Genomic DNA, 56,462 nt, shown 5'->3' with positions numbered 1-56,462 from the left:
CCGCCGGCGCAGCAGCACCAGTCCGGCGGCACCCCCGGCGAGCGCGGCCGCGGCGGTCAGCGCCCTCGTCCGCCCCTCGCCGGGGAAGACCGTGCAGAGGGTGGCGAGGGCGGCGCACAGGAGCAGGACCACCGCGGCGGTGCCGACCACGAGCGGGCCGGGACCCGCGCCCGCCTCGTCCACGCCCGCCCCGGGGCGCCGGGAGCGCACCTGATGTCGTCGCCGCACGCCGCTACCCTCCCAGCCTCCGGCCATGTCGTCACGCGTCGTGTTCGAAAACGCCCCAGAGTGATGACGCGCCGCCACGTCCCGCCGGCCGCGGACCACCCGGACGGAGCAGCGGACCACCGCCGCCGCGGTGGCGGCGGGGGGCGCGTGGAGGCGGGGGGGCTCAGAGGTACGGCCGCACGGCGGCGTAGCCGACGAACGCGACGGCGTCGATGAGCGTGTGCGCGACGACGAGCGGCATCACCCGGCCCGTGCGGCGGTAGACGAGCGCGAAGACGACGCCCATGACGGCGTTGCCCACGAAGGGTCCGACCCCCTGGTACAGGTGGTAGCTGCCCCGCAGCAGCGCGCTGGCGGCGATGGCCGCGACGGGGCCCCAGCGCAGGTCGTGCAGCCGCCGCAGCAGCCATCCCACGACGACGACCTCCTCGAGGACGCCGTTCTTGACGGCCGAGAGCAGCAGCACCGGCACCGTCCACCAGTACGTGTCGAGCGCGGCGGGGTCCACGTCGGCGGTGACGCCGAGCGCCCGGCCGGCGAGGTAGAGCCCGAGCCCGGGGACGCCGATCAGCGCGGCCAGGCCGAGGCCCTGCAGGAGGTCGCGGCCGGGGCGGCGCAGGTCGAACCCGAGCGAGCGGGCGGCCGCCCGCGGGGTCCACCCGCGGCTCCACCCCAGCAGCGCCAGCGCCAGGACGACCGGGACGAGCGCCGTCGCCGTCGCCAGCAGCTGGTAGGTCAGGTCGAACCACGGGCGATCGCTGCGGGAGGCGTTGAGCGTCGCCGTCGCCTCGCGCAGGGGCCCCCGGGTCAGCGTGCCCACGAGGCTCACGACGGCGTAGACCGCCGAGGCGCCGAGGCTGAGCGCCAGGACGAGGAAGACCTCCAGGCGCAGGCGCGAGCGCTCCGGCGCCGACGGGCGCGGGGCCGGCGGCGTGCCGCGCAGGGGTCGCCCGGCGTCGACCGGCGGCTCGGGGACGACCATGCGGCGCAGCGTAGGCAGCAGCCCCCCGGCGGCCGGGGCGCGGTCCGTCGGCGGGGCCCGGCCCGCGCGCCGGCCCCCGGCAGGACGCCGACCGGGCCGGTCGCGTGCGCCAGGATGGCGGTCGTGCCCTCCCCCACGACGAGCCCCCCGCCCGCCACGGACGCCGCGGGGGGGCGACCGCTCGTCCTGGGGGTGGACCTCGGGACGACGGCGACGAAGGTCGCCGCCTTCACGACCGCGGGCGACGCCGTCGCGGAGGCCGAGGTGGAGTACTCCCTCGACGAGCCGGAGCCGGGCTGGGCCGAGCAGGACCCCGCCGCGATCCTGGCCGCCGCGGCCGAGGCCGTGCGCACCGTGGTGCGCCGGGTGGACGGCGCGGGCCGCGTCGTCGGGCTCGGCGTCAGCGGGGCGATGCACAGCCTCATCGGGGTGGACGCGGACGACGTGCCCCTGACGGCCGTCGTCACCTGGGCCGACCGACGCGCGACGCCGCAGGCCGACCGGATCCGGCGGGGACCCGGGCCGGGGGTGCACCGCCGGACGGGGACGCCGGTGCACCCCATGTCCCCGCTGCCGAAGCTCGCGTGGTTCGCCGAGGAGCGCCCGGAGGTCGCCGCCCGCGTCGCGCACTGGGTCGGCATCAAGGAGCTGCTGCTCCACGCCTGGTCGGGCGAGTGGGTGGTCGACCACTCGATGGCGTCCGGCAACGGGCTGCTCGACCTGCGCACCCTCGACTGGGACCCCGAGGCGCTCGAGCTGGCGAGCACCACCCCGGAGCAGCTGCCCCGTCCCGTCCCGGTGACGCACCGCCTGCGCCTGATGCCCGGGGTGGCCGACGACCTCGGCCTCGGGCGCGACGTCCCGCTCGTCGTCGGCGGCGGGGACGGCCCGCTCGCCAACCTCGGCGTCGGCGCGGTCCGCCCCGGCATCGCGAGCGTCTCCATCGGCACGAGCGGCGCCCTGCGCGTCGTGGTCGACCGCCCGGGCGTCGACCCTGCCGGCCGCACGTTCTGCTACGCGCTCACCGACGACCTGTGGGCCGTCGGCGGGGCGATCACCAACGGCGGGGTCGTCCTGCGCTGGGTCGGCGACGCGCTCGCGCCCGACATGGAGCTGCTCGCCGACGAGCTGGGCGACGAGCCCGAGGAGGCGCTCACCGACCTGGCGGCGCTGGCCCCGCCCGGCTGCGGCGGCCTGCTGATGCTCCCCTACCTGCTGAGCGAGCGGGCGCCGTACTGGACGTCGCTGCCGCGGGGCGCCTACGTCGGCCTGCAGCGCCACCACGGCCGCGAGCACCTCGTGCGCGCGGCGCTCGAGGGCGTCTGCCAGCAGCTCGCCCTCGTCCTGGCTTCCCTGCGCGAGGCGGGGCACGACATCACCGAGGTCCGCGCGACGGGCGGCTTCGCCCGCTCGGCGGTGTGGCGCCAGATGCTCGCCGACGTCCTGGGGATGGAGATCTCCTTCCCCAGCGGGACGCAGGGCTCCGGCTACGGCGCCGCCGTCATCGCCATGACGGCGCTCGGGCTCGTGCCGAGCGTCGAGGTGGCCGCCGACCGCGTCGAGGTCTCCGACGTCGTCCGGCCGGACCCGGCCGCCGCGGCCCTCTACGCGCGACTGCTGCCCGTGCACGCCGGCCTCTACGCGGCGCTCGAGGGCACCTTCGAGGCGTTGCGGGACCTCGACGACGACCTGCCGGTCGACCTCGACGACTGGTCGTCCGCGCGGAGCTGAGCGGCGTCGCCCGCCGTCCGCGGGGGCATCGGCGGGGCCGCGCCGTCAGACCGGCCGCAGCACCGCGTCGACCGCCTCGTGCACGACCCGGGTGGGCACGGGCATGAGGGGCCGGCCCCGCTCGTCCACGAGCGGCCGGCCGAGCGCGCCGAGCAGCACCATCGGGACGACGTCGTCGCCGATGCCGGGCAGGTAGCCGCGCTTGTTGTCACGCAGCAGCAGCCGGTGCACGAGGGCGCGGTCCAGCACCGGCCGTTCCTCCTCACGCACCCCCAGCGGGGCCAGCACGCGGGCGTGGGCGTCGACCGCCGCGCCGTCCAGGTGGCCGAGGCGCTGGGCGACCTCGGCCGCGACGAGCATCCCCCAGCCCACCGAGGCCCCGTGCGACAGCGCACCGCGGGAGGCCAGCTCGACGGCGTGGCCGACGGTGTGGCCGTACTCGAAGACGAGCGCCTCGCGGCGCTCGTGCGGGTCGGCGGCGAGCAGCGGGGCCTTGGCGTCGACCCCGATCTGCAGGAGCCGCGCGAGCGCGTCGGAGGAGTCGTCCGCCATCTCGGCCACCGCGGTGCGGAGGTCCTCCTCGCGGTCGGGCAGCACGGCGAGGACGTTCTTCGCCATCTCGGCCGTGCCCGTGAGCAGCTGCCGCGCGTCGACGCCGCGCAGCCAGCCCAGGTCGCACCAGACCGACGCGGGCGTCCAGAAGGTGCCCACCATGTTCTTGCCCGCGGAGAGGTTGACCCCCTGCTTGGCGGACAGGACGGCGTCGAAGGCGGCGACCGGCGTCGTCGGCAGGTGCACGAGCGGCAGCCCGCGGAAGAGCGTCGCCGCGACCATGCCCGCGACGTTGCCGACGAGCCCGCCCCCGAGCGCGACGACGGTCGAGCCGCGCGTCGCCCCGCCCGCGACCGCCTGCTCCGCCAGGTCGAGGACCGTGCCGAGCGTCTTGCGGTCCTCGCGGGCGGTGCAGGCCAGCGCCGCGACCGGCAGCCCGCCCGGCCGGGACGCCGCGAGCCCGTCGGCGACGCGTCGCGCCAGGTCCTCGGCCACGGCGTCGTGCACGAGGACGACGCGGTCGGCGCCGCGCAGCTCCTCGCCGAGCAGGCTCACCAGCTCGTCGGTGCACCCGTCGCCGTAGGCGTAGGGGACGACGTCGTCGCCGAGGGCGAACGACGTCCGGTGCACCCGTGCGGTGCTCCGGTCGGTGGTGGCGCTCATCGGGTCCTCCCGCGCTCGGTACCGCCCGTGCCGGAGGGCTCGGCGGGTGCTCCTGGCGTGCGCGGGCACGGTAGTCGCGCGACCTGACAACCGTCGCCATGGGTCCGCTTGTCAGGACATGCACGACCGACCGTCCGTCGTCAGCACCTGGACCGGGCACCGTCCACCGGTCCGCACGTCAGCGCCCGAGGTCCACGTCCCCCACGAGGTGCACTCGCACGCCGAGGTCGCGGAAGACGGCAGCCTTCGCGAGGAGCGCCCGGTCAGCGGACACCTCGTCCTGCCCGTACGCGACGGTGAGGTGGTTGGCCTTATGCCGCGCCATGAACTGGTCACGGGACACGCCGTGCAGCACCGCGTGCATGATCGGCCACTCCCGGTTCGTCGCCTCGAGCCGGCGGGTCGTCTCCTCCTCCGGCAGCTCCACGGCGCTCGCCCGCCCGAGATCCACGTGCAGTGCGCCGTCCATGAGGAAGACGCGGGACCAGACGACGGGGCCGGGTCGGCTGACGCCCGAGAGCGTCCCTCCGCCCAGCGGGAAGAACATCGGTGGCTGGCGCATGCTCCAGGACCGGTCGTACCCCCCGTGGTGGGAGGCGGGCACGGAGCCGGAGATCTCGAGGACCCAGACGAAGCGGCCGTCGTGCTCGGCGCCCCACCGGACGTCGTGCAACGTCGTCGCCGGGTCGAGGCCCATGGCGGACCAGACGCGGTTGGTCACGAGCGCGTCGACGGCCACCCCCTCGTCGACCTCGTTGAAGTGCGGCAGCGGAACGCCGGCGTAGAGCTCGCGCGCGCCGTCCCGGCTGCGCACGGGCGGGCGGGACACGTTGTTGAGCAGCCCCTCGGCGAGGTCGCTCGCCGGGACGACGTCCTTGAGCCCCTGCTGGTACTGGATCCCGACGGCGTCCAACCCGAAGTCGTCGGCGATGCGCAGCGCCGCCACGTACATCGTCAGCTGGCTCAGGACCTGGGCGTCCGTGAGCTCGGTGGCCTCGTCCGTCCCCGTGCGGAAGTCGAGGCCCGCGTCGTCCAACCACCGGCGGACGGCGGACGCCTCCTCGTCGGTCACCCGACCCATCTCGGCGACCAGCGCGCTCTGCGAGAGGCGCTCCTTGTAGATGCCCAGCGGGTTGAGCAGCTCGTCGTCGATGATCGCGTTGTACATGCCCATGCAGCCCTCGTCGAAGACGCCGATGATCGCCTTCTCCTCCCGGAGCTGGCGTCCGAGGGCCCGACCCAGGTCCACCTCCGCGCAGGCCGGGAGGTCGCCGAGGTCCCGGACGTGGCTGAGGTCGTGCTCCACCCGGCCTGTCTCGAGCCACTCGCGCAGCCGTCCGAGCGCCCAGTCGTCCGTGAAGTCCTCGCTCCAGAGGACCGAGTGCGAGATGTCGGCCTTCGTCAGGCTCGCGGTGAGGTTGAGCAGGCCGACCAGGCCGGGGAACTCGCCCTCCCAGTTGGCGACGAGCAGCACGGGCCCGCGGTGGTCGCGCAGCCCGGCGAGCACGTGGTGGCTGTACTGCCAGACGGCCTCGACGACGACGAGCGGCGCGTCGAGAGGGATCCGGCGGAAGACCTCGATGCCCGCTCGCTGGCTGTCGACGAAGCCGTGCCCCTTGTCCGGGTCGACCGGGTGGCCTCGCTCGACCGTCCAGCCGAGCCCACGCACCGCCGTCGCGAAGAGCTCCTCGAGCCGTTGCTGCGCGGGCCAGCAGGTGATGTTGGCGGTGGGGCGCAGGTCGCCGCTGGCCACCGTGTACACCGTGCCGGGCTTCGCGTCCGGGCGCTGGAGGGCGGTCGGCAGGGTGTAACGGGCAGCGCTGTCGGTCGACATCTCGTCCTCCGGTCGGGTGGTGGGGTCCAGGTGCGGCGGTGTCCCGCTCACGACCTTCCTCGGCGCCCCGGGGCGCCGGAGACCGCAGCGGCCCACACGCTGCCGCCGCTGGAGGCGCGCACGACCAGCTTGACGCCGAGCACCTCGTGCACCGGCTCGGCGCGCTCACCGCGGCACCGCTCCAGCAGCAGGTGCACGGACCTCTCCGCGAGGCGGCGGACGGGCTGGGCCACCGACGTCAAGGGCGGGTCGACGCACGCGCTGTAGAAGGGGTCGTCGACCGTCGCCACCGCGACGTCCTCGGGGATCCGGCGCCCTGCCGCGCGCAGGGCCTGGACGACGCCGACCGCGACGAGGTCGCTCGCGGCGACGACCGCCGTCAGCAGCGGGTCGCCGGCGAGGAGCGACCGGGTGGTGCACCTCCCGCCGTCCACCGTGAAGGGCCCGGAAGCGCTCCGGGGCTCCCTGCCCGCAGCGGCGACCGCTACCTCGTAGCCACGCAGCCGGCCCGCGGCGGTGGCGACGTCGGCCGGGCCGCCGACGAACGCGGTCGCCCGGTGCCCGAGCGAGAGCAGGTGCGCGGTCGCCACCCGTCCCGCCGCCTCGTCGTCCACCCGGACCGAGTCGGCGCGCAGGTCGGCCACGGGGCGGTCGAGCGCCACCACGGGGACGCCGCCGTCGAGGACCGTCCGGACGTCGGTGCCGTCGTCGCCGGTGGGGACGAGGACGACACCGGCCACGCCGTCGTCGACCAGCCCCCGCAGGCAGCTGCGCTGCCGGGCCGGGTCCTCCCCCGTGCTGCCGATGACCACCCGGTGGCCGGCGGCGGCCGCCACCTCGCCGATGCTGTGCGCCAGCTGCGCGAAGTGGGGGTCCGCGATGTCGGCGACGACGACCCCGACGACCGCCCGGTCGGCGAGGCGCGGGGCGGGGTGGGCACGCAGGGCGGTGGCATCGCTCGGCACCCGAGCCCCCTCCGTGGTGAGGAATCGATTTCTGAGAACCGTAGGACGACGGCGGAGGACCGTCAAGACCCCGGGAGCCGTGTCGGAGAGGATGGGCGGCTGTGACCGCCTCGGCCCCGCGCACCACCGCCCGACCACAGCTCGCCGTCGACGGCGCCGGTCGGCTGCTGCAGCTCGTGCGGTCCGCGTCGGCGACGACGGTCTCCGAGCTGGCGGCCGCGGTGGGCGCCTCGCGGTCGACGGTCCGCCAACGCCTCGACCTCCTCGTCGAGCACGGGCTCGTCGTCCTCGACGGCCCGCGCTCGTCGGCGCGGGGGCGTCCCGCCGCGCACGCGTCTCTGGCGCCGGGCGGCGCCGTCGTGCTCGTCGGTCAGGTGGGGCTCTCCGGCTCTCGCCTCGCCGTCGTCGACCTCGCGGGCGAGGTGCTCGCCCACGCACTCGTCGACGGCGACGCGGCCGACGGCGCCGACGCCGCGGTCGCCGACGTCGTCGCGGGTCTCGAAGGGCTGCTGCGCACGCTCGGCCGGGGTCTCTCGGAGGTCGCCGGGATCGGCCTCGGCCTTCCCAGCCCCGTCGAGCTCGAGGACTACGCGGACGCACCCGCGGGCACGGACCTCAGTTGGGGCCCCACCCACCAGCGCCTCCTGCGCGAGCACTTCGACGCGCCCGTGCACCTCGACCGCGACGTGAACCTGCTGGCCCTCGCCGAGGAACGCCGCTCCTGGCCCGACGCGGAAGTCCTCGTGTGCGTAAAGCTCGGCACGCTCGTCGACGCCGCCGTCGTCGTCCGCGACGTGCCGTTGCGCGGGGCGAGCGGGCGGGCCGGGCACCTCGGCGGGGTGCGTGGCCTCGCCGCCGAGGCCGGCGGGGCCGCGCTCGTGCGGCGCCTGGCGGCCGAGGGGCTGCCCGTCGCCGACGTCGCGGACGTGGTCGACCTGGCGCGACGGGGGTCCGGCCCCGCGAGCCGGGCGGTCCGGGGCGCGGGCGCGGCCGTGGGCCGGGCGCTCGCCCCCTCGGTAGCCCTCCTCGACCCGCAGGTCGTCGTGGTGTGGGGCTACCTCGCCGAGGCCGAGGAGCACCTGCTGCCGGGCCTGCGCGAGGGGCTGCGGGAGGCGCTGGACGACGCCCGGAGCACGGACGCCCCGGGCTGCGAGGTCGTCACCGCGCGCCTGGGGGCGCTGGCCGGCGTCCGTGGGGCCGCCCGGCTCGTGCTCGAGCACGTCCTCGCCCCCGACGTCGTCGACCGCTTCCTCGTCACCGGCTCCTGGCTGGCGGCCGCCCCGGTCGTGGCGCCGCCCGGGCGCGGGGAGGGCCTCGAGGCGCCGGCCCGTCAGGAGGACCGGTAGTCCGGCACCTCCACCCACCGCCCGCCCTCGAGGGCCGAGGTGTGCGCGCAGACGCCGGGCGCCGTCCACGCCGCGGCGGTCCGGGCGTCCACGGCGGCGGGACGACCCTCCACGGCGCTGCGGACGAACTCGTCGACGAGGAAGGGATGGGACCCCCCGTGGTCGGCGCCGACCCGCGTCGGTGCGGGCGCTCCCGGCAGGTGGACCTCCGTCGGCCGGACGAAGGGCCGCAGCGGCTCGGGCAGGAGCTCGGGGCGGTCGCGAGGGGCCAGCCGGCGCGTCACGACCCGGTTGCCCCGCGAGCCCGGCGCCGGACCTGACATGTCGTGGACGGTGAGGTCGCCCTCGTTGTCCTCCGGCCACTCCACCCCGCGGCGGTCGCCGTAGAGGCAGAAGCCCTCGACGTAGCTGCGCGCGGTCTGGAAGAAGGAGACCGTCACGTCCGCGAGGACGTCGCTACCGCGCAGGGCGAAGAGGCCGGCCTCGGCCGGGAACGGGTTGTCGAAGCCGCCGGTCCGGCGCTCCGGAGTGAGACGACCGGCACCGCGGGCGCTGACGCGCTCGACCGTCGTGCCGAGCAGGGACAGCACCGGGGCGAGCGCGTGGGTGGCGTAGTGCATCGGCGGGAATCCCTGCCAGTACACGGGGAAACCGTCGAGCTGCTGGAGGTGGCACCCGCGGTACAGCGTCGGCTCGCCGAGCTCGCCGCGCTCGTGCATCTCCCGGACCGCCAGGAGCTCGCGGGCGTAGACCGTCGTCTCCATCATCATGTAGGAGCGTCCGGACGCCCGCTCTGCCGCGACGAGGCGGTCGAGGTCCTCCAGGCTCGTGGCGGCGGGTACGGCGCTGGCGCAGTGCTTGCCCGCCTCGAGCACGGCGACCGCCAGGTCCGCGTGCAGCGGCACGGGCGCGAGCAGGTGCACCGCGTCCACCCGGGGGTCCGCGAGCACGTCGGCGACGTCGGCGCAGCCGGGGCCCAGCCCGAAGCGCTCTGCGGCCGCCGCGCGCCGCGCGGCGTCCGGCTCGACGAGGACGACGTCGGCGACCTCGGGATGCCGCCGGTAGATCGGGACGAACTCCGCACCGAAGCCGAGGCCTGCGACGGCGACGACGAGGCCGGCGCCGCTCACAGCGCGACCTCCTCGACGTCCCCGCGCAGGAAGTCGACCGTCCCGGTGACGAAGCGCTCGAGGTCGTCCCGGGCGGCGCGGCCCTCGGGCGTGGCGAGCACCCGGTCCATCGCCTCGGCGCTCTCCGCGGTCAGCTCGGCCACCAGCGCGTACCGGCCGTCCCCGTCGCCACCGCGGTCCAGCCAGACGAGGTCCCACCGGGTCAGCCCGGCCATGGCCCGGGCCAGCGGCACGTGGTGGTCCTCGTAGTAGCGGCGGAACGCGGCCGGGTCCTCGGGCGCCCCGTAGACGATGACCATGCGGTGGCTCACGAGCCGCCCCCGCGCCCGGCGGGCATCCCGATCTCCGTGAAGCTGCGCATGTGGTCGACCATGGCCGTCTCGGTGGGGAGCCTCTCCATGCTCGAGGCGCCGAGGAAGCCGACGACCTCGGGCACGTCGGCGATGACGGCGGCGGCCTCCTGCGGGCCGTGGACCGGGCCGCCGTGGCAGACGACGAGCACGTCCGGCCGCGCCGAGCGCGCCGCGCGGGCGAGCTCCCCCACCTTCGCCTTGGCCTGCTCCAGCGTCATCGCGGTCTGCGCGCCGACCATCCCCGAGGTCGTCAGGCCCATGTGGGCGACGACGACGTCGGCACCGGCGGCAGCCATGGCCTCCGCCTCGTCGGGGTTGGCCACGTAGCTGGCGGTGAAGAGGTCGAGCTCGCGCGCCGTCGCGATCATCGCCACCTCACGGTCGAAGCCCAGCCCCGTCTCCTCCAGGTTCGCCCTGATGACGCCCTCGAAGAGGCACACGGTCGGGTAGTTCTGAACCCCGCAGAAGCCGGCGTCGCGCACCTGCCGGAGGAAGACGGGCATGAGCCGGAAGGGGTCGGTCCCGCAGACGCCGGCGACGACCGGCAGGTCGCGCACGACCGGCAGCACCTCCTGGCCCATCTCCATGACGATGGCGTTGGCGTCCCCGTACGGCATGAGACCGGCCATCGAGCTGCGGCCCGCCATCCGGTAGCGGCCGGAGTTGTACACGACGACGAAGTCGAGACCCGCGGCCTCGGAGCACTTGGCGGACAGGCCTGTCCCCGCGCCGCCGCCGATGATCGGCGACCCCGCGGCGACCTTGGCCCGCAGCCGCTCGGCCAGGCGTCGCCCCGGCGGCGCGGCGCCGTCCCGGTGCGCCCGCTCGTCGGTGGGTCCGTCGGTCTCTGCTGCCATCGCGTCTCAGCTCCTCGGTCGGTGGTCCTGCTCGACGGTCCGCGCCAGCGCCGCGGCGACGGCGGTGGCGAAGACCGGGTCGTTGACGTCGCCCTCGTGCAGGTGGACCTCCACGCGCGGAGCGAGACCGTCGCGCAGGGCGTCCACCAGCGCCGCGTCGGCGTCGGGGTCGTGGAAGGGCCCGCCGGGGACGGACAGCTCGGACCAGCCGCCGAGGGGCACGTGCACCTCTACCGGACCGGTGGCGCGGTTCAGCTTCTCCGCGACGACGGCGCCGATCGCGGCGCACTCCCGGGCGTCGGTGCGCACGAGGGTCACCGCAGGGTTGTGGACGTGCAGCCGGCGCCCGGCCACCGCCTCCGGGAGTGTCTCGCGGGGGCCGAACTTCACCATGTCCAGCCCGCCGGTGCTCACCACCTGGGGGACGCCCCGCTCCCCCGCCGCCTCCATCCGGCCTGGGCCGGCGCTGAAGGCCCCCCCGCACACCTCGTCCGCCACCTCGCCCGGCGTGAGGTCCGCCACGGCCGTGACGAGGCCGGAGCGCACGAGCGCCTCGAGGCAGCGGCCGCCGGTCCCGTTGGCGTGGAACGCGTGGACCTCGAGGCCGCGGCGTCGGAGGTCGCCGGAGACGGCGACCGTCCCGGCCGTCGTGACCCCGAGGACCGAGCACGCGACGACGTCCGCCGGCACCGGCGCCGTGGGCGGGGCAGCGACGGCACCGAACACCATGCCGGCGCACGCGTCCGCCGCCCTCGCCAGCACGACGGCGCTGATGGAGTCGACGCCGGTGAGGTCGACGACGGAGTGCATCATCACGAGGTCGCTCGTCCCCACGTACGGCCGCGTGTCCCCGGCGACGACGGTCGAGACGAGGACCTTCGGGCACCCGAGCGGGAGCGCTTGAGCGCAGCGGCTCATGACGTGCGCCGCGCCGGACCCACCCGCCACCAGGAGGCCGTGCAGCCTCCCCTCCGCGTGCATCCGGGCGACCACGGCCGCAGCCCCCCGCGCCATGGCGGTGACGGCCGCGCCGCGGTCGCCGGCGGCCACGAGGGCGTCGAGCTCCGCGCCAGCGGCGGCCGCGACGGCACGCCGGTCGACCTCGACGTCGGCGCGCACCGGGCCGAGGACCCCGACGTCCACCACCGCGGCGCGCACGCCGGAGGACTCGAGACGGTCCCGCAGGTGCTCGTACTCGGCGGCCTTGGTGTCCAGCGCCCCCACGAGGACGACGACGGGCCGCTGCCCGTCCGGCTCCGCCGCCGTCACTTCACCGCCCCCAGCGACAGCCCGCTGCGCAGCCGTCGCTGCGAGAGGACGAAGACGACCAGCAGCGGCAGCGAGGTGAGCACAGCCAGCGCCATGAGGTCGTTCCAGTTGGCGGCGTAGGTGGTGTTCTGCTGCGCCAGGAGGCCGGAGACCGGCGGGACGACGCCGAGGGGCAGGAAGTTGATGGCGTAGACGAACTCACCCCAGGCCGTGATGAAGATGACGCTCATCACCGTGAAGATGCCGTTCGAGAGCATCGGCACGGTGATGAGCCGGAAGCTCTGCACGGTGGACGCGCCGTCGATCTCGGCCGCCTCGTAGAGGCTCGGAGAGATGGCCAGCGCGAAGGGGCGCAGCAGCATGACCCCGAAGGGCAGGAGCAGGGCGATGTCGGCGAGCACCAGCCCGGCGAGGTTCCCGAGCAGGCCCCACTGCGCCAGCACGCTGAACAGCGGGATGACCGTCATCGGCTGCGGCACCATCTGCAGCACGAGCAGGACGGCGAGCCCGACCGCGATGACCCGCTCCCACACCGGCGAGATCCGCCGGGCCAGCGCGAAGGCGGCGGGCACCGCGACGACGAGGACGACGAGCGTCACGAGCACCGCGATCTGCAGCGACGTGGCGATGGCCTCCAGCCCGTCCCCCACGACGTCCCGGTAGGTGTCGAGCGTGGGGGTGAAGAGCAGGGCGTTGGGCGACCGCAGCACCTCGGGGCCGCTCTTGAGCGACGTCACCACGACCCAGGCGAGCGGGACGAGGTAGGCGAGCGCGAGCACGACGCGCAGCACGGCGAAGAGGCCCTTCGTCGGGCCGCTGACGAAGCGGTTCACGCGTCCCCCTCCCGCCGGAGGCTGCGCACGTACGGCACGGCGAGGGCGACGACGACGGCCATCGCGACCACGGCGACGGTCGCACCGGTGCTCATGTCGAAGTCGGTGAAGGCCGCGTAGTAGGACTGCACCGGCAGGGTGTTCGTGGCCGTGCCGGGTCCGCCCTGGGTGAGCACGTAGAAGTAGTCGAAGCTCTTGAAGGCGTAGAGCACGGTGAGGATGCCGAGGATCCACAGGGTGGGCCGTAGGAGCGGCAGCACCACCTGCACCTGGGTCCGCCAGTAGCCGGCCCCGTCGATGGCCGCCGCCTCGACCACCTGGGGGTCGACCGCGAGCAGGCCGCCCCGCAGGATCAGGGCCGAGAAGGGCAGCGCCCCCCAGGCGATGACGGCGGTCACGCTCCACAGCGCGAGCCGCGGCTCCGAGAGCCAGGGGACCGGCCCCACCCCGACCAGGCCGAGGACCGCGTTGACCAGCCCCGTGTCGTCGAGGAGGAAGCGCCAGGTGCTGCCGCTGACCAGCGGGGGCAGGGCCCAGATGAAGACCATGACGCTGAGGACGAGGGAGGTCACGCGCCCCTCGAAGGACAGCAGGGACGCCACGACGAAGCCCAGCACGAGGTTGCTCAGGAGCAGCACGGCCGCGACGGCCACCGTGCGCAGCAGGGAGCGCCAGACCTCCGCCCCGCCGAGGACGTCGGCGTAGTTGTCGAGGCCCACGAAGTCCCAGGGTCCGATGATGGTGGCGGGGCCGACGTCGCTGAAGGACATCTGGACGAGCACGAGGAGCGGGTAGGCGCCGAAGACGACGAGCAGCACCGCCGTCGGCAGCAGGAACACCACCGGCGGCCGGCGGCGGACGCGTCCGGGACGCCGCCTCGGGGTCCTCGTCGCCGCGGGGAGGGTGCGCCCGCCGAGCGTGGTCACGAGCACGCCTCCCCGCCGACGACGTCGCCCTCGGACCGGGCCTGCCCGATGTCCGCCACCGCCTGCCGCGCCGCCGCGCGGCCGCCGAGCTGGCCGGAGACGGTGGCGCTGACGGCCTCCCCGAGCGCCGTCTGCATCTCCGCGGTGCTCGTGTTGTCCGGCCACTCGGCCGTGCTCCGGGTCGCGCGGACGAAGGGCTGCACGTCCGGGTCGTCGGCGAGCTGCGGGGAGTCCGCCAGGTCGGCGCGCAGGGGGATGGAGCCGGCCGCCTCGTACAGGGACAGCAGGCCGTCGCGGGAGAGCACCTCGTCCTGCAGGAACTCCCAGGCGAGGTCGGGGTGCTCGCTCGTCGCGCCGATCGCGAAGCCCTCCCCGCCGGGGTAGACGGTGCTGGAGCCGTCCGCCGGTGCCGGGTACTGCGCCGTCACGTAGCCGAAGTCGGCCGACCCGACGTTGCCGAGCTGCCAGTTCCCGTTGAGGGCGAAGGCGTAGCGCCCCGTCATGAACTGCTGCCAGGAGGCGTTCTGGTCCCAGGTGGCCGCCGCCTGCGGGACGTACCCGTCCCGGGCCCAGTCGGCGAGGCGCGTGAAGCTGTCGACGACCTGCGGTCCGGAGAAGTTGCAGTACCCGATGCCCTCGCCCAGGAGCTCGGGGGCGAAGAGCCACGCCCCCTCCACGGACGGTGCCGCGGACAGGGCGAGCCCGCCGTCACCGCCGTCGGTGACCGCGGCGAGGTCCTGGGCGAGCTCGGGAAGCGTCGCGGGGGGCTCGGTGATCCCGTACCGACCGGCCACGTCCGTGTTCATGTAGAGGCCCAGCAGGTTGTTGTACGGGAGCAGGTCGTAGACCGCGTCCCCCGAGCGCCAGACCGCGGAGGAGGGGAACTGGTCCGCGTCGGCGTAGTCGTCCCAGTAGGGGGACAGGTCCAGCATCACGCCGGCCGACGTCAGGGTCGGGTAGTCGACGACGATGTTGTTGATGAAGAGGTCCGGGGTGGTCCCCGTGACGGTCGAGGCGAGCAGCCGCTGCACGTGCTGGCTCCCGACGGTCTCGACGAGCTGGATGTCGACGCCGGGGTGGTCCGCCTCGAAGTCGGCGACCTGCCGCTCGAGCCACTCCTGCTGGGCGCCCTGGAAGTAGTGCCAGAAGGTCAGCACGGTGTCGCCCGAGCCGGCCTCGGCACTGGAGAAGGTGCAGCCGGTCGTCCCGGCGGCGACGGCCGCGAGCGCGGCGGTGAGTCGGACGAGGGCCGACCGGGTCGAGGTACGGGGGCGCGCTCGGCGCGCTGGGGTGACAGGCATGAGCTCCATCGCTCCTCTCGGTCGGGCAGGACGGTAGGCCTCTTTACGTCGGTCGTCAACGTAATCTTCGACCACCTCTCCGGGGTCGAGGTCCTCCCGCGAGAGCACCTGCCCCCTGCGGGCACTCAGTACGCTCGGTGGCCGATCACGCCGTCGTGGACCGCGAGGGCCGGAGGGGGAGGTGGGTGTGACCAAGCTGTCGGACGTGGCGCGCATGGCCGGCGTCTCCCCCGCGACAGCCTCGCGCGCCCTCAACGGCGTCAGCACCGTGGACCCGGCGCTCGCGCGCCGGGTGCTCGAGGCCGCCACGTCGTTGGACTACCGGCCCAACGGCGTGGCGCGGAACCTGCGGCGGCGGCGCACCGACGTCTGGGCCCTGCTCATCGCCGACGTGAGCAACCCGTTCTTCACCGCCGTCGCCCGCGGCGTCGAGGACATCGCCCAGGCCAACGGCTACTCCGTACTGCTCTGCAACACCGACGAGGACGCCGCCAAGGAGGCGCAGTACCTCGCCGTCGCCGAGCTGGAGCAGGTCGCCGGCGTCCTCCTGTCCCCCTCGGCGCCCGGGTGCGGCGCCGCCCGGCTCGTCCGGTCGGGCATCCCGGTCGTGAGCGTCGACCGACCGTCGCCCGACGCCGTCGACGCGGTGCTCGTCGACTCGCGGGGGGCGGCCGGGGCCGCCGCACGGCACCTCCTCGAGGAGGGGTGGGGCCGTGTGGCCTGCGTCACGGGCCCCGAGGGGGTGGCCACGGCGGAGGAGCGGCTGCGGGGGTACCGCGACGCCGTGGGGGCGCCGTCGGCCGACGGGTCGCTGGTCCGGAGGGCGCCCTTCACCGTGGAAGGCGGTCGGTCGGCCGCTGCCTCGCTGCTGGACTCCGACGAGCCGCCGGACGCCCTCCTCGTCGCCAACTCGCTCATGGCGCTCGGCGTCCTGCGGGCCCTGGCGGACCATGGGCTCCGGATGGGAGCGGACGTCGGGCTGGTCGCCTTCGACGACGCCCCTTGGAGCACGCTGGTCGAGCCGGCCGTCACGGTCGTGGCGCAGCCGGCCTACGAGCTCGGGACGCGTGCGGCGCAGCTGCTCCTGGAGCGGGTGCGCGGCGAGGCTACGGACGTCCCCGCACGGACGGTGGTGCTCGACGCGCGGCTGCTCGTGCGGGGCAGCTCCCGCCGACCCGCAGGGGTGGATGCGCGGACGTGTCAGAGCACCTCCATCTCGTCCACCCCCGGCGCTGACGGACGCGACGTCGACGTCCGGTCGAGGTAGAGGAAGGCCGTCGAGGCGATGTCGTCGGCGAGCGGCAGGTACCGGCCGCCGGAGCGCCAGCCGAGCGCCTGGACGTCCACCCTCAGCGCGCTGCGGAAGCGCACCGGGTCGGGCAGGTGCCACCGGTACATGCCGAAGCGCTGCTGGCTGCGGTACAACCCGTCCGGCCGGAGCACCTGGTGCAGGCCGAGGTAGGGGGTCGAGTAGGTGGTGTAGCCCTGCCCGGGGACGTCGAAGTTCCAGGCGCCGCCGAAGTAGTCCTCCGTGCCGGTGCCACACACGCTCGCCAGGTCGTCGTCGTCGTCGAGGTAGAACTTCACCTCGCCCTCGCCCCACCAGCCGGAGGAGTTGACGCCCCACGCGAGGTAGGTGCCGACGTAGTGCCCTGCGCCCTCCACACCGTCGAGGAGGACGTGGGTACGCCCGCGCTCCAGGGGGTGGTCGCGGCGCCACTGGGCGTGCAGGTACCCCTCGTGCTCGCCGACCTCCTCCTCCGACCAGGTGACCTGGTAGTAGACGACCGCGGCGTCGGCGCCGAGGTTGTCCAGGGTGATGCGCGCGCCGCGACGGAAGGGCATGCGCCAGTAGCTGTTGAGACCGCCGTGGGGGTTGGCCGCCACGACCTGCGAGGAGAGCTGGGCGAACTCGCCCCAGCCCTGGCCGAAGAAGTCGCCGAGAGGCACCTCCACGGCCGGCGCCGGGTCGCCGTCCCAGTGCATGCGCAGCACGAGCTCGCGCCAGTGGCGCGGGTGCGTCGTCACCCACAGGTGCTGCACGACACCGCTGCCCGTTGCCTCCAGCAGGGGGTGGGTGGCGCCGGGGGCGACCTCGACCGAGGGCGACACCTTCCAGCCCCGACCCAGGTCGCGCGCCGCCGCGGCCCCCGTGCCGTCGGTGGCGCCACCCCCGCCCCCGGGCTCGCCGGCGGGGTTCTCCGGGCTCGCCGACCGCGTCCTGGCGTCAGGACGCAGCGTGGCCATGAGGTCGAGCGGGTTCACGGGTAGCTCCTGCGGGTGGGGAGGCGCCTCACTTGAGGCCGGAGGTCTTGATGGACTCGGTGATCTGCTTCTGGAAGAAGAAGAACAGCAGCATCGTCGGCAGCGCGGCGACGGTGGACGCCGCCACGATGTAGTTCTGGCTGGACGCGTACTGCTGCTGGAAGGTGCTGATGCCCACCTGGACGACGCGCAGGCCGGGGTCGGCGGTGATCGTGAGCGGCCAGACGAAGGAGTTCCAGTTGGCCAGGAAGAAGAAGACCGCCAGCGCCGCGAGGATCGGGCGTGACAGCGGCAGGACGACGCTCCAGTAGATCCGCCAGTAGCCCGCCCCGTCGACGAGGGCGGCCTCCTCCAGCTCCGCCGGCAGCGAGAGGTAGAACTGCCGCAGGAGGAAGATGCCGAAGGCGCTGAAGATGGGCGGCACGATGAGCCCGGCGTAGCTGTCGATCATCCCCAGCGAACGCACGACGACGAAGGAGGGGATGAGGACCACGGGCAGGCTCACCAGGAGGGTCGAGAAGATGACGAGGAACACCGCCTCCCGTCCGGGGAATCGCAGCCGCGCCAGCGCGTAGGCCGCCATCGAGTGGAACAGCAGCGCCGCGACCGTCACCACCGCCGACACCACGAGGCTGTTGAGCATGTACCGGGCGAAAGGGACCTCGGTGAAGACGTAGCGGAAATTCTCCAGCGTCCACGTCGGCGGCAGCAGGGAGGTGCCGTAGATGTCGCCCGCCGTCTTGAAGGCGCTGAGCACCATGTAGACGAGCGGGAAGACCGTCACCAGACCGACGCCCGCGCCGACGAGGAGCAGCACGACCGAGCGACGGGTCCACCGCCTGTCTCCTCGCGCGGGTCCCGCCGTCCGCGCGTCCTCGGACCGCGCCGACCGACCTGTCCGGGCGGCAGCGTCACTCGTCATCGAGCCGACCTCCCCTCGTGAGCTTGAACATCAGCGCCGACCACAGCAGCAGGACCAGGACCAGGACCGACCCGACCGCCGCCGCGTAGCCGTACTCGCCGAAGAGGAACGCCTGCTCGTAGACGAAGTAGACGAGCAGCGAGGTCGAACCCGCAGGACCTCCGCCGGTGAGGATGTAGATGAGGTCGAAGCCACCGGTGATGACGGCGATGGTCAGGGTGATGAGCACGAAGAGCGCCGTGGGGCGCAGCAACGGCCAGGTGATGGAGCGGAAACGCTGCCAGGCGTTCGCGCCGTCGATGCGCGCCGCCTCGTAGTACTCGCCGGGGATGTCCTGGAGCCCGGCCAGGAAGATGATCATGTAGTAACCCATCTGGAACCAGATGCTGATCACCACGACCGTGCCCAGGGTGTACTGCGGGTCGCCGAGCCAGGAGACGTCCCGGACGCCGACCGTCGCGAGCATCCGGTTCAGGATGCCGACCCGGTCGGCGAGCATGAACTGCCACAGCAGCCCGACGACGACGAGGCTCACCACGTAGGGGGCGAACAGCGCGCTGCGGATGGCGCCCATGAAGGGCGCCTTCTGCTGCACGAGGAGGGCCAGCAGCAGCGAGACGACGAAGACGGCGGGCACGAGCACCACGAGGTAGGTGACCGTGACGACCGCGCTCTGCAAGAACTGGGGGTCCCCGACCATGCGGACGTAGTTCGCCACGCCGATGAAGCGGAGGTTGCCGAAGCCGTCGAGGGAGAAGAAGCCCAGGGCGATGGCGAGCACCATCGGCACGAAGACGAAGACGAGCAGACCGAGGGAGTCCGGCAGCAGGAACAGGACCGCGGCGCGCGTCTCCCGGCGCTGCCGGGCGCGGCTCGCGGGCGAGACGCTGCGGCGACGACCTCGCGCCGCCGGCTCGTCGCCTCCGGTGCGGGCTCTCGAGGTGAGGGTGGTCATACCAGGGAACCTCCGTCGTAGGTCCGCAGGAAGGCCTCGACCGCCGCCTGGGCCTCGGCGGCCTGCTCGGCCGGTGAGGCGCCGGCCGCCTGCACCCGTTGGATGGCGTTGGACACCGCCTTGTAGAGGACCGGTGGGTACCGCGGTTCCCCCCTGCCGGTCGGCAGCGCCTGCTCGCGGAAGAAGCCCATGACCGGGTCGTCGTAGACGCCGGCGGCCCGCATCCGCCGGTCCACGGACTGCCGTGGGGGCATGTCCGTCTTGGCCACCGAGCACCACTGCACGAGGCGCTCGACGGAGGCGTCCGAGGTGCTGCCGATGGTCTCGACGACGAAGCGGGCGGCCGCGTCGGGGTCCCGTCCCCGCGCGTTGACGCACCAGGCCCACCCGCCGAGGACCGTCCGGGGGACACCGTCGGGAGGTGTCGGCAGCGTGAAGACCCCGAAGTCGAACTCCGGCTGGTTGGCGCGGAAGTTGGCCACCTGCCAGATCCCCGACTGCCAGGTCGCCGCATACCCCTCGGCGAAGGCGCCGGCGACGTCGCCCGCTGCCGGCAGGGTCCGCGGCGCCACCCCGCGCCGGATCGCGGACCCGAAGAGATCCAGCGCCTGGCGTGCCGCCGGGCTGTCGAAGGTGGCCTGCTGCGTCCGCGGGTCGACGACGTCCCCGCCGCCCTGCCAGAGCCACGGGTACCAGGTGAAGTTCTGGAAGTAGCCGGGCGTCGTCTCGAAGACGAGCCCCGACTGCTGCGGCGTCGTGAGTCGCTCGGCGACGTCGAGCATCGCGTCCCACGTCGTCGGGATGTCACCCTCGCTGAGCCCGGCTGCCTCCCACGCGGGGCGGCTGTAGAACATGACGAGCGGCTCCACCTCCATCGGCAGCGCGTAGACGCCGTCCCCCACGACCCGCGTCGCCAGCACCTCGCCGATGAAGTCGTCGACCGCCTCGGCCTCCATGTACGGACGCAGGTCCAGGAGCGCGCCGCCGTTGTAGTAGCGCAGGAAGTCACCCGGGCTGATGAGGAACACGTCCGGGCCGCTGCCGGAGGCGAAGGCGGTCGCCAGGCGGGTGTTCGAGGGATCGGTGAAGTTGGGGATGAAGACGGGCCGCACCTGCTCGGGGTGCGCGGCGTTCCAGTCGGAGACGGCCGAGAGGAACCACTCGTTCTGGGCCGCGAGGTCGGGCTGGGTCTGCGACTGCGGCGCGTAGAACTGCCAGAACTCCAGCGGTCGGCCGTCGCCTCCCGCGCCGCTGCGGCCACACCCGGCGAACGCCGCGGTCGCGAGGGCACCCACGGCACCACCGAGGACGGCGCGGCGCGTCGGCCCACCGCCCGGGGACGAGCTCGGGGTCATCGTCGACCTCCCGTCGTCGGGTCCGGCAGCGCCGGAGGAATCGATTTCACACGCTAGGACGCCGCCGTGCCGGCGTCAACAGGACGGACGGGGGCCTCCACCCGAGCCCGTCGCCCGACCGGCGGTGAGCGATGTCCTGCACTCCGTTGACACGCCGAGCACCGGCTCCTACGGTCCGAGCAATCGATTGCTCGCCGTCGCAGCCGGAGACCGACGTCACGGCGTGGAGGAGGCGAGCACGGCGCGCGACGAAGGGCGACGAGGAGCATGGCGGAGCACGAGGTGCACGGCTCGGACGGACACCACGGAGACGAGCCGCGGCACGGCCTGTCGCGACGCGGCTTCCTCGGCGGCGGAGCCCTCGCGGGCGGCGCCGTGGCTGCGGCGCCGGCGGCGTGGGCCCAACAGGTCACCCATGAGGTGCCGCAGCAGGCGCCGACCGAGGGCGGTCGCCGTGACGACGTCGAGCCGGGCGACCTGCGCCAGGAGACGAGCACCTTCTTCGCGACGGCGACCGTGGAGGTGGCCGGCACCTACGCAGCACCGGGCAGCGACGGCGACCTGTGGCCGTGCGCCTGGGGTGACGACGACTGGGTGTACACGGCCAACGGCGACGGCCGCGGCTTCAGCGACGAGCCCTTCCGGGACCTGGTGGTGAACCGGGTGCAGGGCACCCCCGAGACCGGGCTGCGCGGCGAGAAGCTCGCGGAGTCCGAGGAGGTCGCCCGCGTCTGGAGCGACCCGGAGCGCTACAACCGCAAGCCCACGGGCATCGTCTGCGTCGGCGGGGTGCTCTACCTGGCGGTCCAGGACCTGCGGTACGGCGAGGCCGCCTTCGACGACGCGCCCGCCGCCAGCATCAGCCGCTCGGACGACCACGGCCGGACGTGGACGACGACCGACGAGCCGATGTTCACCGACCACCGCTTCACGACCGTCTTCTTCGCCGACCTCGGTCGGGACTCCGAGCACGCCGTCCCCACGCTCGGGCCGGTCGACGGCGCCTACGTCTACGCCTACGGCCTGGACTGGAACTGGCGGACGTCGAACGCCGGCACGGTGCCGGACCCGGTGGACCTCTACCTCGCGCGGGTCCCCGGCGACGCGGTGCAGGACCGGAAGAGCTGGGAGTTCCTCACCGGTGTCCGGGACGGGCACCCCTCCTGGTCACCGCGGATCGAGGACAAGGCACCCGTGCTCCACGACCCGCTCCGCCGGTTCCCCGACACGCGCCCCGGCAAGAACGGCGCCCTGACGGTGGTCTCGCAGGGGCACGTCCTGTACAACGCGCCGCTGGACCGCTTCCTCTACGCGTCGTGGAGCGACCCGACGTTCGAGCTCTACGAGGCGCCACGGCCGTGGGGGCCGTGGCGGAGGTTCCACGTGCACAGCGCCGGCCTCGTCGAGTGGTACCAGATGAGCGACCCCGACCACCGGCCCAAGAACGGCGGCTACGGCACGGTGCTGCCCTCCAAGTACGTCAGCGTGGACGGCCTGACGATGTGGATGCAGAGCAACTGGTGGACGGCGCCGCTGCCGTCGCCGGAGGACAACTACAACTTCAACCTCCGGCGCGTGCAGGTGACGCCGTGGACGCGGCAGCGTCCTCGCAACGGCGCGCGGCTGCCCTCGCAGGCGGAGAACCTGGTCCGCGGGCACGTCGTCGTCGCCCCCCTCGAGGTGTGCGCCCACCGGGGCAACCGCGAGTTCTACAACGACGGCAGCGTCGAGGGCAGCGAGGACAGCTTCGACGGCACGAACAAGGGCATCGACTACTGGGGCTACACGCTCGCCGAGCCGGTGCGGATGAACCGGGTCGACTACACGAGCGGAGAGATGTCGGACGACGGCGGCTGGTTCTCCGCCTTCGCGGGGGGTCTGCGCGTGCAGGTGCGGCGCGACTTCGTGTGGACGGACGTCGAGGACCTCCGCATCACCCCCGACTACCCGTTCTCGCCCGAGGCGGGTCCGCGACGCACCTTCACCTTGCGGTTCCGCCGCACGTGGGGCGACGGCGTGCGGATCATCGGCCAGCCGGGCGGCTCGGCGCACTTCACGTCGATCTCGGAGCTCGGGGTCTTCTACGAGCGCTGAGCCTCCGGGCCGCGTCCGGGCCCGGCCGCTCGGCCCGACCGCGCGGGATGCTTCGGGAGCAGCAGCACCCGGACGACGCGAGGTCGCACCAGGCCCGGGCCAGGATGAGCACGTGACCACCGACCGCCGCGTCCTCGTGGCCGACCTCGCCGTCAAGGTCGTGGTGCTCGGGCTCCTGGCGCTCGCGCTCGCGTTCCCCGGCTGGGAGCGGTTCTCCGACAAGGCGATGACCGGACGGGCCGTCGTCTACCCGCTGGGGCTGCTCCTCGTGCCGGTGGCGTGGGCGCTCGTGCGGCGCCGGGCGCGCCGCGCGGTCCGCTTCCCCGCGCTCGCCGACCTGCTCGTCAGCCTGCCGTGGGCGGTCGACCTCGTGGGTAACGCGCTCGACCTCTTCGACGCCGTGGTGTGGTTCGACGACGCGGCGCACCTGGTCAACTGGGGACTGCTCGCGGCGGGGTTGGCCCTGGTGCTGCCGCGGTCGCTGCCGACGTGGGTGCGGGTGCTGCTCGGCGCGGGCTGCGGCTGCCTGGCGGCGCTGGTGTGGGAGGTCGGCGAGTACGCGACCTTCGTCCGCGGCGGCCCCGAGGAGGCCACCGCCTACGCGGACACGCTCGGCGACATGGTGCTGGGGACGACCGGCGCGCTCCTGGCCTCGCTCCTCGTCGCCGCGCTCGTCGCCCGCCGGCCGGAGGTGGCGCGCGGGGACCGGCCGCTCGCCCGGTCGTGACCCCACCCGCGGTGCCGACGCCCTAGCGTGCCGCCCATGGGCAAGGTCTACGACGTCATCGGCGACGACCTGGCGGGGTGGATGCGCGCCCAGCCCGTCTACTTCGTCGCGACCGCACCGCTGGCCGCCGACGGCCACGTCAACGTCTCGCCGAAGGGGATGGACGGCACCTTCGCCGTCCTCGACGGGCGCACCGTCGCCTACCTCGACTACAGCGGCTCGGGCGCCGAGACCATCGCGCACGTGCGCGAGAACGGCCGCGTCGTCGTCATGTTCGCCGCCTTCGACGGCCGGCCCACGATCGTCCGCCTGCACGGCCGCGGCCGCGTGGTGCTCCCGTCCGACGCCGAGTTCCCCGGGCTGCGGGCCGCCTTCGGCAAGGAGCGCACCGTCGGGCAGCGGTCGGTCGTCGTCGTGGACGTCTCGCGGATCTCCGACTCCTGCGGCTTCTCGGTGCCCCTCATGGACTTCCGCGGGCACCGCGACGTCCTCGACCGCGTGCAGGAGCGCAGCGGGGAGGACTACTACCCGCAGTACTGGCGCACGCAGAACGCCGAGAGCATCGACGGGCTGCCGGCGGTGCCGCGGTCCTGAGGCCCCGGTCGTCCTCGACGGTCGTCCACGGCCGTCTCAGCCCTCGCCGAGGCTGCCGGCGCATCGTCCTCCCGGGCCGACGTCCGCAGCGCCCGGCCCGCACGCAGGTGCCCGACCGGAGCCCGTCGAGATGGAGGTCCTCGCCGCCCCCGGGCCCTGCCGGCGGCGGCAGGCTCCATCTCGACGACGCGTGGGCTCGACGACGCGTGGGCTCGACGACGTGAGGGCTCGACGACGCGAGGGCTCGGCGGCGCGGGAGCATGGCGCCGTGGACGCGACCGGTGACCCCGCCCTGCCCGTCGACGTGGTGGTCGGCGGTCACCCCTTCCTCCTGCGGCGCGCCGTCGCCGCGGACGTCCCCGCGGTCGTCGCCCTCCTGGCCGACGACCCGCTCGGGGCGGGGCGCGAGGACACAGGACCGGGCGCCGTCCCGGGCTACCTCCGCGCCTTCGCCGCCGTCGACGCGGACCCCTGCCAGGAGCTCCTCGTCGCGGAGGACGACGGCGAGGTCGTGGCGACGCTCCAGGTCGCCCACCTGGCGGGGCTGTCGCGCCGCGGCGCCGTGCGCACCCAGCTGGAGGCCGTCCGCGTCGCCCGGCGGCACCGCTCGCGCGGCCTCGGGACGGCACTCGTCCGCTGGGTCGTCGAGGACGCCCGCCGGCGCGGCAGCGCCGTCGTCCAGCTGACGAGCCACGCCAGCCGGCAGGACGCGCACCGGTTCTACGCCCGCCTGGGCTTCACGGCCTCGCACGTCGGCATGAAGGTGGAGCTGTGAGGGCCCCGGCGGACCCCGACGGCCGCACCGATCTGCGCACGGAGCGGCTGCTGCTGCGCCGCTGGCGCGCGCAGGACCGGGAGCTCTTCGCCGCGCTCACCGCCGACCCGCTCGTCATGGAGCACTTCCCCGCCCCCCTGGAGCGCGACGCCAGCGACGCGCTCGTCGACCGGGCCGACGCCCACCTCGCCGAGCACGGCTGGGGCCTGTGGGCCGTGGAGGTCGCAGCGGGCGAGGACGCCGGTCGGCTCGCCGGCTTCACCGGGCTCGCGGTGCCCCGGTTCGAGGCAGCCTTCACGCCGTGCGTCGAGGTCGGCTGGCGCCTCGCCCGCTGGGCCTGGGGCCGCGGCTACGCCACCGAGGCCGGGCGGGCGGCGCTGCGCGTGGCCTTCGAGGACGTCGGGCTCGACGAGGTCGTCTCCTTCACGGCGACCACGAACGAGCGCTCGCGCGCGGTGATGGGCCGGCTCGGCATGAGCCGCGACCCGGCCGAGGACTTCGACCACCCGGCCCTGCCGGACGGCCACCGCCTGCGCCGGCACGTGCTGCACCGCCTGCGCGAGGAGTCGTGGCGCGACCGGCAGGGCTGACCGGAGCCCGGTCCGCGTCGAGGGAGAGGGCGACGGGGTGTGCGAGCTCGTCGTGGACGACGGCGTCACCGGGTCGGGGCGTCACCGGGTCGGGGCGCCGCCGGTCAGGAGCTCGACGGACCGCCGGCGGGACGGGCCCCCTCGACCTCGTCGCGCAGCCGGGCCAGCCCCTTCTCGTGCATCGGGCCGAGCAGCTTCTCCATCGGCGCGACCAGGCCCATGACCCGCGTCAGCGGGGTCAGGCGGCCCGTCACGGCCCAGGTGACCCGCGTTCCCGCGTCGGTCTCCTCGAGCTCGAGGACGGTGGTGCTCCGGGAGCGGAGAGGCTTGAGGTTCTGCTGCTCGACGACCACCCGCTCGTCCGGGACGGCCTCGACGACCTCGAGCCGGCCCGCACCGGCCTTGAGGTCGCCCGACCACTCGTAGACGGCGCCGACCCCCGAGCCGGCGCCCGAGCAGGTGCGTCGCATGTCGGGGTCGAGGTCCTCGTAGGGCGACCACCCGCGCCACCGGCGGAGGTCGACGAGGCGCTCGTAGACGACGGCCGGCGGCGCCCCCACGTGGAGCTCGCGCACGACCCGGTACTCGGCGGCCACGGTCAGTCCCGGGGCGAGGTCGTGTCGTCCGTCATGGCAGCGGAGCGTACGACCTCGCGACCCCGTCAGCCGGTGATCCCCGCGAGCCGCTCGCGCAGGCTGTCGGGCACGGGCACGGGACGGCCGGTGCCCGGGTCGACGCCGACGTGCACCCACGTGCCGCGGGCGACGAGGCCGCCGTCGGCCTGGACGAAGATGCCCAGGTCGTAGGTCATGCTCGAGCCCCCGACGCGCACGGAGCGCAGGCCGACCTCCAGGACGTCCGGGTACCCCACCGACCGTCGGTAGGAGCACGAGGACTGCACGACGACCGGCCGGAACCCACCGTCGAGCAGCCCCAGGTCGTCCCCCGCCAGCAGCCAGCCGGTGATGGTCGTGTCCATCGCCGAGTAGTAGACGGTGTTGTTGAGGTGGCCGAACCGGTCGTCGTCGTTCCAGCGGGTGGGGAAGACCCGCCGCACCGGGTAGTCCTCGAGCACCGGGTCGTCCTCGAGCCCCGGCTCGCTCCGGGCTGCTGCGTCGCTCACGTCGTCCCTCTCGTCGTCGGCCACGGCGGCCTGGCTCACCCGTCCCCCGGGACCACGACCTGCCGCAGCGCGCGGCCCTCGGCCAGGTCGTCCATGGCCTCGTCGACGCGGTCCAGCGACACCCTGCCCGAGATGAGCGCCTCGAGCGGCAGGCGACCCTCGCGCCACAGCTGCGCGTAGCGGGGGACGTCGCGGGACGGCACCGACGAGCCGAGGTAGGAGCCGACGACCTGCCGGGCGCCCGCGACCAGGGCCAGCGGGGAGACCGACGCGCGGGCGTCCGCGGACGGCAGGCCGACCGTCACCGTCGTCCCGCCCGGAGCCGTCGCGGCGAGCGCCGTCTCGAACGCGCGGGCCGAGCCCGCGGCCTCGACGACGACCGGCGCGGTGACGCCGCGGTCGGCCACCTCGTCCGGGGTGAGCACGGTGCTCGCGTGGGGCCGCGCGGTCTCCAGCTTCCCCGGGAGGGCGTCGACGCCGATCACCTCGTGCCCGAGCGCGCGGGCGACGAGCACCGCGGCGAGGCCGACCCCGCCCAGCCCGACGACCATGACGGCCTCCCCCGGTACCGGCCGACCGGCGTTGAGCACGGCCCCGCCGCCGGTGAGCACGGCGCACCCGAGCAGGGCTGCGACGTCGGGCGGCACGTCCGCCCCGACCGGCACGACGGAGGCGCGGGCGACGACGGCGTGCGTGGCGAAGGCGGAGACGCCCAGGTGGTGCGCGACGTCGTGCCGCCGGCCGTCGTCACCCCGGCGGTGCAGCCGCCGCGCCCCGCCGAGCAGGGTGCCCTCGGCGTTGGCCGCCGAGCCGGTCGAGCACGGCAGCCGGCCGTCGGTCGAGCACTCCGCGCACGCCCCGCACCGGGGCAGGAAAGTCATGACGACGCGGTCGCCGACGGCCACGTCGTCGACCCCGGGGCCCACCTCGCGCACGAGGCCCGCGGCCTCGTGACCGAGCAGCATCGGCACGGGACGGGGCCGGCTGCCGTCGACGACCGAGAGGTCGGAGTGGCAGACGCCCGCGGCCTCGACCTCGACGAGCAGCTCGCCCGGGCCGGGCGGGTCCAGGTCGAGCGTCCCGACGACCAGCGGGCGGGAGGTCGCGTACGGGGCCGGACGGCCGACCTCCTCGAGCACGGCTCCGACGATCTCCATCGACCCGTCACCTCCGGGGGCTGCGCTGACGACGGCTGCTGGCCGCAGACCCTAGGTGGCGCGGTCCGCGGGGGCCTCCACGCCGCGGGGGACGAGCACCTCGGGTGTCGAGATGGTCACGACCGCAAGACGTCCTGACAAACTCTTGACACTGTGCCGCCGGGCCAGCACGATCCGTCCTGCACCGGCACTGCCGCCGGCCCCCCGACCCGTGGGCCCGCCGGACGGCGCGGCCCTCGACCAGCCCCACCCCTGCACGGCGTCCCGTCCCGGGACGCCGGCGCACGCCCCTGTCACCGGAGATGGGATCTGCCATGTGGAAGCACCGCACCCGCGCCACCGTCGCCCTCGCGGCGCTCGCCCTCACCGTCGCCGGCTGCAGCAGCACCGGCGGCGCGCAGCAGGACTCCTCCGACGGCTCCACCTCGGGCGGCGGGGGCGGCGGCGTCGACACCGGCGCCGACTACACCGTGGCGATGGTCACCCACGCCCCGGCGGGTGACACCTTCTTCGACATCATCCGTGCAGGCGCCGACGAGGCCTCCGCGGAGACGGGGATCGAGTACACCTACGCGAACTCCGACCAGCCCAACGAGCAGGCGACGCTGATCCAGAACGCCGTCGACAGCCAGGTCGACGCCATCGCCGTGTCGATGCCGAACGTCCCGGCGCTGTCCGAGGCGCTCGGCAACGCGGCCGACGCCGGCATCCCGGTCTTCGCCTTCAACGCGGGGCTCTCCGAGTACGAGGACGTCGGCGCCCTGGCCTACTTCGGCCAGGACGAGTCCATCGCCGGCGGCGCCGCGGGCGAGCGCCTCACCGAGGAGGGCGCCCAGAACGTCCTGTGCGTGCTGCAGGCCCAGGGCCAGAGCCAGCTCGAGGCCCGCTGCGACGGCGTCGCCGACGCCTTCAGCGGCACGGTGGAGAAGATCTACGTGACGGGTACCGACCTGCCGTCCGTGCAGTCGACGATCACGGCCAAGCTGGCCGAGGACCCGAGCATCGACACGGTCCTCACCCTCGGAGCGCCCTTCGCCCTCACCGCCGTCCAGTCGGTCGACGAGGCGGGCAGCGAGGCCCAGGTCGTCACCTTCGACACCAACGCCGAGCTCGTCGGCGCCATCGAGGACGGCGACGTCACCTGGGCCGTCGACCAGCAGCCCTTCCTCCAGGGCTACGAGGCCATCGACGCGGCGTACCTCTACCTCACCAACGGCAACGTCCTCGGCGGCGGCGAGCCGGTCCTCACCGGCCCGGCCTTCGTCGACAGCGACAACGTCGCCGACGTCGCGGCCTACGCGGAGGCCGGCACCCGCTGAACCACGTCGGGCGGCGGTGCCGCCACGAGCCGTCCGGGACACGGGCCTGCCGCCCCGTCGACCCCGGCTCACGGTCGTGCCGCCCCGAAGCGCCAGCACCCGGGCCCGCACGACCGCTTCCCGCACGACCGCCTCCCGCACGACCGCCTCCCGCACGACCGGTCGGGCGCGGTCAGAAGGCGCTCCCGGTCCGCCAGTCCATCTGCTGCAGCAGCAGGCTGTTCCCGTCGGGGTCGGTGAGGCGCGCGAGGCGCACCCCGCCGCCGAGGTCCTCGACCGGGCCGACGTCGACCCCACGCCCCTGCAGCTCCTCCCGGGCCAGGTCGATGTCGTCGACGACCAGGTGCAGGCCACGGACGCTGCCGGGCGGCACGTCGGTGATCTCCCCGAGGCCGGCGCCGAGGAGGACCGAGCAGGCCGAGCCGGAGGGCGTCAGCTGTACGACCCGCATGCCCTCCCGAGGTCGGACGTCGACGTCGACGTGGAAGCCGACCGTCTCGTAGAAGGCCTTCGCGCGGTCGACGTCGGCGACCGGCAGCGGGACGAGCTCGAGCTTCATGTCCATCGTGGCGCTCCTGTCGCGGGCCCGGGGTCGTGGACGGTCGTCGTGCCGTCCGCCGAGACCGGTCGGGCGGGTCGTCCGCCGACCTGCGCCCGAGAAGGTGCGGCGGCCGGCGCCACCATCATGACCTGCCCGGCCGCGGGGGTCGGCGGCGCCGAGGAGGTCACGTCGACGTCGTCGGCCCGGCCACCCGTGGCCCGACCGGCCCGGCCGTTCCCGCCGCGGGACCTCGGAGGAGACGTGCGACGGGGCGGACGTGCGACGGGGGGCGGGGGCTCCGGACGCGACGCGAGGCCCCGCGCCCCCCGGAGGGGGCACGGGGCCTCGACGACGCCCGACCGGCGGCGATCAGGACACGCGCAGGGCCTTCTCCCCGTCCGGGTCGGCCTCCACCTCGCTGAGCGCGGACCCCAGCTCGTGCCCGAGCGCCTCGAGCTCGGACCCACCCGCCATCTCGTTGGTCAGCTGCTCGAGACCCACCTCCGAGCGCGAGGCGTCCAGCGAGACGAGCCCCCGGTTGAGGATGACGAAGTGGTTGCCCACGAGGTACGCGTGGTGGGGGTTGTGCGTGATGAAGACGACGCCGAGGCCCGCGTCGCGGGCGCGCGCCACGTACTTGAGGACGACGCCGGACTGCTTGACGCCGAGCGCCGCCGTCGGCTCGTCGAGGATCAGCACCTTGGCGCCGAAGTAGACGGCCCGCGCGATGGCGATGCACTGGCGCTGGCCGCCGGAGAGACCGCCCACGGGGCGGTCCATGTCGGGGATGTCGATCCCCATCCGCAGGAGCTCCTCGCCGGCGATGCGCTTCATGGCCGAGACGTCGAGGCTGCGCAGGAGACCGCGCCGGATCTCGGCGCCCATGAAGAAGTTGCGCCACACCGACATCAGCGGGGCGAGCGCGAGGTCCTGGTAGACGGTCGCGATCCCGCGGTCGAGCGACTCGCGCGGGGAGGAGAAGTGGATCTCCTCGCCGTTCACCATGACGACGCCCTCGCTGTGCTGGTGCAGGCCCGCGATGATCTTGATGAGCGTCGACTTGCCGGCCCCGTTGTCCCCGAGGACGCAGGTGATCTCGCCCTGGCGGACCGTCAGGCTCACCCCGCGCAGCGCGTGCACGTTGCCATAGCTCTTGCCGACGTCGGTGAGCCGGAGGATCTCCGTCGTGGGGCCGCTGACCGGGTCCGGCCCGGTGCGTCCGGGACCTGTGCGCCCCGACGTCGTGCTCCCGGACCTCGAGGGCCGGGAGCCGGTGGGCTGCGCCTGCGTGCTCATCGCTTCTCCGCCTGCTTCTTGACGACGAGGTTGACCACGGTCGCGAGCAGCAGCACGACGCCGAGGAAGAGGCGGAACCAGTCCGCGTTCCAGCCCGCGAAGACGATGCCCTGCACCGTCATGCCGAAGATGAAGGCACCGATCGCGGAGCCGATGGTCGACCCGTACCCGCCGGTGAGCAGGCACCCGCCGACGACGGCCGCGATGATGAAGTAGAACTCCTGGCCGATGCCCTGGCCGGACTGGATCGTGTTGAAGGCGAAGAGCTGGTGCATGCCCGCGAACCAGGCGCAGAAGCCGACGAACATGAAGAGGCCGATCTTGGTGGCCCGCACCGGCACGCCGACGGCCCGCGCGGCGGCGGCGTCCCCGCCGACGGCGAAGATCCAGTTGCCCACCTGCGTGCGGAGCAGCACGTAGGTCGAGCCGGCGACGAGCAGCAGCCACCACAGGATGGTGATGCGGAAGCCGACCCCGCCGATGGAGATCGTCGAGGAGAAGAACGCCCGGGCGGCGCCGAACCCGGCCATGTCGTCGATGCCGGGGGTGGCGACCGTCCCGGTGACGGCGCGGGTGACGCCCAGGTTCAGGCCCTGCACCATGAAGAAGGTCGCGAGGGTGATGAGGAAGCTGGGCAGGCCCGTCCGCAGCAGCAACCAGCCGTTGAAGTAGCCGATGGCGAGGGAGACGGCGAGGGCGATGGCGATGCCGGCCCAGACGTTGAGCCCCAGCTGGAACGCCGTCAGCGACGCCGTGATGGCCGAGGCCGTGACGCCGACGCCGGCGGAGAGGTCGAACTCGCCGCCGATCATCAGCAGGGCCACGGCCACGGCCATGATGCCGAGCGTCGAGCTCTGGTACAGCACCGTCGCCAGCGCCGAGAACGAGCGGAACGGCTCGGCGACGACGAAGAAGAAGACGAAGATCGTCACGGCCCCGAGGAGCGAGCCGATCTCCGGGCGGCCGAAGAGCGCGGCCAGGGGCGAACGTCGACGGACCCGGTCGTCACGCGCCGGGGGGCTCGAGGGCGAGGTGCCACCGGGGGGGCGGGACGACCCCGAGGTGGGGGTCTGTGCGGTCTGCGTCATCGCAGCCTCTCTTCGGGCGCGGGCCCGCCGGGACGGCGGGGGTCCGCTGAGGACGGGGCGGGGCGCCCGGGGCGGCGGGGGCCGGCGTCCGTGCCGGCCCGGCCGCCGCGTCGCGCGACCCGTGCGGTGCCTGGTGCGCCGGAGCGGGTCCGGCGGGCTCGTGCCCCGCGAGGGGCGGCGTCGCCCCGCCGTCGTCGGCGGGGCTGGACCAGAGGATGACCCGCCGGCGGTGGAGCGTCAAGCACTTCGTCCTGACAACCTGACGACCGTCCCGCCATCCGGGCGGCCCGAGGTGCCGCGACGCCCGCGGGCCGGGGTCAGGGGGCGGCCGCCACCTCGACGGCCGCACCGCCCGAGGCCGCCGACCGCGTCACGGCGTCCAGCACCTCGAGGTTGTGCAGCCCGTGCGCCAGGCTCGGGACGGGGGGCAGCGCGCCGTCGTCGGCGCCCCGGCCCACGACCTGGTCGAGGAAGGCGCGGCACTGGTAGGCGAAGAACTCGTTCTGGCCGTGGCCGACGCTGGGGAAGTCCATGGCCAGGCCGCCCCGCACGTAGGGGTGCGCCGGCCCGAGCAGCACCTGGCGGAACCCCCCGGTGCCGGCCGGGCTGCTCGTGTCCGAGTAGGCGATCTCGGCCGGACGGTTGAGGTCGAACATGGCGGCCCCCCGGGACCCGAACAGCTCGAAGCCGAGCGCGTTCGGCAGCCCGTGGGCGACCCGGGAGATCGAGAAGGTGCCCACGACCCCCCCGTCGTAGGCGGCCGTGAAGGTCACGACGTCCTCGTTCTCGACGGGTGCGCTCTCGTCGGAGACCTGGCCGCCCGCGTGCCCGACGACCGCGCCGACCGGCAGCGGCCGCTCGGCCGTGAAGGTCGACATCGCCGCGCCGGCGACCGAGCGCACCGGCCCGAGGAGGAGCTCGCTCGTGTCGACGACGTGGCTGCCGATGTCGGCCAGGGCCCCGGAGCCCGGCCCGCCGCGGTAGCGCCAGCTCATGGGCGCGCGGGGGTCGACCGCGTAGTCGCACCAGTAGTGCGCCGAGAAGGAGCGGGGCTCGCCGAGGTCGCCGCCGTGCAGGCGCTCGGCGACCGCCGCGATCGCCGGGGAGCGCCGGAACGTGAAGCCCACGCCCGTGACGCGGTCGGCGGCCTCCGCCGCCGCCACCATCGAGCGCGCGTCCTCGAGGGAGGGCGCGAGCGGCTTCTCGCAGAGCACGTGCTTGCCGGCGTCGAGCAGGCCCTCGACGACCTCGCGGTGCAGGGCGTTGGCGACGACGACGCTCACGACGTCGACGTCCGGGTCGGCGGCGACCTCCTGCCAGGAGGCGACGGCCCGCTCGTACCCGTAGCGGCGGGCGGCGTCGTCCGCGAAGGGGCGGTGCGCGTCGGCGACCGCCACGAGCCGGACCGGCGGCAGGCCCGCGCCGTAGAGCGTCGTCGCCGTCCGGTAGCCCTGGCAGTGGGCGCGACCGGCCATGCCGGCGCCGACGACGGCGACACCGAGGGGGCGGGAGGGGTCGTGGCTCATGGGGGACGTCCTCGTCTGTTGAACCGGTTTGAGGATCGGCGGTACTGTCCGACCGCGCAGGGACGCTGTCAAGACCGGCGCCCGCTGACGCGCGCCGACGCCGGAGGGAGGAGCCGTGGCCCCACCGCACCCCGGGCACCCGCCCACGCTCGCGGACGTGGCCGCCGGAGCCGGCGTCTCCAAGGGGACGGCCTCGCTGGCCCTGTCCGGCGCCGACGGGCCGAGCGCGGCCACGCGGGCCCGGGTGGCCGACGTCGCGGCCCGGCTGGGGTACCGCGCCAACCGCCCCGCGACGCTGCTCGCGCGCCGCCGGACGCACCTGCTCGGCGTCGTCATGCAGGTGCGCAGCGGATACCACGCCGAGCTCGTCGACCACGTGCAGGCGGCGGCGGAGGTCGCGGGCTACGAGATGGTCCTGTCCCCCGTCACCCGCACGCACGACGAGGAGCGCGCGGTCACCACCCTGCTCGACGGACGGTGCGAGGCGCTCCTGCTGCTCGGGCCCGAGCTGGCCGTCCGCCGGCTGGAGGAGCTCGCCGCCCGTCGACCCGTCGTGGCCGTCGGTCGTCGCACCTCGGCCCGGGCCGTCGACGTCGTCCGCTCCGCCGACGACGACGGCGTCGCCCTGGTGGTGGAGCACCTGGCCGCGCTGGGGCACCGCGAGCTCGCCCTGGTCGGGGGCGGGAGCGGCGCCATCGCGCGGGACCGCCGCCGCGGCTTCGAGCGGGCGGGGGCCCGCACCGGCACCCGGGGCCGGCTGGTGGCGGGCGGCACCACCGAGGAGGCCGGCGCGGCGGCCGTGCGGTCCCTCCTGCGCACCCCCGGCCGGGCGGACCTGCCGACGGCCCTCCTGGCCCAGACGGACCTCGTCGCCCTCGGCGTCCTCGACGCGCTCGCGGACGTGGGTCTCGCCGTGCCCGGCGACGTCTCCGTCACCGGGTACGACGACAGCCCGCTGGCCCGGCTGCGCCGTGTGGACCTCACCTCGGTCGACCAGGGCGCGCAGGCGCAGGCCGTCGCCGCCGTCACCGCCGCCGTCGAGCGGCTCGACGGCGGTCGGACGACGCGCGCGGAGGTCGTGCTCGGCCCCCGCCTCGTCGTCCGCGGGAGCAGCGGCCCTCCCCGGTCGGCGGCAGCCGGCCGACCGAGGGGCGACTGACGTCAGGATGTTCGGACAATGCTTGACAGCCGAGGAGGCGGAGGAGCACTGTCCGTCCCGACGCGGCCGTGCCGACCCGCACGACGACGGAGAGGTCGCGTGCGCCCCGGAGGGCCGCCGACCACGCCGGGCCCGCTGGTCCCGCCCGCACGTCGCCCCACCCCGAGCCGGAGGACACCGTGACGACCACCGCCCCCTCGCCCGCCGGCACCGACGCCCCTACGGGGACCCAGGCGGAGACGGCCGAGCTGCCCACCGCGCTCGCGGCCCGCACCACGCCGACGGCGCTGTGGAACGACTCCGCCGAGATCGGCGAGCTGCGCCGGTCGATCGCCTGGGGCGCCGTGGGCGCCACGTGCAACCCCGTGATCGCCCTCGCCGCGATCGGCGCCGACCGCCCTCGGTGGACGGCGCGGCTGCGCGAGCTCGCCGCCGAGCGCCCCACGGCGGGCGAGTCCGAGCTGGGCTGGGCCGTGGTCGAGGAGCTGTCCGTCGAGGCGGCGACGCTGCTCCTGCCGGCCTTCGAGGCCTCGGGCGGGCGCAACGGGCGGCTGTCGGTGCAGACCGACCCCCGCCTGCACCGCGACGCCGACGCCCTCGTGGAGCAGGCGGTGCGCTTCAGCGGCCTGGCGCCCAACGTCATCGTCAAGATCCCGGCCACCCGGACGGGGATCGTCGCCATGGAGGAGGCCGCCTACCGCGGCGTCTCCCTCAACGCCACCGTCTCCTTCACCGTGCCGCAGGCGCTCGCCGTCGCGGAGGCGGTCGAGCGCGGCCTGGACCGACGCGCGGCCGAGGGGCTGCCGGAGCAGGAGTTCGGCCACGTCTGCACGATCATGGGTGGCCGCCTGGACGACTGGCTCAAGGTCTGGGTCGCGTCGCAGCGCCTGCTGGTCGACCCCGGTCACCTGGAGTGGGCCGGCGTCGCCGCGCTGAAGAAGGCCCACCACCTCTTCGTCGAGCGCGGGTACCGGGTGCGGATCCTGTCCGCCGCCTTCCGCAACGTCCTGCAGTGGAGCGAGCTCCAGGGCGGCGACCTCGTCGTCTCGCCGCCCTTCGACTGGCAGGCGCGCATCAACGAGAACCGGGTCCCCGTGCGCCCGCACGCCGTCGACGAGCCCGTCGCGCGCGAGCACCTCGACGCCCTCCTCGCGCTGCCGGAGTTCCGCCGCGCCTACGACGAGGACGGGATGACGCCGGAGGAGTTCGAGGACTTCGGCGCGACCCGCCGGACCCTGCGCCAGTTCCTCGAGGCCGACGCCGCGCTCGACGCGCTCGTCCGCGACGTGCTGGTGCCCGCGTGAGCGCGCCCTCCGCAGAGCTGCACCTGACCGCCGGCAGCACGGGCGACGGCGTGTGGGACGTCGTCGTCACCCCCGCGGTCGCCGGCTGGGGCTGGACGTCGCTGCGCGCCGCCGACCTCGGGCCCGGGCAGGAGGTCGGGCTCGAGACCGGTGAGGACGAGGTCGTCCTCGTGCCGCTGCGCGGCGGCCTCCTGGTCCGCGTGGACGGCGAGGGCGAGCCGGTCGGGCTGGTCGGCCGGGACTCGGTGTGGGCGGGCCCCACCGACGTCCTCTACCTGCCGGCCGGCACCTCGGCGGTGCTGTCGGCCACGGGTCCGGGCGGCGCCCGCGTCGGCGTCCCCGGCGCGCGGACCGGGCTCCTGGGCGAGGGCGAGCGGAAGCCGGTGCGGCGCATCGACGCCGCCGACGTCGCCGTCGAGCTCCGCGGCGCCGGCGCGTGCACGCGGGAGGTGCGCAACTTCGCCGCGGCGGACGTCGACGTCGCGACCCGCCTCGTCGCCGTCGAGGTCGTCACCCCGGCCGGCAACTGGAGCTCCTACCCCCCGCACAAGCACGACGAGGCGAGCGCGGTGGAGAGCGAGCTCGAGGAGGTCTACTACTACGAGGTCGCGCCCGGGCCGGACGGGCAGCCGGGCGTCGGCTACCACCGCACGTACGGGACGCCGGACCGCCCGCTGGACGTGCTCGCCGAGGTCCGCGACCGCGACACCGTGCTCGTGCCGCACGGCTGGCACGGGCCCTGCATGGCCGCCCCCGGCCACCACCTCTACTACCTCAACGCCATGGCGGGCCCGGCCGACGACCGCGCCTGGCGCATCGTCGACGACCCCGACCACGCCTGGGTGCGCGCCACCTGGGCCGACCAGCCGACCGACCCCCGGCTCCCGCTGGGCACCACCGCCGCGGAGGACCCGGCATGAGCACCGTGCGGCTCACCGTCGCCCAGGCGACCGTGCGCTTCCTGGCCCACCAGCACGTCGAGCGCGACGGGGTGCGCACGCCCTTCTTCGCCGGCTGCCTCGGGATCTTCGGCCACGGCAACGTGGCCGGGCTCGGGCAGGCGTTGCTGGAGAACGAGATCCAAGCCCTCGAGGGCGACGGGGCGCAGCCGCACCTGCCGTACGTCCTCGGGCGCAACGAGCAGGCGATGGTGCACACGGCGGTCGCCTACGCGCGCGCCAAGGACCGCCTGCAGACGTGGGCCCTGACGACGTCCGTCGGCCCCGGGTCCACGAACCTCCTCACCGGGGCCGCGCTCGCGACGATCAACCGGCTCCCGGTGCTGCTGCTGCCGGCGGACACCTTCGCGACCCGCTCGGCCGGGGCGCTGCTGCAGGAGCTGGAGCGACCCGACTCCGGCGACGTCACGGTCAACGACGCCTTCCGGCCGCTGTCGCGGTACTTCGACCGGGTCTGGCGGCCCGAGCAGCTGCCCGCGGCGCTGCTCGGCGCGATGCGCGTGCTCACCGACCCCGTCGAGACCGGCGCCGCGACCGTGTGCTTCCCGCAGGACGTGCAGGCCGAGGCGCACGACTTCGACGAGGACCTCTTCGTGGACCGCACCTGGCACGTGGGGCGCCCGCCGCCCGAGCGGGCGGCGCTGGCCCGAGCCGTCGAGGTCGTCCGCTCCGCGCGGCGGCCGCTGCTCGTCGCCGGCGGCGGCGTCCACCACTCCGGCGCCCAGGCCGCGCTGGCGGCCCTCGCCGAGGCCACCGGCATCCCGGTGGCGCAGAGCCAGGCCGGCAAGGGGGCGCTGCCCTTCGACCACCCGCAGTCGGTCGGCGCGATCGGCTCGACGGGAACGACGGCGGCCAACGCCCTCGCCCGCGACGCGGACGTCGTCATCGGCGTCGGCACCCGGTTCCAGGACTTCACGACGGCCTCGCGCACCGCCTTCGCCGACCCCGGCGTGCGCTTCGTCACCCTCAACGTCGCCTCCTTCGACGCCCTCAAGCACGCGGCCGTGCCCGTCGTCTGCGACGCCCGCGAGGGGCTCGAGGCGCTCGCCGAGGCGTTGGCCGGCTGGTCGGTCGAGCAGGACCTGCGCACCCGCACCGCCGACCTCAAGGCCGCCTGGGACGCGACGGTTGCCGAGGTCTACGACCGCGGCGCCGCGGACCGCGGCGACCTGGGCGCCCGGCCCGACCAGAACCAGGTCATCGGCGCGGTCAACGAGCTGTCCGACCCCCGCGACGTCGTCGTGTGCGCCGCCGGGTCGATGCCCGGCGACCTGCACAAGCTCTGGCAGGTGCGCGACGCCAAGGGCTACCACGTCGAGTACGGCTACTCCTGCATGGGCTACGAGGTCGCCGGCGGCATCGGCGTGGCCATGGCCGCCGCCTCGCAGGACGACCCCCGCGACGTCTTCGTCATGGTCGGCGACGGCTCCTACCTCATGATGGCCACCGAGCTGGTGACGGCCGTCCAGGAGGGCGTCAAGGTCGTCGTCGTCCTCGTGCAGAACCACGGGTACGCGTCCATCGGCGCGCTCAGCGAGCAGCTCGGCAGCCAGCGCTTCGGCACCCGCTACCGCGCCCGCACCGCCTCCCGCCGCCTCGACGGCGACCTGCTCCCGGTCGACCTCGCCGCCAACGCCGAGAGCCTCGGCGTCCGCGTGGTCCGCACGAGCACCCGCAAGGAGCTCGAGGAGGCGATCGTCGCGGCCAAGGCCGCCCCCGACGCCACGGTCATCCACGTCGACACCGACCCCTTCGTGGACGCCCCCTCCAGCGAGAGCTGGTGGGACGTCCCCGTGAGCGAGGTCTCCGCCCTCGCGAGCACGCAGGCGGCCCGCGCCGTCTACGAGGAGCAGAAGGCGCGCCAGCGGTCCTTCCTGCGCCCGTCCGAGGACCCGGTCCCCGACTCCTCCCCCGACCCCGCCGGCCCCGGCACCCCCGACACCGGCACCCCCGACACCGAGCGCTGAGGAGCCCCTTCGTGAGCGAGCTCACCGTCCCGCAGCACGACCAGCCGATCTCCGACGTCGAGCAGGAGGCCGAGCAGCCGGGCGCCGCCGCCGGCGGCCCGCCGACCGCCGAGGTCGTCGAGCACTGGGTCGGCGGCGCCGCGACGCGCGGCAGCTCCTCCCGCACCGCCGAGGTGTTCGACCCGGCCACCGGCGAGGTGGCCCGCCACGTCGTCCTGGCCGAGCCCGACGACGTCGACGCCGCGGTGGCGGCCGCGCGGGAGGCCCTCCCCCGCTGGCGGGACACGTCGCTGGCGCGCCGCACCGCGGTGCTGTTCCGCTTCCGCGAGCTGCTCAACGCCCGCGCACCCGAGCTGGCGGCGATCATCACCGCCGAGCACGGCAAGGTGCTCTCCGACGCCGCCGGCGAGGTCGCGCGGGGGCAGGAGGTCGTCGAGTTCGCCTGCGGCATGCCGCACCTGCTGAAGGGCGGCTACACCGAGAACGCCTCGACCAACGTCGACGTCCACTCGCTGCGCCAGCCGCTGGGGGTCGTCGGGATCATCAGCCCCTTCAACTTCCCCGCCATGGTGCCCATGTGGTTCTTCCCCGTGGCGATCGCCGCCGGCAACACCGTGGTCCTCAAGCCGAGCGAGAAGGACCCGTCGGCCGCGCTGTGGGTCGCGCGGCTCTGGCAGGAGGCCGGCCTGCCCGACGGCGTCTTCAACGTCCTGCAGGGGGACAAGGTCGCCGTCGACGGGCTGCTCACCCACCCCGACGTCGCCTCGATCAGCTTCGTGGGCTCCACGCCCGTCGCCCGCTACGTCTACGAGACCGGCACGGCGCACGGCAAGCGGGTGCAGGCGCTCGGCGGGGCGAAGAACCACATGGTCGTGCTGCCCGACGCCGACCTCGACCTCGCCGCCGACGCGGCGGTCAACGCGGGGTTCGGCTCCGCCGGCGAGCGCTGCATGGCGGTGTCGGCGCTCGTCGCCGTCGGCGGCGTCGGCGACGAGCTCGTCGCGAAGATCGCCGAGCGTGCCCGGGCCATCCGCACCGGCGACGGACGGCGCAGCTGCGACATGGGCCCCCTGGTCACACGGGCGCACCGCGACAAGGTCGCCTCCTACGTCGACGTCGCGCGCGAGGCCGGCGCCGAGGTCGTCGTCGACGGGCGGGGCGTGGAGCCCGACGCCGACGGGGAGGGCTTCTTCCTCGGGCCGACGCTGCTCGACCGGGTGCCCACCACGTCGCGGGCCTACACCGAGGAGATCTTCGGACCGGTGCTCAGCGTGCTCCGGGTGGGCTCGTACACCGACGCCGTCGAGATGGTGAACGGCAGCCCCTACGGCAACGGCGTGGCGATCTTCACGAACGACGGCGGGGCCGCCCGCCGCTTCGCCCACGAGGTCACCGTCGGGATGATCGGCGTCAACGTGCCGGTGCCGGTGCCGATGGCCTACTACTCCTTCGGCGGCTGGAAGCACTCGCTGTTCGGCGACTCGCACGCGCACGGCACCGAGGGCGTGCACTTCTTCACCCGCGGCAAGGTCGTCACGACCCGGTGGTCCGACCCCAGCGCGACACAGGCGCACGGCGGCATCGACCTCGGCTTCCCCACCAACGCCTGACCCCGCGCCGCACGCGCCCCGGCCGCGCCGGGCCGCGCGGACGACCACGACTCGACGAGGGCCCGACGACGGGCCCGAGGAGGAGACAGCATGACCACCGCACCTGCCGCGGCGGCGACCGCACCTGCGGGCACGGCCCCGGGCGAGGGCGACCTGCGGGTCGCCGTCCTCGGCGTCGGGATGATGGGCGCCGACCACGTGCGCCGGCTCGCCACGCGGGTGGTGGGCGCCCGGCCGGTCGTCGTCGCCGACGCCTACGCCGCGACGGCGCACCGGGTCGCCGCCGCGCACGACGGCGTCCGCGTGGCGCAGGACCCCCTCGCGGCGATCGCCGACCCGGAGGTCGACGCCGTCGTCGTCGCGACCCCCGGCAGCACGCACGAGGAGCTCGTGCTCGCCTGCCTCGAGCGCGGGCTGCCCGTGCTCTGCGAGAAGCCGCTCACCACCGAGCCGGACAGCTCGCTGCGCCTCGTGCACGCCGAGCGGGCGACGGGTCGCCGTCTGGTGCAGGTCGGCTTCATGCGCCGCTTCGACGAGGAGTACGCCGCCCTGCGGGCGCTCGTCGCCGGTGGCGAGCTCGGAGCACCGCTGATGCTGCACTGCGCGCACCGCAACGCCGCGGTGCCGGCGCACTTCGACTCCGAGATGGTCGTCCTGGACTCCCTGGTGCACGAGGTGGACGCGACCCGCTTCCTCCTCGGCGAGGAGGTGACGGCCATCACGGTCCTGCACCCCACCTCGCGGCGGGACGCCCCGGCGGGCCTGTCCGACCCGACCTTCGCGCTGCTGGAGACGGCGGGCGGGCGGCTCGTCGACGTGGAGCTGTCCGTGAGCACCGGCGTGGGCTACGAGGTGCGGACCGAGCTCGTCGCCGAGGGCGGCACCGCGATGATCGGCCTCGACCGGGGACCGCTCGTCGCGACCTCGACGGGGCGCAGGGGCCGGGCCATCCCGCCCACCTTCGTCGAGCGCTTCGCGCAGGCGTACGACACCGAGGTGCAGGTGTGGGCCGACGCCGCCCGCGCGGGCACGACGGACGGGCCCACCACCTGGGACGGGTACGCGGCCGCGGCCGTCTGCGCGGCCGGGGTGGCGTCCCTGCGCGGCGGGGGCGTGCGGGTCGAGGTCGAGCTGGACGAGGAGGCGCGGTGAGGCTCGGGGTGTACGACGCGGTCCTGCACGACCGGTCCCTCGCCGAGGCGGTCGAGGTGGTCGCCGGGCTGGGGCTGACCGGTCTGGAGGTGAACACGGGGGGCTTCCTGCCCGCCGTGCACGTGCCGGGCATGGACGACGTCCTCGAGAGCGACACCGCGCGGGACGACTACCTCGGGACCTTCGAGGGCACCGGGGTGCAGCTGGCCGGCCTGAACTGCAACGGAAACCCGCTGCACCCCGACCCGGCGATCGGTCCTGCGCACGCTGAGGACGTCCGCCGTTCGATCCGGCTCGCGAGCCGGCTGGGGCAGGACCGGGTCGTGACGATGTCCGGCCTGCCCGCGGCGGAGACCGGTAGCACGCGCCCGACCTGGGTCGTCAACGCCTGGAACTCCCGGGACCTCGACGTCCTGGAGCACCAGTGGTCGCTCGCCGTGCCGTTCTGGCGGGAGCTCGACGCGCTCGCCCGTGACCTCGACGTCAAGGTGGCCCTCGAGCTGCACCCGCAGAACCTCGTCTTCAACTCGGCGACCGTCGTCGAGCTCGTCGAGCGGGCCGGCACGACCCACGTCGGGGTCGAGCTGGACGCCTCCCACCTGTTCTGGCAGCAGATGGACCCGGTCGCCGTCGTGCGCCACCTCGGGCCGCTCGTCCTGCACGCCGCCGCCAAGGACGTGCGCGTCAACCCGGAGACCGCCGCGCTGCACGGCGTCCTCGACAACCGCTTCCGGCGCCTGTCGCCCGACGAGCCGCGCACGAACCTCGGCGGGGACGAGTGGGCCAACGAGTGGCCGAGGCCGGCCGCGTGGGACTTCGTCGCGCTGGGCAAGGGCCACGACGTCGCGTTCTGGGCGGAGTGGCTCCGGGCCCTCGCCGAGGTCGACGCGGACATGTGGGTGAACATCGAGCACGAGGACGTCGAGCTCGGCCGCGTCGAGGGGCTCGAGGCCGCCGCCGCCGTGCTCCTCGAGGCCGACCGGAGCCTGGAGGAGAGCCCCCGATGAGCACGCCGACGCCCGCCCCCGCCGGTCTGCGGATCGGCACCGCCCCCGACTCCTGGGGGGTCTGGTTCGCCGACGACCCGCGGCAGGTCCCGTGGGAGCGCTTCCTCGACGAGGTCGCCGCCGCCGGCTACCACCTCGTCGAGCTGGGCCCCTACGGCTACCTGCCGACCGACCCCGAGCACCTGCGCGACGAGCTCGGCCGCCGCGACCTCGAGCTCGTCGGCGGCACGGTGTTCACCGGGTTCCACAAGGAGGGGGACCAGTGGACCGCCGCCTGGGAGCAGGCGCTGCGGGTGGCCGAGCTGACGACGGCCCTGGGCGCGCAGCACCTCGTGGTGATCCCCGACCTGTGGCGCAGCGACGCGACCGCCGAGACGCTCGAGCCACGGACGCTCACCGACGAGCAGTGGCGGCGCCTGGCCGCCGGGCACGACGAGCTGGGCCGGGCGCTGCTGGAGCAGTTCGGCCTGCACCAGCAGTTCCACTCCCACGCGGACAGCCACGTGGGCACGCACGCGGAGGTCGAGCGCTTCCTCGACGAGACGGACCCCCGCTGGACGAACCTGTGCCTGGACACGGGGCACTTCGCCTACTACCTCGGCGACACGCTGAGGATCATCCGGGACCGCCCCGAGCGCATCGGCTACCTGCACCTCAAGCAGGTCGACCCCGCGCTGCGGGCCGCGGCCCTCAAGAACGACACGCCCTTCGCCGTCGCCGTCGCGCAGGGCGTGATGTGCGAGCCGACCGAGGGCGGCGACGGCGAGCCGCCGCTGCCCCCCGTCGTCGACCTCGTCTCCGAGGTCGTCGGGCCCGACGTCTACGCCGTCGTCGAGCAGGACATGTACCCGCTCACCTCGCTCGACGCCCCCCTGCCCGTCGCCACCCGCACGCTGGAGCACCTGCTGGCCGGAAGCCCGGGCGCCCGCACGCGCTGAGCCGCCCCCTCCCGCAGCGCACCGAGGAGCACCGACGACACCGTGAAGATCGCACTCGACCCCACGCCCTTCCACGCGAGCCACCCGCTGCTCGAGATCCCCCGGCTCGTCGCCGAGCTCGGGTACGAGCACCTCCAGCTGACGCCGCACCGGGACTTCCTCCCCTTCTTCCGCCACCCCCGCGCCGACGACGCCCTCGTCGCCGCCTTGCGGCGCGAGTGCGAGGCCGCCGGCGTCGGCATCGCCTCGCTCCTGCCCGTGCTGCGGTGGTCCGGCCCCGACGAGGAGGCGCGCGAGGCCGCCGTCCGGTCGTGGAAGCGGGTGATCCAGGTCGCCGTGGACCTCGGCGTCCGCACGATCGGCACCGAGTTCTCCGGCCGCCCGGAGCAGGCCGAGCGCTCCGACGCGGCCTTCTACCGGTCCATGGAGGAGCTGCTGCCGATCATCGAGCGCGAGGGGCTCGACGTCCTCGTCGACCCCCACCCCGACGACTTCGTCGAGGACGCGCTGGAGGCGCTGCGGGTGATCCGGGGGCTCAACAGCCCCCACGTGGGGTTCGTCTACGTCACCTCGCACACGTTCCACCACGGCCACCCGGCCGCCGAGGTCATGGCCGCCGCCGGCGACCTGCTGCGCCTGGTGCACGTCTCGGACACCTTCGACCACACCCGCTCCCACGGGCTGCGGTACATCACCAACCCGCCCGGCAACGCCGTGCGGGTGCACAGCCACCTCAAGGTGGGCGACGGCGACGTGGACTTCGACGCGGTCTTCGACGGCCTGGCGCGGCTGGGCTTCGACGACCGGGAGGACAGCGTCATGTGCTCCTCGGTCTTCGCCGAGGACGAGGACGCCGAGGCGGTCTCGCGGTACCAGCTGGCGACCATGACCGAGCGCGTGCAGGCCGCGCGGGCGCGCGTCCGGCAGGACGGCTGACCCACCGGGTCGCCTACCGGCGGGGGCGGGTGCGCGCCGCCCCCGTCAGCGCACCAGCGAGACCGCGGTGTCCACGGCGCCGGCGACGTCGTCGTCGGGCGGGTACAGGAGCGTGCGTCCCACGACCAGGCCGCGGACGGCGGGCAGCGCGAGGGCGGACCGCCACCGCGCGTAGGTCTCCTCCGGCGCGCCGGTCGGGTCCCCGCCGAGCAGCAGGGTCGGCAGCGTCGTCGCGGCCATGACCCGCTCCATCTCCTCGACGACGGGCAGCTTCAGCCACGTGTACGCGGAGGTCGCGCCGAGGCCCTGCGTGATGTGCACGGAGCGGATGACCGCCTCCGGGGAGAGGTCGTTGACCACCCGGCCCCCGGGACCCTCGGGGCGGCTCGACATGAAGGGCTCGAGCATCGCGACCACCCCGGCGCGGGCGAGGTCGGTGACCGCGCGTCCCGCCGTCTCGAGCATCGCCACCGTGCCGGGGTCCCCGAGGTCGACGCGGTTGAGCATCTTCGCCGCGTCGAAACCGGCCTCGACCACCCCGCGGACGTCGTAGCCCGTCATCCGGTCGTCGAGCTCGAAGGCGGAGCCGGCGAGACCGCCGCGGTTCATCGAGGCGACGACGACCTTGTCCTCCAGGGCGCCGAGCAGGAGCAGGTCCTCGGCGACGTCCGCCGTCGCGAGCAGGCCGTCCACCCCCGGTCGCGCGAGGGCGGTGCGCAGCCGGTCGAGCATCTCCCGGCGGTCGTGCATGGCGGTCGGCCGCCCCTGCGCGGCGAGCGCGCCCCGCGCCGGGTGGTCCGCCGCGACGAGCATGAGGCGGCCGTCGGCCGGCACGAAGGACGGCCTCCGGCCCCGGGCGTCGAGGGCGCGCCGGACGGCGCGGGGGTCGCGGGCCCGCAGCTCGGTGACCTCCTCGTAGGTCCGGCACAGCGGCGCGGCCACGTCCCGCGGGACGGGCGCCCCGGGCCCGGCCCCGACCGCGAGGCCCGCGGCGTCAGGCACGGGAACCCACCTCCTCCGCCGGCGCGGCGGCGGCGGCCGCGCGCACGTGCGCGTCGACCTCCTCGCGCGTCGGCATGGCCGTCGAGCACTCGAGCCGGGAGGCGACGATCGCGCCGGCGGCGTTGCAGCGGCGCAGCACGTCCGGCAGGTCCAGCCCCGCGAGCAGGCCGTCGCACAGCGCGCCCCCGAAGGCGTCGCCGGCGCCGAGCCCGTTGACGACGTCGACCGGCGTCGGGGGCACGACGACGCGCTCCTCGCGCGTCTTGCCCAGCACCCCGAGAGGTCCCTGCTTGACGACGGCGAGCTCCACGCCGCGCTCGAGCAGGGCGTCCGCCGCGCGGTCGGGGTCGGTCTCCCCGACGGCGACGCGGCACTCCTCCCGGTTGCCGACGGCGACGCCGACGTGCTCCAGCGCCCGCGAGACCTCCCGCGACGCGTCGTCCTCGGACGCCCAGAACATCGGCCGGTGGTCCAGGTCCAGGACGGTGAGCCCCCGCCGGCCACGGGCCCCCCACGCCGCGTGGTGCGCCTCCCGGCTGGGGAGCTCGCTGAGCCCGGTGAGGGTGCACCAGAACAGGTCTGCGTCCCGGACGGCGTCCGCGTCGAGGTCCTCGGGGCGCACCTGCAGGTCCGGGGCGGTGGGGCGGCGGTAGAACCAGAGCGGGAAGTCGTCCGGGGGGAAGAGCTCGCAGAAGGTCACCGGCGTGAGGTGCGCGTCGTCCACGACGACGTGCCGGTCGTCGACGCCGAGGTCGCGCAGCGCCCGGCGGACGAAGCGGCCGAAGGGGTCGTCGCCCACGCCGGTGACGAGCGCGGTGCGCCGTCCCAGCCTCGCCGCCGCCACGGCGACGTTGGCCGCGCTCCCGCCGAGGTACTTGCCGAAGGTCTCGACCTCCTCGAGCCCCACCCCCGACTGCAGCGGGTAGAGGTCCACCCCGCTGCGGCCGAGCACCAGCACCTCGGTCTCGCTCACGGCACGCACCCTGCTCGCGCGTCGCGGGTCCTGTCAAGACTTTGTGCTGTCATAGTGACGACGCGTTGGCTCGTCGTCGTCACGGGACCGCGGCCGTCTGGCATGCTGCCGAGCACCGTGCGCACCGGAGCCGCGGACGAGCCGAGGAGGTCCCCGTGCCGGCACCCGCCGCCCCGTCCGCGCCGCCCTTCGACGTGGACCGGTCCAGCCCCACCCCGCTCTACTTCCAGCTCTCGCAGGCGATGGAGGCGGCCATCAGCGGTGGCCTGCTCCCGCCGGGGACCCGCCTGGAGAACGAGATCGCGCTGGCGCACCGCTACGGGCTCTCGCGCCCGACCGTCCGCCGCGCCGTCCAGGAGCTGGTGGACAAGGGGATGCTCGTGCGCAAGCGCGGGGTCGGCACGCAGGTCGTGCAGTCCCACGTGAGCCGCCCGGTCGAGCTCACCAGCCTCTTCGACGACCTCGCCCGGACCGGCGGGACCCCCACCACGGAGGTCCTCGAGCTGGTCCGCGAGCCGGCGGCGCCGGACGTGGCGACGGCGCTCGGGCTGGCGGAGGGAGAGGCCACGACCCGCGTCGTCCGGCTGCGCCGGACGAACGGCGAGCCGCTCGCGCTGCTGACCAACCACCTGCCGGGGCGCTTCTCGGTCACCGAGGGCGACCTGGCCGACCACGGCCTCTACCAGCACCTGCGGGCGCAGGGCGTGCACCTGCGGGTCGCCCACCAGCGCATCGGCGCCCGGCTGGCGAGCACGCGAGAGGCCGCGCTGCTCGACGAGACCCCGCGGGCGGCGCTGCTGACGATGGAGCGGACGGCCTTCGACGACTACGGCACGGCGGTCGAGCACGGCGCCCACGTCTACCGGGCCTCGTGCTACGAGTTCGCGACGACGCTCGTCGACCGCTGACGGTGACCCTCAGCGGCCGGCGCCCGCGGCGACACGGTCGTAGAGGTCCTCCAGCGCGGCCGTGCAGCACTCGACGTCGTAGCGCTCCTCGACGAGCCGCCGTCCCGCCGCGCCCATCGAGGCCGCGAGCCCGCTGTCGGACAGGACCCGCGCGAGCGCGGCGGACAGCGCGGGGACGTCCCCCTCCGGCGCGAGCAGACCGGAGACGCCGTCGTCGACGGCCTCGGGCACCCCGCCGTGGCGGTAGGCGACCACCGGCAGACCGGCGGCGGCGGCCTCCAGGAAGACCATGCCGAGACCCTCGGAGTCGCCCGCGGAGCTCCGGTGGGAGGGGCCGCAGTAGACACCCCCGCGGGCCCGCTCGACCGCGAGGTCGTCCGACCTGAGGACGCCGTGGAAGCGGGCGTCGAGACCCAGCGCCCGGGCCCGCTCCTCGAGCGGCGCCCGCAGAGGACCGTCGCCGACGACGTCGACCGGCACGTCGCGCAGCCCCGGCGGCAGCAGCGCCACCGCGTCCAGGAGGTCCGCGACCCCCTTGACCTCGACCAGACGACCGGCGAACAGGATGCGCCGCAACGCTTCCCGACCCACCGGCCTCGCCCCCAGCGACGTGCCCACGGGGAGCACGACGACCTTCGCGGGCGGGGCACCCAGCGCGAGCAGCCGAGCCCGCACGTAGCCGGAGACGGCGACGAGCGCCGACGCCTGGCTGAACAGCCCGCGCAGGCCACGACGGTAGGCGGGCCCGGTGCCGGGCTCCTCGGGCAGGCGCGTCACGTCGTAGCCGTGGAAGGTCACGACGAGCGGGAGGCCCGCGCGCCGGGCGGCCGGGGCGACGAGCATGCCGTCACGGCCGAAGTGCGCGTGCACGACACGGACGCCGGGGCGCCGCAGCAGCGCGTCGAGCCGACGGCTGCGCCCGCTGGCCCGCACCCACCGGCGGTGGACCCCGGCGACCCGGCCGGAGCCGGCGACGACGAGCGCCGGGTCCACGTCGAGCAGGCTCGGGCGCCGGTACAGGCCCGCGAGCAGCGGCTCCCAGCGGGTCATCGCCCCGACCTGGTTCGCGATGAAGGTCTCCGACGAGGGCAGGAGCTCGTCGCGCCAGACGACGACGCGGCTGCCGGCGGGCCGTCGCCCCTCGTGACCGTCCGGCACCGCTGCCCACCTCCCCCGCGCCCGAGGACCTCTCGGACGTCGCGCCCGGCGTCCACGACGACACCCGGCACGGTCGTGCGGTCACGCACCGTAGACGCACGGGGACGAGCCGGTCGCGTCGGTCACCCGGACGGGGCCCCACCGCCCGCGCGGGTCACCCGCGCAGCTCGAGCGTGCAGCACTTGACCGAGCCGCCGCCCTTGAGCAGCTCCGAGAGGTCGACGGGGACGGGGACGTAGCCGCGCGCCGCCAGGTCGGCGGCCATCCGCGTCGCCGCGGCGGGCAGGACGACGTGCAGGCCGTCGGAGACGGCGTTGAGGCCGAGGACGCCGGCGTCCTGCTCCCCCACGACGAGCGCGTGCGGGTAGAGCCGTTCCAGGGTCGCCAGCGCGTCGGGGTCGAAGGCGCCGCGCACGTAGGCGACGTCGTCGTCCGCGAGCACGGCGAGCGCGGTGTCGAGGTGGTAGTACCGCGGGTCCACGAGACGCAGCGGCACGACCTCGGCGTCGAGGACCCGGGCGGCCTCCTCGTGCGCGGCCGGGGCGGTGCGGAACCCCGTCCCGGCGAGGAGACGGTCCCCCACGACGAGGAAGTCGCCCTCGCCCTCGCCGACGTGCTCGGGCTCGTGCACCGGCACGCCGCGGGCACGCAGCCAGGCGGCGAAGGCCGGCCCCTCCGCGGCACGCTCGACGTGGGCGAAGCGGGCCCCGAGGGCCCGGCCGCCCAGCACGACCCCGCCGTTCGCCGCGAACACCATGTCCGGCTGCTCGGGCAGCCCGGGCACGACCTCCACGACGTGGCCGAGGTCGAGGTAGGTCTGCCGCAGCGCCTCCCACTGCGCGACGGCGAGGTCGCGGTCCACCGGGTCGCCCGGGTGCATCCACGGGTTGATGGCGTACCGCACCGCGAAGTGGTCGGGGCGGCACATGGCGTACCGCCGCGGGGTCGCCCGCCGGGGCGGCAGCGCAGCCGGCAGTCCCTCCGGGGCGAGGACCGCCTCGGCGCGCGGGGCGGGCACGGCCGTCCCGGGCGCGACGGGCGGGAGGGAGGTCTCGGTCACGAGCGGACGCTACGAGGCGTCGGGAGCGGCGGCCAAGGCCGTTGCCGTGCGCACAGGCGGCGATGCGTTGCGTCGTCCCGCCTCCCGCGGCGGTACGTTGCGGCAGCGCGGGGGACGGGCGGAGGCAGGGGGCGGAGACCGGTGGACGCGCTCGACGAGGCGGTGCTGCGGTGCCTGGTGCGCGACGCGCGCTCGACGTTCGCGGAGGTCGGCGCCGAGGTGGGCCTGTCGGCGCCCGCGGTCAAGCGCCGCGTCGACCGGCTGGTCGCGACCGGCGCCGTCCGGGGCTTCACCGCCGTCGTCGACCCCGCCGCCCTCGGCTGGGGCACCGAGGCCTACGTCGAGGTGCGCTGCCAGGGCCCGGTCGCCCCGGCCGAGCTGCGCCGCCGGCTCGTCGGCATCCCCGAAGTCGTCGAGGCGGTGACGGTGACCGGCCGCGCCGACGCCCTGCTGCGGCTGCTCGCGCGCGACGTCCAGCACCTCGAGCGGGCCCTGGCCCGGGTGCGCGACGAGCTCGACGTCGACGCCACCGAGTCCGTCATCGTCCTGTCCCGCCTGCTCGACCGCGCGCGCCCGCAGCCGGACGAGCCGCGCACCCGCTGAGCCGGCGAGACGGCGAGCCGTCGTCCCGGGGACCCGGCGCCCGGGCCCCCCGGGACCCGCACGAGTCCGACGTCGCCGTCCGAGTCCGACGTCCCGCAGGCGGCACCCGCCGGGTCGCCTGCGCGACGTCGGGCTCGAGAGCTCGGCGCCGTCACGGGCGGCGTCGGTGCGCAGCTGCTCGTCGTGGAGGGCCAGCAGGGCGGCAGGGCCGAGGTCCGGCGCATCACCCGGTCGCGCGCAACCACCCGCGCAGCGCCGCGAGGTACTCCTCGGGGGCGTCCGACTGCAGGTAGTGGCCCACGTCGTGGAGCACGACCACGTCGGCGGTCGGGCGCAGCCGCCGCCACCGCTCCAGCTCGGGCTCACCCAGGTCGGCGTCCCGGTCGCCCCACACCACGAGCGTGGGGAGGTCCGCGAGCACGTGCAGCCGTCCGGCCAGCTCGCGCAGGAAGGGACGGCTGCGGACGAAGGCGCCGGGGAGCACGGAGCTGCCCAGACGACGCTCGGGGGTGCCCAGGGCGTCGCGGTAGTGCTGCATCTCGGCCTCGTCCGGCCGGCGGCGGTGGTGGCCCCGGGGGATGCCCGCGGTGACGAAGAGGTTGAACCGACGCACCAGGAACCGGCCCAGAGGTCCGCCCATGAGTCGGGAGAACACCTCCAGGCGGAGCCCACCCCGCAGCGGCCACGCCCAGGTGTTGGCGACGACCACCCGGGCGTAGCGGTCGGGGTCCCGGGTGGCGGCGTCGAGGCCGATCGGCCCGCCCCAGTCGTGGGTGACGAGCGTGACGTCGTGCAGGTCGAGCCGGGTGACCAGGGCCCGGACCACCTCGGCGTGCTCCTCGGGGGTCGAGGTGTACCCGGGTGCGGCGGTGGACAGGCCGAAGCCGGGCAGGTCCACGGCGATGCAGCGGTGGTCCGTCCGCAGGCCCGCGATCGCGCGGCGGTGCAGGAAGGACCACGTCGGGTTGCCGTGCAGCATCAGCAGCACCGGGCCTCGTCCCTCGTCCACGTGGTGCACGACGTGGCCGTCGACGTCGAGGAACCGGCTCGTGAAGGGGTAGAGCTCGTCGTCGACCCAGCCCGGGCGCTCGTGGGGCGCCGGAGCACCCGTCTCGGGGGCGGGGGTGGTGGCTCGTCGTCTCATCGCCGTGGTCGCTCCTTCGGTGGCAGGGGGTCCGGACGTCGCCCCGAGCGAGAGTCCCTCGGGCAGGCGGCGGGGCTGACGGTCGCGGCGGCGATCAGAGTACCGGGCGGTTCCGGAACTTGTCAGATCCGGAACCGCCCGGTACTGTTACTGGTATGACGCAGACGACGAGCGGACGCCCGGCCCGCGGCGGCCGCCGGCGCGACGAGAGCCGCGACGGCGTGATCCTGGACGCCGCCCTCGACGTCCTCGTCGAGACCGGGTTCGACGGGATGACGGTGGACGCCGTCGCCGCCCGCGCCCGGGCCGGCAAGGCGACGATGTACCGGCGCTGGCCGTCCAAGGTCGACCTCGTGCTGGACGCCGTGGCCCGCATGGAGAGCGGCGACGTCGACCTGGACCACCTCCCGGACACCGGGTCCCTCCGCGGGGACATCACCGGCCTGATGCGGGCCGAGACGCTCGAGGACGGCGGCCGGCGGCTGAGGGTGCTGGCCTCCCTGGCCGCCATGACGGCCCGCGAGCCGCGCCTGGGCGCGGCGGCCGACGAGGTGGGCTTCGGGACGTGGGAGCGCGCCAACCGCGTCCTGATCGAGCGCGCCCTGGACCGGGGCGAGTTCCCCCGCGAGCACGTCGACGTCGACGTCCTCTCCCGGCTCGTCCCGCAGCTGTGCGCGGCGCGCGCCTGCGTCCAGCAGCAGCCCATCACCCGCGAGTTCCTGCTCTCGGTCCTCGACGGGGTCCTGCTGCCCGCCCTGCGGGGGTCCGGCCCCACCGGCTGAGGACGGCCGACCGGGCCCCACCACGCCACACCCCCGTCCCGCCCGCACCGCCACCCTCGCCCGCGAGCAGGCGGCCCCGGTCCTTCCTGCCCACCACCCCACCGTCCGGAGGTAGTCCCGTGATCCTGTCCAGCCTCGACCAGATCAGCTGGCTCGGCGTCCTCGTGTCCGTCGTCGTCTTCGCCGGGCTCGGCGCCCTGTACTTCATGGTGCTCGTGCCCCGCCAGTACCTCGCCGCGCTGGGCCGCCAGGACGCCCCTCCGGCCCCCCGGCGCACCGTGGACGCCGTCGGTCCCCTGGTCACCACCGTGCTGCTGGTCCTGACCAGCGCCGTCCTCGTCGCCGCCCTGGACCTGCAGACCGTCACCGACGCCGTCGTCTTCGGCGTCCTCGTCGGCGTCGGCTACCTCGTCTCGATGACCTTCACCATCGCCATCAACCCCAACTTCCCCCACCCGATCCGCTACGGACTGCTCAACACCCCCTACTTCCTGCTCGGCAGCGTCATCACCGCCGTCCTGCTCGTCGTGCTGTGACCGCGCCTCCCGCGGCCGCGTCCCCGCCCACCGCCCGGTGCTCACCGACCGGTTCGGCGTCACCTGGCTCGTCGACGCCGCCACCACCTGACCCGTGGCCGCGCCCCTCAGGCGGCCGTGCGCCGCCCCCGTCGTCGCCGCAGCGCGAGCAGCGGCACCACGACGACGGCGGCCACCGCCGCGAACGGCAGGACGGCGCCCGCCGCGGTGGCCGCGGCCCCGCCCACCGCCACCAGGGCGCGCCACCCGCCGCCGAGGCCGCCGACGAACCCCGGCGCACCGGCGGCCGCGACGGGCGCCGAGGCGGTGAGCGCGACGTCGAGCGTCGCCAGCGCCACCTGGTCCGCGAGTGCGCGCTGCCGCGCCTGCAGCGCCTCGAGGTCGGCCTCGCGGGTGGCGATCTCGGACTCCAGGGCGAGGACGTCGTCGAGGTCCTCCGCCGCGGAGAGCCGCGCCCGGAAGGCGGCCAGGACCGCCTCGGCGGAGGCGACCCGGCTCCCCACGTCCGCCACCTCGGCCGTGACGTCGCTCGACGACGTCGTGCGCTCGCTCGTCCGCCCGAGCGTCGCCACGTCCTCGAGGACGGCGTCGAGCCGCTCGGAGGGCACCCGCAGCCGCACCTGCGCCGTCGCCGGCCCGTCCGGGGGCGCCGACGTGCTGCTGGAGCTCACGAGCCCGCCCGCCCCCGCCGCCACGCGGCCGAGCGAGGTGACCGCCGCCGGGACGTCGTCGACGGCGAGGGCCAGCGCCGCGGTACGGACGACCTCCCGCGCGCCGGGGAGCTCGACCCCCGAGAGGGAGCCGTCGGCGGCCCGACCCGGCGTCGACGCCGCGTCGGCGGCCGCCTCGTCGCCGCCGGCGCCCGCGGCGTCGGACGCCCCGCTCCCCGCGCCACCCGTGCAGCCCGCCACGACGAGCACCACGGTGGCCAGCACCGCGACCAGCGGCGGGAGGGCCCGCCGCTCCCGCCGTCGTCCGCCCGCGGGCCCCGCCCCCGGCCCGCAGCCCGTCGTCCCGCCCGCCCGCTGGTGGCCCATCGGTCCTCCCCGTCGTCCGCCCGTCGTCCGCCCGGCGGTCGCCGGGAGCCGTTGGACGGCGGCGGGGTCCCCGACGGTTCCCCCGGGCGCGTGGCCCCGGAGCGGCACGCCCCCGGCGGTCCGTGCGCTGCACCTGTCGTCAGGACATGATCAGCGCATGAGCGCAGCAGCCGCCGGTCGCGGCCTCGTCCTCGGCGTCGTCGGCACCGGTCGGATCGGGGCGATGCACGCCCGCAACGCCGTGCAGACGCCCGGCGTCGAACGGGTCCTGCTCGCCGACGCCCTCCCCGGGCAGGCCGAGCGGGTCGCGGCGTCCGTCGGCGCCGAGGCGGCCGCCTCCGTCGCGGAGCTCCTCGGGCAGGTGGACGGCCTGCTCGTCGCCGCGGCGACCGCCGCCCACCCCGAGCTCGTGCGCGCCGGCGTCGACGCCGGGCTGCCCGTGCTCTGCGAGAAGCCCGTCGCGCCGGACGTCCCCTCGTCGCTGCCCGTCCTCGAGCACGTGGCCGCCGCCGGCGGCGTCGTGCAGATGGGTCACCAGCGCCGGTTCGACGCCGGCTACCTCGAGGCCCGCCGGGCGCTCGCGGCGGGCGAGCTCGGCTGGCTGCACAGCGTGCGGAGCACGACGTGCGACGCGTCGCCGCCGCCCGTCGCCTTCCTCGCCACGTCGGGCGGCCTGTTCCGCGACGTCAGCGTCCACGACCTCGACGTCCTGCGGTGGCTCACCGGCGAGGAGGTCGTCGAGGTCTGGGCCCGCGGCAGCAACCTCGGCGACCCGGAGATCGGCGCGGTCGGGGACGTCGACACGGCGCTGGCGGTCTGCACCATGAGCAGCGGTCTGCTCGCCGTCGTCACGGCCTCGCGCTACAACGGCGCGGGTCACGACGTCCGCACCGAGCTGCAGGGCTCGAAGGGCACGCTCGTCGTCGGCCTCGACGACCGGGCCGCGGTGCGCTCCGCCGAGCCGGGCGTCACCTTCCCCGCCGGACCGACGCACCCGACCTTCGCCGAGCGGTTCGCCGACGCCTACCGCGCCGAGGTGGCCGCGTTCTGCGAGCTGGCGCGCGGCGAGCGCGAGAACCCCTGCACGCCCGCCGACGCCGTCGCCGCCTCCCGCGTCGCCGACGCCGCGCAGGAGTCGCTGCGCACGGGTGCCCCGGTCCGGGTCCCCGCGACCTGACCGCCGCCGCTCCGCCTCGGCGCGGCGGCGGGCGGCTCAGCGCGGGGTGCGCTCCATGTCCTGCGGCGTGCCGGCCTCCGGGGTGCGGGCGTTCGTGACGGCGACCGGGTCGGCGCTCGGCGCGGACGTCGGGCCGTGGTCGTCGACCATGCGCGACTCGTCGAAGGGGTCGTCGCCGGCGAAGACGCGGCGGATCTGGTCCTTGTCCAGCGCCCCGGTCCAGTGCCCGATGAGGACCGTCGCGATGGCGTTGCCGGAGAAGTTGGTCAGGGCGCGCGCCTCGGACATGAACCGGTCGATGCCGACGATGAGGCCGACGCCGTCGACGAGGTCGGGGCGGTGGCTCTGCAGGCCGCCGGCGAGGGTCGCCAGCCCGGCGCCGGTGACGCCGGCCGCCCCCTTCGAGGCGATGATCATGAAGACGAGCAGCGAGACCTGCTCGCCGATGCTGAACGGCGCCCCGGTCGCCTCGGCGATGAACAGGGACGCCATCGTCAGGTAGATGGCCGTGCCGTCCAGGTTGAAGGAGTACCCGACCGGCACGGTGATGCCGACGACGGACCGGTCGACGCCGGCGTGCTCCATCTTGGCGATGAGGCGCGGCAGGGCCGTCTCCGACGACGAGGTCGAGACGATGAGCAGCAGCTCACGACCGAGGTACTTCAGCAGCGAGAAGACGTTCAGCCCCGTGACGACCCGCAGCAGCGCGCCGAGGACGACGAAGATGAAGATGAGGCAGGTGACGTAGAAGGCGAGCATGACGAGCAGGAGGCCGCGGATTGCGTCCCAGCCCGTCTCCCCGACCACACCGGCGATCGCCCCGAAGGCGCCGATCGGGGCCACCCACATGATCATCGCGAGGACCTTGAAGACGACCTTCTGGAAGACCGCGATGCCGCGCAGCGCCGCCTGGCCGGTCCCGCCCAGCGCCTGCACGGCGAAGCCGATGAGGATGGCGACGAACAGCGTGGACAGCACCGAGTCGCCGGTCAGCGGCGAGACGAGCGTCGTCGGGATGATGCCGAGGAGGAAGCCGAGCGTCCCGCCCTCGCCGTCCTCCCCGCTGCCCTCCACCTGGTAGGTCGAGCCGGAGTAGTCGATGCCCGCACCCGGCTGGACGATGTTGCCGACGACGAGGCCGATGGCCAGCGCCAGCGTCGACATGCCGAGGAAGTAGCCGAGAGCGAGCCCGCCGACCTTCCCCACCTGGGCCGCAGCCCGGATCGAGCCGATGCCGAGGACGATGGTGCAGAAGATGACCGGCGAGATCATCATCTTCACGAGGCTGACGAACCCCGTGCCGATGGGCTTGAGCGCCACGCCCGCGTCGGGGAAGGTGAGGCCGACGGTGGCGCCGAGGACGACGGCGACGACGACCGCGATGTAGAGCCAGTGGGTCCGGTCCCGCCTCGCCGGCGCGGCGGTGGGGGTCTGCTGCCGGTCGACCGGCGGTGGCTGCGTCGCCATGGGGCGTCTCCTCGTCGAGAACGTGCGTGGCCCGGCGTCCGACCAGCGGCGCCCGGGCGGTCCGGGGCGAGATCGTGCAGCCTCCGGCGCCGGCGTGCGCGCTTGCGTTCCTTGCGTCCACGCGGGGGCGTCGTGGCCGGGCGTCGGACGCCCGGGCGAGCGCGAGGATGACCCCGTGAGCAGGCCCCCGCGAGCGCCCCGCAGCGTCGCCGCGCACCTCATGTGGTGGCAGGTGCTCGTCGTGCTCCTGCTCGTGGCGACGGCCGTGGCGCTCGCCGCGCTCGAC

The 56,462-nt window shown here is 75.1% G+C and carries 54 protein-coding genes (2 of these 54 running past the window's edge); 24 read left to right on the top strand and 30 right to left on the bottom strand.

Annotation, left to right across the window (positions count from 1 at the left end; all coding sequences use genetic code 11):
* Positions 1-228, bottom strand: partial view of a putative bifunctional diguanylate cyclase/phosphodiesterase gene (locus WDZ17_RS01545; RefSeq protein WP_339573370.1) — the start only. Its footprint begins 1,536 nt before the window's first position; 228 of the gene's 1,764 nt are visible here — the first part of the coding sequence; its start codon is at positions 226-228; the stop codon falls past the left edge of the window.
* A gap of 163 nt (positions 229-391) precedes the next feature.
* Positions 392-1,210, bottom strand: coding sequence for a CPBP family intramembrane glutamic endopeptidase (locus WDZ17_RS01540; RefSeq protein ID WP_339573369.1), 819 nt, complete (start codon positions 1,208-1,210; stop codon positions 392-394).
* A 123-nt stretch (positions 1,211-1,333) separates the two neighbouring features.
* On the opposite strand from WDZ17_RS01540, the gene WDZ17_RS01535 reads away from it, so the two are divergent.
* The gene (locus WDZ17_RS01535; protein ID WP_339573368.1) at positions 1,334-2,941 is read left to right on the top strand and encodes a gluconokinase; all 1,608 of its coding nucleotides are present in this window, start codon (positions 1,334-1,336) and stop codon (positions 2,939-2,941) included.
* 45 nt (positions 2,942-2,986) lie between these two features.
* Here the strand turns inward: WDZ17_RS01535 and WDZ17_RS01530 are convergent, their stop codons facing one another.
* The 3 genes from WDZ17_RS01530 to WDZ17_RS01520 all read right to left on the bottom strand — a co-directional run bounded on the left by WDZ17_RS01530 (position 2,987) and on the right by WDZ17_RS01520 (position 6,955).
* On the bottom strand, positions 2,987-4,156 hold the full coding sequence (locus WDZ17_RS01530) for a 3-dehydroquinate synthase family protein (protein WP_339573367.1): 1,170 nt from the start codon (positions 4,154-4,156) through the stop codon (positions 2,987-2,989).
* A 178-nt stretch (positions 4,157-4,334) separates the two neighbouring features.
* Positions 4,335-5,990 (bottom strand): fucose isomerase, encoded by a 1,656-nt coding sequence (locus WDZ17_RS01525; protein ID WP_422631782.1) that lies wholly within the window; start codon positions 5,988-5,990, stop codon positions 4,335-4,337.
* A gap of 47 nt (positions 5,991-6,037) precedes the next feature.
* Positions 6,038-6,955, bottom strand: coding sequence for a substrate-binding domain-containing protein (locus tag WDZ17_RS01520; RefSeq protein ID WP_339573365.1), 918 nt, complete (start codon positions 6,953-6,955; stop codon positions 6,038-6,040).
* Positions 6,956-7,056: 101 nt separating this feature from the next.
* Between WDZ17_RS01520 and WDZ17_RS01515 the strand changes: the two genes are divergently transcribed.
* Positions 7,057-8,301 (top strand): ROK family transcriptional regulator, encoded by a 1,245-nt coding sequence (locus WDZ17_RS01515; protein WP_339573364.1) that lies wholly within the window; start codon positions 7,057-7,059, stop codon positions 8,299-8,301.
* On the opposite strand, the gene WDZ17_RS01510 is transcribed toward WDZ17_RS01515, so the two are convergent.
* Genes WDZ17_RS01510 through WDZ17_RS01480 form a run of 7 tightly spaced genes read right to left on the bottom strand, consistent with a single transcriptional unit; the run spans position 8,286 to position 14,970 of the window.
* Positions 8,286-9,431: a Gfo/Idh/MocA family protein gene (locus WDZ17_RS01510; protein ID WP_339573363.1), complete on the bottom strand. Its 1,146-nt coding sequence runs from the start codon at positions 9,429-9,431 to the stop codon at positions 8,286-8,288. The genes WDZ17_RS01515 and WDZ17_RS01510 overlap by 16 nt on opposite strands.
* Positions 9,428-9,742, bottom strand: coding sequence for an EthD family reductase (locus tag WDZ17_RS01505; protein WP_339573362.1), 315 nt, complete (start codon positions 9,740-9,742; stop codon positions 9,428-9,430). The genes WDZ17_RS01510 and WDZ17_RS01505 overlap by 4 nt, the downstream gene beginning before the upstream one ends.
* Complete coding sequence (locus WDZ17_RS01500) at positions 9,739-10,641, bottom strand: phosphoenolpyruvate hydrolase family protein (protein ID WP_339573361.1); 903 nt, start codon at positions 10,639-10,641, stop codon at positions 9,739-9,741. Before WDZ17_RS01500 ends, WDZ17_RS01505 begins: the two co-directional genes overlap by 4 nt.
* Positions 10,642-10,647: 6 nt before the next feature.
* Positions 10,648-11,910 carry a Tm-1-like ATP-binding domain-containing protein gene (locus tag WDZ17_RS01495; protein ID WP_339573360.1) on the bottom strand — a complete coding sequence of 421 codons (1,263 nt, stop codon included), beginning with the start codon at positions 11,908-11,910 and terminating at the stop codon, positions 10,648-10,650.
* A complete protein-coding gene (locus tag WDZ17_RS01490; RefSeq protein WP_339573359.1) occupies positions 11,907-12,743 on the bottom strand; it encodes a carbohydrate ABC transporter permease in 837 nt (278 codons plus the stop codon). The genes WDZ17_RS01495 and WDZ17_RS01490 overlap by 4 nt, the downstream gene beginning before the upstream one ends.
* Positions 12,740-13,669, bottom strand: a complete 930-nt coding sequence (locus WDZ17_RS01485) for a carbohydrate ABC transporter permease (protein WP_339573358.1) — start codon at positions 13,667-13,669, stop codon at positions 12,740-12,742. The genes WDZ17_RS01490 and WDZ17_RS01485 overlap by 4 nt, the downstream gene beginning before the upstream one ends.
* Positions 13,666-14,970, bottom strand: a complete 1,305-nt coding sequence (locus tag WDZ17_RS01480; RefSeq protein ID WP_339573357.1) for a sugar ABC transporter substrate-binding protein — start codon at positions 14,968-14,970, stop codon at positions 13,666-13,668. Before WDZ17_RS01480 ends, WDZ17_RS01485 begins: the two co-directional genes overlap by 4 nt.
* 187 nt (positions 14,971-15,157) lie before the next feature.
* Here WDZ17_RS01480 and WDZ17_RS01475 point away from each other — a divergent pair, with 187 nt between their 5' ends.
* Positions 15,158-16,237 (top strand): LacI family DNA-binding transcriptional regulator, encoded by a 1,080-nt coding sequence (locus WDZ17_RS01475; RefSeq protein ID WP_339573356.1) that lies wholly within the window; start codon positions 15,158-15,160, stop codon positions 16,235-16,237.
* Here the strand turns inward: WDZ17_RS01475 and WDZ17_RS01470 are convergent.
* The 4 genes from WDZ17_RS01470 to WDZ17_RS01455 all read right to left on the bottom strand — a co-directional run bounded on the left by WDZ17_RS01470 (position 16,171) and on the right by WDZ17_RS01455 (position 20,467).
* Complete coding sequence (locus WDZ17_RS01470) at positions 16,171-17,217, bottom strand: glycoside hydrolase family 172 protein (RefSeq protein ID WP_422631781.1); 1,047 nt, start codon at positions 17,215-17,217, stop codon at positions 16,171-16,173. The genes WDZ17_RS01475 and WDZ17_RS01470 overlap by 67 nt on opposite strands.
* Positions 17,218-17,263: 46 nt before the next feature.
* On the bottom strand, positions 17,264-17,995 hold the full coding sequence (locus WDZ17_RS01465) for a carbohydrate ABC transporter permease (protein ID WP_422631780.1): 732 nt from the start codon (positions 17,993-17,995) through the stop codon (positions 17,264-17,266).
* A gap of 151 nt (positions 17,996-18,146) precedes the next feature.
* Positions 18,147-19,112 carry a carbohydrate ABC transporter permease gene (locus WDZ17_RS01460; protein WP_339573353.1) on the bottom strand — a complete coding sequence of 322 codons (966 nt, stop codon included), beginning with the start codon at positions 19,110-19,112 and terminating at the stop codon, positions 18,147-18,149.
* On the bottom strand, positions 19,109-20,467 hold the full coding sequence (locus tag WDZ17_RS01455; protein ID WP_339573352.1) for an ABC transporter substrate-binding protein: 1,359 nt from the start codon (positions 20,465-20,467) through the stop codon (positions 19,109-19,111). The genes WDZ17_RS01460 and WDZ17_RS01455 overlap by 4 nt, the downstream gene beginning before the upstream one ends.
* Positions 20,468-20,734: 267 nt before the next feature.
* Here WDZ17_RS01455 and WDZ17_RS01450 point away from each other — a divergent pair, with 267 nt between their 5' ends.
* From WDZ17_RS01450 to WDZ17_RS01430, 5 genes are all read left to right on the top strand, one after another.
* Complete coding sequence (locus tag WDZ17_RS01450) at positions 20,735-22,561, top strand: DUF4185 domain-containing protein (protein ID WP_339573351.1); 1,827 nt, start codon at positions 20,735-20,737, stop codon at positions 22,559-22,561.
* A 112-nt stretch (positions 22,562-22,673) separates the two neighbouring features.
* Positions 22,674-23,288, top strand: a complete 615-nt coding sequence (locus tag WDZ17_RS01445) for a DUF2238 domain-containing protein (RefSeq protein WP_339573350.1) — start codon at positions 22,674-22,676, stop codon at positions 23,286-23,288.
* 36 nt (positions 23,289-23,324) lie between these two features.
* The gene (locus tag WDZ17_RS01440) at positions 23,325-23,882 is read left to right on the top strand and encodes a pyridoxamine 5'-phosphate oxidase family protein (protein ID WP_339573349.1); all 558 of its coding nucleotides are present in this window, start codon (positions 23,325-23,327) and stop codon (positions 23,880-23,882) included.
* A 331-nt stretch (positions 23,883-24,213) separates the two neighbouring features.
* On the top strand, positions 24,214-24,657 hold the full coding sequence (locus WDZ17_RS01435; RefSeq protein ID WP_422631779.1) for a GNAT family N-acetyltransferase: 444 nt from the start codon (positions 24,214-24,216) through the stop codon (positions 24,655-24,657).
* Entirely contained in the window at positions 24,654-25,247 is a 594-nt protein-coding gene (locus tag WDZ17_RS01430; RefSeq protein ID WP_339573347.1) for a GNAT family N-acetyltransferase, read from the top strand. Before WDZ17_RS01435 ends, WDZ17_RS01430 begins: the two co-directional genes overlap by 4 nt.
* Positions 25,248-25,351: 104 nt before the next feature.
* Here WDZ17_RS01430 and WDZ17_RS01425 read toward each other — a convergent pair whose 3' ends face one another.
* The 3 genes from WDZ17_RS01425 to WDZ17_RS01415 form a co-directional block, all read right to left on the bottom strand.
* Positions 25,352-25,843 carry an SRPBCC family protein gene (locus WDZ17_RS01425; RefSeq protein ID WP_339573346.1) on the bottom strand — a complete coding sequence of 164 codons (492 nt, stop codon included), beginning with the start codon at positions 25,841-25,843 and terminating at the stop codon, positions 25,352-25,354.
* A 65-nt stretch (positions 25,844-25,908) separates the two neighbouring features.
* Positions 25,909-26,370: an acyl-CoA thioesterase gene (locus tag WDZ17_RS01420; RefSeq protein ID WP_339573345.1), complete on the bottom strand. Its 462-nt coding sequence runs from the start codon at positions 26,368-26,370 to the stop codon at positions 25,909-25,911.
* 35 nt (positions 26,371-26,405) lie between these two features.
* Positions 26,406-27,527: an alcohol dehydrogenase catalytic domain-containing protein gene (locus WDZ17_RS01415; protein ID WP_339573344.1), complete on the bottom strand. Its 1,122-nt coding sequence runs from the start codon at positions 27,525-27,527 to the stop codon at positions 26,406-26,408.
* Between the two features lie 314 nt (positions 27,528-27,841).
* Between WDZ17_RS01415 and WDZ17_RS01410 the strand changes: the two genes are divergently transcribed.
* Positions 27,842-28,846: a substrate-binding domain-containing protein gene (locus WDZ17_RS01410; protein WP_339573343.1), complete on the top strand. Its 1,005-nt coding sequence runs from the start codon at positions 27,842-27,844 to the stop codon at positions 28,844-28,846.
* 172 nt (positions 28,847-29,018) lie between these two features.
* Here WDZ17_RS01410 and WDZ17_RS01405 read toward each other — a convergent pair whose 3' ends face one another.
* From WDZ17_RS01405 to WDZ17_RS01390, 4 genes are all read right to left on the bottom strand, one after another.
* Positions 29,019-29,411 carry a VOC family protein gene (locus WDZ17_RS01405; RefSeq protein ID WP_339573342.1) on the bottom strand — a complete coding sequence of 131 codons (393 nt, stop codon included), beginning with the start codon at positions 29,409-29,411 and terminating at the stop codon, positions 29,019-29,021.
* A 345-nt stretch (positions 29,412-29,756) separates the two neighbouring features.
* The gene (locus tag WDZ17_RS01400) at positions 29,757-30,683 is read right to left on the bottom strand and encodes an ATP-binding cassette domain-containing protein (RefSeq protein ID WP_339573341.1); all 927 of its coding nucleotides are present in this window, start codon (positions 30,681-30,683) and stop codon (positions 29,757-29,759) included.
* Positions 30,680-31,771, bottom strand: a complete 1,092-nt coding sequence (locus WDZ17_RS01395) for an ABC transporter permease (RefSeq protein WP_339573340.1) — start codon at positions 31,769-31,771, stop codon at positions 30,680-30,682. Before WDZ17_RS01395 ends, WDZ17_RS01400 begins: the two co-directional genes overlap by 4 nt.
* 317 nt (positions 31,772-32,088) lie before the next feature.
* Entirely contained in the window at positions 32,089-33,297 is a 1,209-nt protein-coding gene (locus tag WDZ17_RS01390; protein ID WP_339573339.1) for a Gfo/Idh/MocA family protein, read from the bottom strand.
* A gap of 157 nt (positions 33,298-33,454) precedes the next feature.
* On the opposite strand from WDZ17_RS01390, the gene WDZ17_RS01385 reads away from it, so the two are divergent.
* The 9 genes from WDZ17_RS01385 (at position 33,455) to WDZ17_RS01345 (ending at position 44,329) form a co-directional block, all read left to right on the top strand.
* Complete coding sequence (locus WDZ17_RS01385; RefSeq protein ID WP_339573338.1) at positions 33,455-34,456, top strand: LacI family DNA-binding transcriptional regulator; 1,002 nt, start codon at positions 33,455-33,457, stop codon at positions 34,454-34,456.
* Positions 34,457-34,704: 248 nt separating this feature from the next.
* Complete coding sequence (locus WDZ17_RS01380) at positions 34,705-35,760, top strand: transaldolase family protein (RefSeq protein ID WP_422631778.1); 1,056 nt, start codon at positions 34,705-34,707, stop codon at positions 35,758-35,760.
* On the top strand, positions 35,757-36,680 hold the full coding sequence (gene iolB / locus WDZ17_RS01375) for a 5-deoxy-glucuronate isomerase (protein WP_339573336.1): 924 nt from the start codon (positions 35,757-35,759) through the stop codon (positions 36,678-36,680). The genes WDZ17_RS01380 and iolB overlap by 4 nt, the downstream gene beginning before the upstream one ends.
* Entirely contained in the window at positions 36,677-38,686 is a 2,010-nt protein-coding gene (gene iolD / locus WDZ17_RS01370; RefSeq protein WP_339573335.1) for a 3D-(3,5/4)-trihydroxycyclohexane-1,2-dione acylhydrolase (decyclizing), read from the top strand. The genes iolB and iolD overlap by 4 nt, the downstream gene beginning before the upstream one ends.
* Positions 38,687-38,733: 47 nt before the next feature.
* Entirely contained in the window at positions 38,734-40,296 is a 1,563-nt protein-coding gene (locus tag WDZ17_RS01365) for a CoA-acylating methylmalonate-semialdehyde dehydrogenase (RefSeq protein ID WP_422631777.1), read from the top strand.
* 90 nt (positions 40,297-40,386) lie between these two features.
* The gene (locus tag WDZ17_RS01360) at positions 40,387-41,448 is read left to right on the top strand and encodes a Gfo/Idh/MocA family protein (RefSeq protein ID WP_339573333.1); all 1,062 of its coding nucleotides are present in this window, start codon (positions 40,387-40,389) and stop codon (positions 41,446-41,448) included.
* On the top strand, positions 41,445-42,455 hold the full coding sequence (locus WDZ17_RS01355; RefSeq protein ID WP_339573332.1) for a sugar phosphate isomerase/epimerase family protein: 1,011 nt from the start codon (positions 41,445-41,447) through the stop codon (positions 42,453-42,455). The genes WDZ17_RS01360 and WDZ17_RS01355 overlap by 4 nt, the downstream gene beginning before the upstream one ends.
* Positions 42,452-43,393, top strand: coding sequence for a sugar phosphate isomerase/epimerase family protein (locus tag WDZ17_RS01350; protein WP_339573331.1), 942 nt, complete (start codon positions 42,452-42,454; stop codon positions 43,391-43,393). Before WDZ17_RS01355 ends, WDZ17_RS01350 begins: the two co-directional genes overlap by 4 nt.
* 42 nt (positions 43,394-43,435) lie before the next feature.
* Complete coding sequence (locus WDZ17_RS01345; protein WP_339573330.1) at positions 43,436-44,329, top strand: sugar phosphate isomerase/epimerase family protein; 894 nt, start codon at positions 43,436-43,438, stop codon at positions 44,327-44,329.
* Between the two features lie 45 nt (positions 44,330-44,374).
* On the opposite strand, the gene WDZ17_RS01340 is transcribed toward WDZ17_RS01345, so the two are convergent.
* On the bottom strand, positions 44,375-45,271 hold the full coding sequence (locus WDZ17_RS01340; RefSeq protein ID WP_422631776.1) for a class I fructose-bisphosphate aldolase: 897 nt from the start codon (positions 45,269-45,271) through the stop codon (positions 44,375-44,377).
* Positions 45,272-45,323: 52 nt separating this feature from the next.
* Positions 45,324-46,304 carry a 5-dehydro-2-deoxygluconokinase gene (gene iolC / locus WDZ17_RS01335; protein WP_339573328.1) on the bottom strand — a complete coding sequence of 327 codons (981 nt, stop codon included), beginning with the start codon at positions 46,302-46,304 and terminating at the stop codon, positions 45,324-45,326.
* Positions 46,305-46,459: 155 nt separating this feature from the next.
* Here iolC and WDZ17_RS01330 point away from each other — a divergent pair, with 155 nt between their 5' ends.
* Positions 46,460-47,212: a GntR family transcriptional regulator gene (locus WDZ17_RS01330; protein WP_339573327.1), complete on the top strand. Its 753-nt coding sequence runs from the start codon at positions 46,460-46,462 to the stop codon at positions 47,210-47,212.
* Positions 47,213-47,221: 9 nt separating this feature from the next.
* Here the strand turns inward: WDZ17_RS01330 and WDZ17_RS01325 are convergent, their stop codons facing one another.
* Both WDZ17_RS01325 and ddaH read right to left on the bottom strand, forming a co-directional pair.
* Entirely contained in the window at positions 47,222-48,370 is a 1,149-nt protein-coding gene (locus tag WDZ17_RS01325; protein WP_339573326.1) for a glycosyltransferase, read from the bottom strand.
* Positions 48,371-48,524: 154 nt separating this feature from the next.
* Positions 48,525-49,346, bottom strand: coding sequence for a dimethylargininase (gene ddaH / locus WDZ17_RS01320; protein ID WP_422631775.1), 822 nt, complete (start codon positions 49,344-49,346; stop codon positions 48,525-48,527).
* Between the two features lie 225 nt (positions 49,347-49,571).
* On the opposite strand from ddaH, the gene WDZ17_RS01315 reads away from it, so the two are divergent.
* Entirely contained in the window at positions 49,572-50,033 is a 462-nt protein-coding gene (locus WDZ17_RS01315; RefSeq protein WP_339573324.1) for an Lrp/AsnC family transcriptional regulator, read from the top strand.
* 223 nt (positions 50,034-50,256) lie between these two features.
* Here WDZ17_RS01315 and WDZ17_RS01310 read toward each other — a convergent pair whose 3' ends face one another.
* Positions 50,257-51,177, bottom strand: a complete 921-nt coding sequence (locus tag WDZ17_RS01310; RefSeq protein WP_339573323.1) for an alpha/beta fold hydrolase — start codon at positions 51,175-51,177, stop codon at positions 50,257-50,259.
* 155 nt (positions 51,178-51,332) lie between these two features.
* On the opposite strand from WDZ17_RS01310, the gene WDZ17_RS01305 reads away from it, so the two are divergent.
* Entirely contained in the window at positions 51,333-51,959 is a 627-nt protein-coding gene (locus tag WDZ17_RS01305; protein ID WP_339573322.1) for a TetR/AcrR family transcriptional regulator, read from the top strand.
* Positions 51,960-52,078: 119 nt separating this feature from the next.
* On the top strand, positions 52,079-52,495 hold the full coding sequence (locus tag WDZ17_RS01300) for a DUF1761 family protein (RefSeq protein ID WP_339573321.1): 417 nt from the start codon (positions 52,079-52,081) through the stop codon (positions 52,493-52,495).
* A 107-nt stretch (positions 52,496-52,602) separates the two neighbouring features.
* Here the strand turns inward: WDZ17_RS01300 and WDZ17_RS01295 are convergent, their stop codons facing one another.
* Positions 52,603-53,532, bottom strand: coding sequence for a DUF4349 domain-containing protein (locus WDZ17_RS01295; RefSeq protein WP_339573320.1), 930 nt, complete (start codon positions 53,530-53,532; stop codon positions 52,603-52,605).
* Positions 53,533-53,689: 157 nt separating this feature from the next.
* Here WDZ17_RS01295 and WDZ17_RS01290 point away from each other — a divergent pair, with 157 nt between their 5' ends.
* On the top strand, positions 53,690-54,709 hold the full coding sequence (locus WDZ17_RS01290; protein WP_339573319.1) for a Gfo/Idh/MocA family protein: 1,020 nt from the start codon (positions 53,690-53,692) through the stop codon (positions 54,707-54,709).
* A 36-nt stretch (positions 54,710-54,745) separates the two neighbouring features.
* Here the strand turns inward: WDZ17_RS01290 and WDZ17_RS01285 are convergent, their stop codons facing one another.
* On the bottom strand, positions 54,746-56,176 hold the full coding sequence (locus WDZ17_RS01285) for a cation:dicarboxylate symporter family transporter (RefSeq protein WP_339573318.1): 1,431 nt from the start codon (positions 56,174-56,176) through the stop codon (positions 54,746-54,748).
* 175 nt (positions 56,177-56,351) lie between these two features.
* On the opposite strand from WDZ17_RS01285, the gene WDZ17_RS01280 reads away from it, so the two are divergent.
* Positions 56,352-56,462: the start of a sensor histidine kinase gene (locus WDZ17_RS01280; protein WP_339573317.1), read on the top strand. Its footprint extends 1,602 nt past the window's final position; only the first 111 of its 1,713 coding nucleotides appear in the window; the start codon lies at positions 56,352-56,354; its stop codon lies beyond the right edge, outside the window.

This window comes from Pseudokineococcus basanitobsidens (assembly GCF_037482545.1).
GTDB classification, from domain to species: domain Bacteria; phylum Actinomycetota; class Actinomycetes; order Actinomycetales; family Quadrisphaeraceae; genus Pseudokineococcus; species Pseudokineococcus basanitobsidens.
Note: the sequence above shows the minus strand (reverse complement) of the source record. Positions and strands in the feature narration are given on the sequence as shown.

Excerpts from the sequence above, each read along its gene's own strand:
- WDZ17_RS01530 (WP_339573367.1), bottom strand. The coding sequence starts at position 4,156 with ATGAGCGCCACCACCGACCGGAGCACCGCACGGGTGCACCGGACGTCG.
- WDZ17_RS01390 (WP_339573339.1), bottom strand. The coding sequence starts at position 33,297 with ATGAGCCACGACCCCTCCCGCCCCCTCGGTGTCGCCGTCGTCGGCGCC.
- WDZ17_RS01295 (WP_339573320.1), bottom strand. The coding sequence starts at position 53,532 with ATGGGCCACCAGCGGGCGGGCGGGACGACGGGCTGCGGGCCGGGGGCG.
- WDZ17_RS01400 (WP_339573341.1), bottom strand. The coding sequence starts at position 30,683 with ATGAGCACGCAGGCGCAGCCCACCGGCTCCCGGCCCTCGAGGTCCGGG.
- WDZ17_RS01500 (WP_339573361.1), bottom strand. The coding sequence starts at position 10,641 with ATGGCAGCAGAGACCGACGGACCCACCGACGAGCGGGCGCACCGGGAC.
- WDZ17_RS01285 (WP_339573318.1), bottom strand. The coding sequence starts at position 56,176 with ATGGCGACGCAGCCACCGCCGGTCGACCGGCAGCAGACCCCCACCGCC.
- WDZ17_RS01460 (WP_339573353.1), bottom strand. The coding sequence starts at position 19,112 with ATGACCACCCTCACCTCGAGAGCCCGCACCGGAGGCGACGAGCCGGCG.
- WDZ17_RS01465 (WP_422631780.1), bottom strand. The coding sequence starts at position 17,995 with ATGGTGCTCAGCGCCTTCAAGACGGCGGGCGACATCTACGGCACCTCC.
- WDZ17_RS01350 (WP_339573331.1), top strand. The coding sequence starts at position 42,452 with ATGAGCACGCCGACGCCCGCCCCCGCCGGTCTGCGGATCGGCACCGCC.
- WDZ17_RS01410 (WP_339573343.1), top strand. The coding sequence starts at position 27,842 with ATGTGGAAGCACCGCACCCGCGCCACCGTCGCCCTCGCGGCGCTCGCC.
- WDZ17_RS01395 (WP_339573340.1), bottom strand. The coding sequence starts at position 31,771 with ATGACGCAGACCGCACAGACCCCCACCTCGGGGTCGTCCCGCCCCCCC.
- WDZ17_RS01525 (WP_422631782.1), bottom strand. The coding sequence starts at position 5,990 with ATGTCGACCGACAGCGCTGCCCGTTACACCCTGCCGACCGCCCTCCAG.
- WDZ17_RS01540 (WP_339573369.1), bottom strand. The coding sequence starts at position 1,210 with ATGGTCGTCCCCGAGCCGCCGGTCGACGCCGGGCGACCCCTGCGCGGC.
- WDZ17_RS01290 (WP_339573319.1), top strand. The coding sequence starts at position 53,690 with ATGAGCGCAGCAGCCGCCGGTCGCGGCCTCGTCCTCGGCGTCGTCGGC.
- WDZ17_RS01305 (WP_339573322.1), top strand. The coding sequence starts at position 51,333 with ATGACGCAGACGACGAGCGGACGCCCGGCCCGCGGCGGCCGCCGGCGC.
- WDZ17_RS01415 (WP_339573344.1), bottom strand. The coding sequence starts at position 27,527 with ATGGAGATCGTCGGAGCCGTGCTCGAGGAGGTCGGCCGTCCGGCCCCG.
- WDZ17_RS01480 (WP_339573357.1), bottom strand. The coding sequence starts at position 14,970 with ATGCCTGTCACCCCAGCGCGCCGAGCGCGCCCCCGTACCTCGACCCGG.
- WDZ17_RS01360 (WP_339573333.1), top strand. The coding sequence starts at position 40,387 with ATGACCACCGCACCTGCCGCGGCGGCGACCGCACCTGCGGGCACGGCC.
- WDZ17_RS01440 (WP_339573349.1), top strand. The coding sequence starts at position 23,325 with ATGGGCAAGGTCTACGACGTCATCGGCGACGACCTGGCGGGGTGGATG.
- WDZ17_RS01470 (WP_422631781.1), bottom strand. The coding sequence starts at position 17,217 with ATGGCCACGCTGCGTCCTGACGCCAGGACGCGGTCGGCGAGCCCGGAG.
- WDZ17_RS01450 (WP_339573351.1), top strand. The coding sequence starts at position 20,735 with ATGGCGGAGCACGAGGTGCACGGCTCGGACGGACACCACGGAGACGAG.
- WDZ17_RS01455 (WP_339573352.1), bottom strand. The coding sequence starts at position 20,467 with ATGACCCCGAGCTCGTCCCCGGGCGGTGGGCCGACGCGCCGCGCCGTC.
- WDZ17_RS01310 (WP_339573323.1), bottom strand. The coding sequence starts at position 51,177 with ATGAGACGACGAGCCACCACCCCCGCCCCCGAGACGGGTGCTCCGGCG.
- WDZ17_RS01405 (WP_339573342.1), bottom strand. The coding sequence starts at position 29,411 with ATGGACATGAAGCTCGAGCTCGTCCCGCTGCCGGTCGCCGACGTCGAC.
- iolD (WP_339573335.1), top strand. The coding sequence starts at position 36,677 with ATGAGCACCGTGCGGCTCACCGTCGCCCAGGCGACCGTGCGCTTCCTG.